Raw genomic sequence first — 54168 nt, 5'->3', positions numbered from 1 at the left:
GCGCGACGCCGCCGGCTGCGTCGTCGAGGAGGGTGACCGCGACGCCGGTGACCGCCGCCAGCCGGGCCACGAAGCCCGGGTCGACCGGCTGGGCCGCGGCGACCGCGCCCAGGTCGACGCCGGCCCGGTCGCGCAGCCCGACCCGTGCGGTGAGCGCGCGGACCGGCCCACCGGCGGGGTCGTCGGCGGAGCAGTCCCGCCAGGGCCCGGCCAGGGCGTCGGGGGTGGTGTAGAGGACGCCGCCGGCCACGTCGGTGACCAGCACGGCGGCGGCCAGGCCCCGGCTCACCACCTGCCCGGCAGCGCCGGGCCGCCCGGCCTGGTCGGCGACGAGGGCGACCGCGTCGGCCGCCGCCCGCAACTGCTGGCAGAGGGCGTCGACCGAGGTACGCACGCTCGCCGCCGCCAGCCCGAGCCGTTCCGCCGAGCGGCTGCGGTCGACGGCCGCCATGGTCGAGCCGACGAGAAGCGCGCCGAGCAGGACCGGGCCGAGCACCACCGCGAGGAAGGCTGCCGTCAACCGCCCGCGTAGCGTCAACGCTTCCCCCCGGAAGTTCCGCGCCCGATGCTAGCGATGCTGACACAGTGCGACCGGGTGGGAAACGTTGCGTCAGGAGTGTTGCGTGCCTGATTTTTCTGATGACGCGGAAGTGACCCATGCGGCGAAGCGGAGTGCCCGGGTTGAACTGCTCGCCCGTCGCCGCGCGCTGCCCGCGTCAGCCCGGGCCGAGGCGGCGGCGCGCGTCCGGGCCGCGCTGGTCGAGGTGGTCCGCCGGCTGCGTCCGACCCGGATGACCGCGTACGTCCCGGTCGGCTCCGAGCCGGGCGGGCCGGAACTGCCGGAGGCGTTGCGGGCGGCGCTGGTGCCCGGGGCCGAACTGCTGCTGCCGGTGCTGTGCGACGACCTCGACCTGGACTGGGCGGCGTACACCGGCCCCGGCTGCCTGGTAGCGGCCGGGCGGGGGCTGCGGGAGCCGACCGGCCCCCGGCTCGGCCGGTCGGCGGTCGCCGCCGCCCAGCTCGTGGTGGTGCCGGCCTTGGCGGTGGACCGGCACGGGCGACGGCTGGGCCGCGGGGGCGGATCGTACGACCGGGCGCTGGCCCGGGTCGGCGACAGGACCCTGACGGTGGCCCTGCTGCACGACGGTGAGCTACGCGAACACCTCCCGGTCGAGCCGCACGACCGGCCGGTCCGCGCGGTGGTCGGCCCCGGGACGGGGCTGCGTACGCTGACAGGCGGCCCCGGGTCGGTCCCGGCACTTCCGCTGGACGAACCCGGGTCCGATGACGCACCATTGGCACTCGAATGAGCCGAGTGCCAACCGGCCGTGCCAGATCATCCGGAGGAGAACGTGCCCACGTACCAGTACGCCTGCACCGCGTGCGGTCACCAGCTCGAGGCGGTGCAGTCCTTCTCTGACGAGCCGCTGACCGAGTGCCCGGCGTGTGCGGGGCGGCTGCGCAAGGTCTTCAACTCGGTCGGCATCGTCTTCAAGGGCTCGGGCTTCTACCGCACCGACTCCCGCTCCGGGGCCGACCCGGCCAAGAGCGGCTCCGAAAAGCCGGCCAAGTCCGACTCGTCGTCCGGCGACTCCGGGTCGTCGTCGAGCACGTCCGGCGGCTCGACCAGCGGGTCCTCGGGCTCGTCGGCCTCGTCCGGGTCGTCGTCCTCAGGCGGCGCGGCCGGGTCGTCGTCCTCGGGCGGCACGCCGAAGGCCCCGGCGGCCAGCGGTTCCAGCTCCTCCTGACCCGGTTTCCTAGCAGATCGCCGCGCCGCGTGGGGGTTTTCCACAGGCGTCCCGGTTGTCCACAGGCCCCGCCCCGATCCGGGCGGGGCCGGCTCTTCCCGGCCTAGCCTGCTGCTCCCGGTGCCGTCACGGTGCCGGGCGAGGCGGGGTGCCCCGGTGCCACCACGGCGCCCGGGTCAGGCAGGAGGGCCGGATGGCGATCACCGGGGCGGGCACGGGATCACTGCGGCCGGTGCGCCGGCCCCGGCTTCCAGGACGGTCCGCGCTGCTGCGTGCCGCCCTCGTCGCCGCCCTCCTCGGGCTCGCCGCGGCGGTCCTGCAGACCCCGGCCGGCTGCCCGTCACCGCCGGGCGGCTCCGGCTCCCCCGGCCCGGGCCCGGTGCCGTCCACCGGCGGCCCGCCGTCCGCGCTGCCGCTGCCCGACGGGGCGGTCGGCGTCCCGGTCCGACTGGCCGAACCCGCCGCGCTCGCCGTGGTCCGCCCCGGTGCCCGGGTCGACCTGCTCGCCGTGCCGGCCGACGGCCGGGCCGCCGAGGCCGACCTGCTGGCGTCCCGCGCGCTGGTGCTCGACGTGGTCGGGGCCGGCGCGGCGGACGGCTCCTCGGCGCTCTACCTGGCGCTACGCCCGGAGCAGGCGCAGCGCACCGTCGGGCTGCCGGAGGGCAGCCGGTTCGCCATCGTGGTCCGCGGCTGACGCCGAGCGGGACGGGAGACGGCGGGGCTCAGGCCCAGTGCGGCGGGCGCTCGGCGAGCAGCCAGTCGTCGTTGCCGCCGGACCGCTCGCCCCAACCCCGGTCGGTGTCGTCGGCCGTCTGCTCGGGCAGCACCACGAATTCGTCGCTCAGCTCGACGGCGCGGTCGTCGTCGCCGCGCGCCTGCGTCCCCGGGTCGATGCTCACGAGCGGCAAGAGTACCGGTTCCGGCCCGCGTCCGGTCGGCCACGCGGCCCCGGGGTTGGTAGCGTCGGACGGCGTGACGACGCCCAGCGGTGACCGCCCCGAGGACGACTACTGGCGCCGCCCGCCGAACATCCCCGGCAGCGGCGGCGCGGCCCCCGGCCAGGAACGGCCGGCCGGCGCCGACAGTCCCGGCCCGGCGCCCGGGTACGGCGGGCCGCCGCCCACCACGCCCCCGCCGCCCGGCTGGCGGCCCCCGGTACACCTGCGGGCGGCGCCGCCCCGGCACCTGCCTCCGCAGGACACGGCCGGGTTGGACGTGGAGGAGCAGCGCGCCCAGTGGGTCACCTGGAGCGTCGGCGGGACCGCAGCGGTGGTGCTGGTCGCCCTGGTCTGCCTGCTCTGCTCCCGGGCGATCTTCTGACCGGGCCAGCTCGCCGCACGGACGGTCAGAGGGTGCCGCCCCAGACAGCCTGGGCGCCGGTGTCGCCGGTCAGGTAGACGTAGACCAGCGAGGCCACCCCGAGCACGACCACCACCACGGTCAGCAGCAGGGGCGCCCAGGAGGGCAGCCGGGAGACCCGGTCGTCGTTGCGGGTCACCAGCAGCAGGAGAAGGGCCGCCACGGCGAGGCCGACGGTGAACCAGAGCAGCGTCCCGCCGTACTCCGCGTGCTCGTGGACCTGGTCGAGAATCTGCGGCGGGTAGCCCTTCTCGCGCAGCACATCCTCCAGCGCCTCGCCCGACTCCGTCGCCACCCAGGTGACGATCGGGGTGACCACCGCGAGGGTGGCCACCGCCCAGCCGAGCCGGGGGCGCCACCTCGGCAGCAACCCGTAAGCGGCGGCCAGCACGGCCAGCAGCGGAACGAACACCACGGCGGCGTGAATCACCAGAACGTGGCCTGGCAGCCCGTTGATCTCCCTGAACACCCGACACCTCCGGCAGTGGACGCGGTCCGCGGCAGCCAGCGTACGACGACCCGACGCCACGGCAGTGCTGACGAACGGGTACACGCGCGCGTCGATTGCCCGGTTCAGCCCGTGGCCCGGGCGATGGCTGGCTGTGGCCCTGACCACCCGGTCGAGGAGCTCGCTTGTCGCCTGGTGGGGGCCGTGTTGTCATTGACCTCATGTCCGGTGGTGAGAAGCTGCTCCGGTCGAGGGGCCTACGGGTCACCCGGCCGCGCCTCGCCGTGCTGGACGTCCTCGCCGCCGGCGGCCACCTGGAGGTCGACGAGATCACCCGCCGGGTGCGGGAACGCCTCGACTCCGTCTCCACCCAGGCCGTCTACGACGTCCTCGGCGCGCTGTCCCGGGCCGGGCTGTCCCGCCGGATCGAGCCGGCCGGCAGCCCCGCCCGCTACGAGGCGCGCGCCGGAGACAACCACCACCACGTGGTCTGCCGGGGTTGCGGCGAGATCGCCGACATCGACTGCGCGGTCGGCGCGGCCCCGTGCCTCGACCCGAACATCGCGTACGGCTTCGAGGTGGACGAGGCGGAGGTCACCTTCTGGGGGCTCTGCCCGGCCTGCCAGTCCCGCCGCTCCGCCGACGACTGACACCACCAGCCCCGCCGGCCGGGCTCGGGGCGTGGCACCCTTGGTCGGGTGGACTCAGATGACCTCGGCCTGTTCGGTCCGGGATCGGTCACGTGGAAAGTGCACGAGGAGCCGATCCTGATCGTCGCCGGCCTGCGTTCGCTCTACCTCCAGGCGCTGCATCCCCGGGCCGTCGCCGGGGTGGCGCAGAACAGCGACTACCGCGCCGACTCGTGGGGGCGGCTGGTCCGCACCGCCACGTACGTGGCGACCACCATCTACGGCACCACGGCCGAGGCCGAGGCCGCCGGGGCGCGGGTACGCCGGCTGCACGCCCGGCTGCGCGCCACCGACCCGGCCACCGGGGAGGAGTTCCGCGTCGACGACCCGGAGTTGCTGCGCTGGGTGCACGTGGCCGAGGTGGAGTCGTTCCTCAGCACCGCCCGCCGCGCCGGGCTGCGGCTGACCGACGCCGAGGTGGACGGCTACTACGGCGAGCAGCGCCGGGTGGCGGCCCTGGTCGGGCTGGACCCGGCGGGCGTGCCCGGCACCGCCGCGGAGGTGGCGGAGTACTACCGGCGGGTCCGGCCGGACCTGCGGATCACCCGGGAGGCGGCGGAGACGGCCGTCTTCCTCACCGCTCCGCCGATCCCGTGGAAGCTCAACCTCCCGGCCCGCGTCGGGCTGAGCCTCGGGCCGGCCCGGTTCGCGTACCTCGGCGTCGCCGGCACCGCGTTCGCGCTGCTGCCGCCCTGGGCCCGCCGGATGTACGGCGGGCTGGGGCTGCCGACCACCGAACTGTCGGCCGACCTCAGCGTGCGCGCCCTGCGGCTCGCCCTGGCGGCCCTGCCGCGCCGCTGGCGGGAGGGTCCGTTGCAGCAGGCCGCAAAGGCGCGGGCAGCCGGCGTCGCCGCCTGATGCCCACCGGTCCTGGCCCGCCTCGACCGCAGCGGCTCGGTGTCGGTCAGGCCGTGCGCTCCATCGCCGCCCAGGGCTCCTTGCCCGGCGTCTGCGAGCCGGTGGGGCAGGTCCGGCGGTAGTCGCACCAGCCGCAGCGCGGCCCGGGCGTGGTGGGGAACGCCTCGTCGGGGTCGGCCCCGTCGGCGACCGCCCGCTCGGCGGCCATGATGTCCCGCGCGGTCTCCTCGGCGCGGGTGAGCTGCCGGGTCAGCGACTCGGCGGTGTGCTCGTGCGCCGCGATGGTCCCCGTGGGCAGGTGGTGCAGCTCCACCCGGTGGCACGGCCGGCGGAACACCCGCTCGGCGGCGTACGCGTAGAGGGCCAGCGCCTGGGAGCCGCGCGCGTCGTCGGCGTCCGTCCCGGCGCGGCCGGTCTTGTAGTCCACGATCACCAGCTCCGGGCCGTCGGGGCCGGGTCGGGAGTCGATCCGGTCGGTGCGGCCGTTGAATGCCAGCACCGCCGTCTTGACCGCCACCACCCGCTCGACGCCGACGGGTTCGGCCTCCGGGTCCAGGGTGTCGACGTAGGACTCCAGCCAGCCCAGCGCCCGCCGGTAGGCCTCCCGCTCCTGCTCGTCGTCGCGGTAACCGTCGCGGACCCAGGTGCCCTTCAGCAGCGCGACCAGCGCCTCCGGTCGCCGACGGTCGGCGGGCAGCGCGTACCAGTTCTTCAGGGCGGTGTGCACGCTCGCGCCGAGCGAGTTGTGCGCCCAGGGCGGGCCCTTCGGCGGCGCCGGCCGGTCGACGTACGAGTAGCGGTAGCGGCGGGGGCAGTCCGCGTACGCGCCGAGCTTGCTGGGCGTGCAGACGAACAGCCGCTCCGGCATGCCGTCGAAGCCGAGCTGCTCGGGCTGGCCGGCGCGGGCCCGGGGGGCCCGAGCGGAGGTGGATCGTCCGGGTGAGGAGGCTCGTCGCACCCCACCGATCCTGCCACCCCGGTACGACGGTCCGCCCGACCCGGTCGGCGGGTCGGGGCAGACGGCGGGCGGCCGGGGGCGGGCCGGGTCAGGCCATGTTCACGTACTGGGTGACGAAGGCGGCGATGGCATCCGCGATGAGCTGCACCGCGATGGCGGCCAGCAGCAGGCCGGCGATCCGGGTGAGCACCTCGATCCCGCCGGGCCGCAGAATCTTGACGATCCCGCCGGAGAAGCGCAGCACGAGCCAGACCGTGAGCATCACCGCGACGATGGCCGCCGCGATGGCGCCGTAGTCGGTGGCCCGGTCGGCCTGCTGGACGAAGAGCATGGTCGCCACGATCGCGCCCGGCCCGGCCAGCAGCGGGGTGCCCAGCGGCACCAGGGCGATGTTCGAGGTGGACTGCTGGGTGGGGTCGTCGGCCTTGCCCGTGAGCAGCTCCAGGGCGACCAGGACCAGCAGCAGCCCGCCGGCCGCCTGGAGCGCCGGCAGGTCCACGTGCAGGTAGGCGAGCAGGGTCTGCCCGGCCACGGCGAAGACCACGATCACCCCGAGCGCCAGCGCCACGGCCTGCCACGCCGCCCGGTTCCGGTCCCGGGCGGGCAGCGGCCCGGTGAGCGCGAGGAAGATCGGCATCATGCCCGGCGGGTCGACGATGACCAGCAGGGTGACGAAGACCTCGCCGAAGAGCTTGGGATCCACCCGGATACGGTAGCGGCGCGGGTGGAAGCGGATCAGGTCGAAGCGACAGGCGTCACCCCGCCGGCCTCGGCCAGGATCCGCTCGTACACCTCGACGGCCGTGGTGAACGCGCCGAGCTGGACGGTCTTGTGGGTGCCGTGGAAGTCGGACGAGCCGGTGACGAACAGGCCCAGCTCGGCGGCGAGCGCCCGCACGTGCGCCCGCTCGGCGGGCGAGTGGTCCTCGTGGTCGGCCTCCAGTCCGGCGAGACCGGCCGCCGCCAGCTCGACGATCAGCCCGTCAGGCACGATCGGCCCCCGCCGGCTGGCCCTCGGGTGGGCGAGGACCGGCACGCCGCCGGCCGCCCGGACCAGCCGGACCGCCCGGAACACGTCGAGGTCCTCCTTGGGCAGCCGGTAGCGCTCCCCCAGCCAGGCCGACCCGAACGCCTCGACGGTGGTGGTCACCAGCCCGGCCCGGATCAACGCCTGGGCGATGTGCGGCCGGCCCACCGTCCCGCCGGCCGCCCCGGCCAGGATCTCCGGCCAGCTCACCTCGACGCCGTCGGCGCGCAGCAGTTCGACGATCCGCTCCCCACGCACCTCACGGCCGGCCCGCATCAGGGCCAGCTCCGCGACCAGCTCCGGGTGGTCCGGGTCGAAGAGGTACGCGAGCAGGTGCAGCGCCACCGCCGGCTCGGCCCCGTACCAGCGGCAGGAGATCTCCGCGCCGCGGATCAGGGTCAGCCCGGGAGGCAGCGCCGCCACGGCGGGCGCCCAGCCGGCGGTGGTGTCGTGGTCGGTGATCGCCAGCACGTCCAGTCCGGCGTCGGCTGCGGCCCGGACCAGCTCGGCCGGGGTGAGGGTGCCGTCGCTGGCCGTCGAGTGGGTGTGCAGGTCGATGCGGGCTGCCGGCCCGGGGTGCGGGGTCATCGCCCGACGCTACCCGCCGCCGGCACGGCCCCGGCCAGGGCGGGAGGTCAGGGGATCACGTCGGTGACCACCACCGGCCGGCCGCCTGCATCGACGCCGGCCACGGGAGCGGCGTCGGCCTGCTCCCCGGCGAGCACCCGGTCGGTGCGCACCTGCACGAGCCAGCCGCGCCCGTCGACGTACCCGGCGGTCCGGGTCGGGGTCCAGGTTGCCGCGCCGGCCAGCGCCGGACCGGCTCGGCGGGCCACCGGCGTCCCGTCGAGGGTGGCCAGGTCGACCAGGAGCGCCCCGGTGGCCTTCGACGCTCCGGTGCGGCCGTTGGCGAGCAGCCAGCGCCCGTCGGCGGAGACCGCGCCGAACCCGTCGGCGTCGAGGACCGGCCCGCAGGCGGTACGGGTCACGGCGAGGTTCCGGGCGGGGTCGAGCAGCGCCAGGCAGGGCCGACCGGGCGTACCGGTGGTGACCAGGCCGATCGCCCGGCCGTCCGGCAGCGTCCCGTGGACGGCGAGGACGTCGTCCCCGGTCCCGGCGGAGAGCCCGCCCGCGGCCGGTCGCCACACCGCGTACCCGGGACGGGTGGGGTCGAGGCGCACGAGGACGGCGTCGCCGACGAAGCCGACCGGGACGGACGGCCCGGGGGCCGGCGTGCTGGTGACCGCGACCAGTCGCTCGCCGACGATTCCGGCGAGGGTGATCCGGTCCCCGTCCCGCCAGGCCACCTGCCGGCCGGTGGTGGCGACGGCGATGGCTTCCGCGCCCGCGAGGAGCGCCTGGCTGCTGCCGTCCGGCCGCACGGAGACCAGGGTCCGGCCCGCCGCGGTCGAACCGCTCACCACCAGCCAGCCGCCCTGGTCGGGGATGCGTTGGGCCCGGTCGACCGCGCCCAGCCCGAGCGGGATGCTCTCGGCCCGGGCGGTGCGCAGGGTCGTGCCGACGATCAGGTCGACGGCGGAGCCGCCCGGGCCGGGGATCGGTCGGGCGGCCCCGGCCGACGGGCTCGCCACCAGGTGCGGGGTCGGGCTGGCGGTGGCTTCACGCGGGTCGCCGAGCACCACGGTCGGGGTGGTCGGGCGGCCCGGCTGCGCACCGAACTGCACCAGGCCGGCACTGACCAGCACGGTTGCCGCCCCGGCGAGGGCGATGCCGGTCAGGGTGCGGCGGCGACGGATGCGGTTGGCGCGCCGGATGGCCAGCCCGGCCGGGTCCACTGCGAGGGGTCGGAGCGTGGCGGCCTGCCGGGACAGGGTCTCCCGGACCTCGCGCTCCAGCTCGTCTCTCGGCACATCCATTGGACGCCCGGGGCCCCTCGTCCGGTTGTCAGCGGGGATCGGCACGCCGCTCACCGCCTCTCCGCGCCGACGGCCCGGGTCGACGCCCCGACGGCGTCGACCGCGACGGCGTCGGCGACCGGCGGGGTGGGGGCGGCCACCGACGCCGAGCCCTTCGGGTGCTCGCTGCGGCGTGGGGCGCCGGTGGCACGTTGGGCATCGGCCGGCACGCGGGACGAGGCGGGTGCCGGCACGCGGGACGGCTCCCCCGCCGGCGCGGGCCGGAGCGGCGGCGTTCGGGACGCGCCGGGGCGCGGGCCGGCCCGGCCCGGGACGGGGGCGTCGGACGCCGCGGCCCGGGACGGGCGACGCGGCGCATCCCGGCCGGCGGACCGCGTCGACCCGGACAGGTCGGGCAGGTCGAGGGCCGCCTGCTCGCCCAGTCGGCGGCGCAGGGTGGCCAGCGCCCGGGACGTCTGGCTCTTCACCGTTCCCGGGGAGATCTCCAGCAACGCGGCGGTCTGCGCCTCCGACATGTCCTCGTAGAAGCGCAGCACCAGCACCGCCCGTTGCCGGCTGGGCAGCGCCCTGAGGTGCCGCCAGAGCACATCCCGGTCGAGCTGCTGCTCGATCTCGTCGGTTCCGGCCCGCTCGGGCAGCACCTCCGTCGGCCGTTCCCCGTGCCAGCGTCGCCGCCACCAGCTCGTCGAGGTGTTGACCATGACCCGGCGGGCGTACGGCTCGATCGCGTCGATCCCGCCGAGCCGCCGGCAGGCCAGGTACGTCTTGGTCAGGGCCGTCTGGAGCAGGTCCTCGGCCGTGGCCCAGTCCCCGGCGAGCAGGTACGCGGTGCGCAGCAGGGCACCGGAACGGGCCTCGACGAACTCACGGAAATCCTCCTCCAGCGGGTCCCTACCGGCCACGCCCACCTCCCGCGCCCCCGTGCCCTGCTGGCAGGCTGCCACGCCGGGGCGCGTCGGTCGACGGCGATTGGTGCCTTGTTCTCCGATGTTCGGCCGGAATTCTCAGGCGCCGTCGTCGGCCTTGGCCTCGTCCGCCTCCTTGCCCAACCGCGCCTCGACTGCCTGCGGCTCGTACATCTCCTCGACGACGCGCAGGTAGAGCTCGTTGGGGTTGGGCAGGTTCTTGATCTCGCGGAGCGCCTGGTCCTGGCCGGCGGACTCCAGCACGAAGGTGCCGTAGTTGAGCGCGCGGCCGGTCGGGCTCTGCTCGTATTTCATGTCGGTGACCCGGGCCAGGGGCATCATCGCGACCTTGCGGGTGATGATGCCGTTGACGACCATCACCCGCTTGTTGGTCAGGATGAAGCGGTCGTACCACCAGTCGGCGACCCGCCAGGCGACCCAGCCCATCACGGCGAACCAGAGCAGCACCGCGACGGTGGTCAGCGCGCCCACGTCCCGCCCGGCGAGGAAGCCGGAGAGGTAGCCGAGGACGAAGGTCGCGGCGATGCCCACCAGGATCGGCGTGGTGAGGTGAATCCAGTGCCGCTTCCACTCGCCCCGGTACCGCTCGGTGGGGAAGAGGTAGCGGGCGACGAGCGAGCTGGGCTCGTCCTCCAGCGGGAGGACCCGCCGGGGGCCCAGCGGCATGCCGGAGGCGTCGACCCGCAGGCCGGCCAGCTCCTCCTCGGAGATCTGCGGCGCCTGGTAGCCGGCCTCGGGGTCGCGGACCCAGGCACGCCCGGGGCGCTCCTCGCCCGCGTACGGACCGTCGCCGTAGCCGACGTCGTCCGAGAACGGGGGGCCGTCCGAGGGACCAGAACGGGAACCCGGCACATCGTCGGGTCGGACCCGGGGAATCGGCTCCGTGTCTCGCTCCCGGCGCCCCCGGTCGGGGTCGTCGGGATCGAAGGGGGGGCCGGAGGGGCTTCCCATCGGCGGCTAGGCGATGAGGCTGGTGAAGAAGTCGCCGAAGCCTTGGGCGATGTCCATGATGCCGCCACCGATCGACTTGAAGACGTCTGCGGCCGAGTTCGGCCGGTAGGCGACAAAGAAGATCAAGAATGCGATACCGGCCCAGGTGAGGACCTTCTTGACCATGGCGGGCCATCCTCTCGCGCTGGCGCCGGGTCCATTTACCGCAGCGGCACCCAGAGTATCAGTAAGGTGTCGTACAGTGAATCTTTGCGTCCGTTCCCCGACAGAACGGGAGACTTGTCAGGCCTTCCCGTGCAGGTACGGGGACGGTGCGCCGTACACGAGCTCGGACGGCGTCCACTCCGTGAGGTCGCGCAACTCCACGTCCTCGGCGAGCAGATGCCCCGCACTCGCCGGCCAGGCTATCGCATGGAGCCACATTCCCCGAGCCTCGCCGGCGTACGCGCTTCGATCTGTCGGAGAATTCACGAGCCACAGTGGAGTCGGATGGCCGGCCACCCGGATCCTGGCCTGTCCGATGTGCTCCGGATGCCCGGGGCCGGGTTCGTTCAACGCTTCGGCGAGTTGCGGGCCCGGATCGGGGCCCGCCAGCCCGGCGAGCCGGGTGCCCAGGCCCACTCCCGGCTCCTCGGCCACGAAGACCAGATCGGCGGGGCCGCCACCGAGCGGCTCGGGCCCGGCGCAGGCGATCGCGGTGGCCCGCACCCCGGTCCGCTCGTCGCCGGCGTATGCCACGCCCGTCAGGGTCCAGCCGGGCGGCAGTGGCCAGGGGCACCACACCGGCGTGGCCGGCTCCGCCCCGGGCGCGGCGGCGGCGACCCGGTCCACCACGCTGGCCATGATCTCCGCGCCGATGTGCTCGGGCACGTGCAACGGCGGCACCGGGCCGCAGCGCAGGCACCGCCATTCGGTGTGCATGAGGTCCGGCTCCCGCACGGATCCACCACACCTCGGACAACTCACCGTGACACCCACGTTTCCACCGTCACCCCGGACGGCCGGGCCGTCAAGTCGAGCGGCCGTTTCCCCGGCGCGTCGGGCCGGGATTCCACCGACCGTGCCCGGCCGCGGCGCAGGGTCACCGGGCCGGCGTCCCGCCCGGATCCGGGCGGCGGACCGGTGTGGACACCAGCTCAGTCGGGCGGCGGGCCGGCGTAGGCCCGGATCCACGCGTGCATCGCGATGCCGCTGGCCACCCCGGCGTTGATCGATCGGGTCGAGCCGTACTGGGCAATCGAGAAGAGCTGGTCACAGGCCGTGCGGGCGGTCTCGGACAGCCCCGGGCCCTCCTGGCCGAAGAGCAGCACGCAGCGGCGCGGCAGGGTGGTCGTCTCCAGCGGTCGGGAGCCGGGCAGGTTGTCGATGCCGACCACCGGCAGGTCCCGCCCCACCGCCCAGGCGACGAACTCGTCGATCGTCTCGTGGTGTCGGACGTGCTGGTACCGGTCGGTCACCATGGCACCGCGCCGGTTCCACCGCCGCCGCCCGACGATGTGCACCTCGGCGGCGAGGAAGGCGTTGGCGTTGCGGACCACCGTGCCGATGTTGAAGTCGTGCTGCCAGTTCTCGACGGCCACGTGGAAGCCGTGCCGGCGCCGGTCGAGGTCGGCGACCACGGCCTCCCGCCGCCAGTACCGGTACCGGTCCACCACGTTGCGCCGGTCGCCCTCGGCGAGCAGGTCCGGGTCGTACCGGGGGTCGTCCGGCCGGTCGCCGGGCCACGGCCCCACGCCGACTTCGAGCTGGTCACCCGTCACGGTCTGAAGAGGGTACGGTCCGCCCGTCGGCCGCCGGCCGTGGGGTGCCCGCGGGGCCGGTCGCGGGCCGGCGGGGACGGCGGCCTGATCAGCCCAGGTCGAGCGCACCGCAGAGCCGGTCCAGGAAGCGTCGGTCGGCCGGAGCGGTGGGCACGTCCGCCGGGGCCGGGACCCCGCCGACGGTGACCCGGCAGACCCGGGCCGCCACCGACTGCACCCACTGCCGGTACGCGGCCGAGTCGGCGGGGTCGGCCCGGCGGCGCAGCACCCGCACCGCGGCCCGGCAGGCGGCCAGCAGGTCGACGAGATCGGTGAGCCGACCGGCCGGGGCGGGCGCCCCGTCGTGCCGGGCGTAGATGACGGCCACCACGGCACGGACCAGGTCGCTGTCGGAGGCCCGGCCCGCCGCCACGGCGTCCAGGCCGGCGAGCCCGGCGACGACGCCCCGCGTCGGGCGTCCGTGGGCGGGCGTGGCGGCGGCCACGAGCACGCGGCCGGGCAGCCCGGTCAGCAGGTCCCACTCGGCGGCGGAGTAGACGGCGGTGGTCAGCGGTGCGGCGCGGCGGCCGGCAGAGGGCGGCTCTCCGGCGACGGAGTGGCTCATGGGGACCTCCGGCGCCAGCATAAGCCTCCGACCAGGGAAAGGGCCCCAACCCGCAGAAGACGGCGGGAGGGGCCCGATGTCGGACGGGAGGGTCAGCGCGGCTCGGGGAAGCTCGGCCGCTCCGGGTCGACGCCCTCTCCGACGGCGTTGGCCGCGTACTCCCGTTTGGGGACCATCACCCGGCGGCGGAAGACGCAGACCATGGTGCCGTCCTGCTTGTAACCGCGGGTCTCCACGGAGACGACCCCCCGGTCGGGCTTCGAGCCGGACTCGCGCTTGTCCAGCACGGTGGTCTCGCCGTAGATGGTGTCGCCATGGAAGGTCGGGGCCACGTGCCGCAGCGACTCGACCTCGAGGTTCGCGATGGCCTTGCCGCTGACGTCGGGGACGGACATGCCGAGCAGCAGGGAGTAGATGTAGTTGCCGACCACCACGTTGCGCTGGAACTGGCTCGCCGACTCGGCGTAGTGGGCGTCCAGGTGCAGCGGGTGGTGGTTCATGGTGAGCAGGCAGAAGAGGTGGTCGTCGTACTCGGTGACGGTCTTGCCCGGCCAGTGCCGGTAGACCGCGCCGACCTCGAACTCCTCGTAGTAGCGGCCGAACTGCATCGATGTCCCCTTAACGGCGGCGACAGAGTTCGGGCCAGCATGCCTTATCGAGTGTTAAGGCGGAGGCCGAGGCCGGCCGACCGAGGAAATGTCACACCGGCGGCGGCACTTGGGAGGAGACGCAATGAGCGGCGGGGCCCTCCCCGGCACCCGCCGCCCACGCTCTGATGCGACAGATTCTGCCGTACGACAGTGCCAAACGAACAGAGACCGACGTCACATTTATCTTTTCGTAACAATACTCTGCGTGACCATCATCCAGTTCCGGAGCGATCTCCGCAGGTCGGATCGGCGCTAGTCAGACATCAGATCACCGGCACAGTGCCGCCGCCTGGGCGAACGATCCTGGAAGCGCTCCCATCACGGCTCGTCACGCAAATGCGTCGTGCATGTGCACGCCCCAAGCCGGAGACGACAGATGCAGGTCGATGCCCCTGGGCTCCCGCCCGCCGGCCGGCGGGGTTTCGGCACCGCCCGGCCGGGAATTCGTGGGCACCCGTCCTGGTTTCAGGAGGCGTAGTTGATTCCTCGGTGATCGGAGAGTGCAAATGGCAACCGTTGAGCTGACCACGGGGAACTTCGACGAGGTGGCGGGCAGCGACGGCATCGTCCTCGTCGACTTCTGGGCCGAGTGGTGCGGCCCGTGCAAGCGGTTCGCCCCGGTCTACGAGCGCTCCTCGGAGAAGCACCCGGCCATCGTCTTCGGCAAGGTCGACACGGAGGCGCAGCAGGAACTGGGCGCCAAGTTCGACATCCGCTCCATCCCGACGATCATGGCGATCCGGGACGGCGTGATCGTCTTCTCCCAGCCCGGCGCCCTGCCCGAGTCCGCCCTGGAGAACCTCATCGAGCAGGTTCAGGGCCTCGACATGGACGACGTCCGCAAGAAGCTGGCCGAGCACAACCACTGAACCGGCCACCGTGACGGCCGGGCCCCAGCTCCGGGGCCCGGCCGTCGTCGCGTCCCGGGTAGGCGGGTAGGGCCGTCGCAGGGGCCGGTCGTCGCAGCGGGCCGGTCGTCGCAGCGGGCGGAAAGTACCGGTACGGCCGGTGCCGACCGGCCGACGGACGGACCCCTGCCAGCCGATCCATCCCGTATGGTCCTGAACCGATGGAGACGTTGACCCGGCGTGGCCGGGCGGTACGGCTGGGCGCGACCGCGCTCGGCCTCGCCATGCTGCTCGCCGGCACGGCCTGGGGCAGCGACGACCACTTCCCGTTCGGCCCGTTCCGGATGTACTCCACCTCGGAGCCGCCCGACGCCCCCGCCCCGGACACCCGCGTCGAGGGCGTGGACCGCACCGGCGCGGTGGTCGACCTGGACCAGGACGCCACCGGCATCCGCCGCGCCGAGATCGAGGGCCAGCAGAGCCGGTACGTCGCCGAGCCGGACCGGCTGCGCCAGGTCGCCGACGCGTACGCCGAGCGCCACCCCGACGCCGCCGGGCTCGTCGAGGTGCGCATCGTGATCCGTTGGTACGGCATCGAGGGCGGCCGGCCGACCGGCCGCTGGGCCGACGAGACGGTGGTCAGCTGGCAGGCGGACCGGTGATCGGCTGGCTGACCGAGGCGGTCCCGCGCGGCCGGGTGGCCGCCTTCCGTACCCTGATCTATCTCTTCGTGGCTGCCGACCTGGTGTTCTTCACCCCCTGGGTGCGCACCCGGGCCAGCGTGCCCGGCGAGCTTTACCAGCCACTGCTCGTCGGGCGGGCGCTCCCGCTGCCCACCCCCACCCCGGCGCTGGTCGCCACGATCTTCTGGGTCCTGCTGCTCCTCGCCGCGCTCGCCGCGACCGGGCGCGCCCACCGGCTGCTCGGCTGGTCGGTCTTCGCGCTCTACCTGCAGTGGATGATCATCGCGATGAGCTACGGCAAGGTCGACCACGACCGGTTCGGCCTGCTCGTCGCGCTCGCCGTGCTCCCCGCCGCCGGGCGGGCCCGGCACGGCGACCCGACGCGCACCGAGGCCGGCGGCTGGGCGCTGCGAGTCACCCAGATCGCGGTGATCTGCACGTATTTTCTGGCCGCGTTCGCCAAGTTCCGGTTCGGCGGGCTCGACTGGGCCACCGGCTCGGTGCTGGCTCGGGCGATCATCCGGCGCGGCACCGACCTGGCCGACCTGATCGCCGGGGTGCCGTACCTGCTGCTCGTGGCCCAGTTCGGCATCCTCGCCTTCGAGCTGCTCAGCCCGGTGGTCTTCCTGCTGTCCGAGCGCTGGCGGCAGGCCATGATCGGCTTCTTCTACTCGTTCCACCTGGTCACCATGGCGACGATCACCATCTCGTTCGCGCCGCACCTGGTAGCGATGGCCGGCTTCCTGCCGCTGGAGCGGGTGCGCCCGGTGCTCTGGGCCCGACGGCTCGGCGGGCGCCGCCAACCTGGCCCGCGCGGGACCGGCGGGTCGGAGCCGACGCAGGCGGCCCCGGCTACGGCCACGGCCACGCCGGGTCAGGCGTCCGTGGTGGGCCGGCCGGCCGGGCCGTAGAGCCGCTCCCGCGCCTCCTGGGGCAGCGAGCAGGCGGCGGTGCCGCCCGGCAGCCGGTGCCGGTTGCGGGCCACCCAGCGGTACGCCGGCCAGGCCGCCGCGAGGACCGGCGGGAACCGCAGGCCGGCCCCGGCCACCCGCCAGAGCGGACCGCTGTCGCCGAGCAGCCTGGCGATCGCGTCCGGGCCGGCGGCCCGGGAGCCGTCCGCGCCGACCCACTGCACGGCCTCCTCGCACTCGGCCTCCGTCAGGCCCAGCGCGTCGAGGTCGGCGAACTGCCAGGGCAGCACCCGCGCCCCGGTGGGGATGCGGTGCTCGATGAACTGGGCGCACTTCGTGCAGAACGCGCAGTCGCCGTCGTAGACGAAGGTCGACGTCTCCATGGCTCCATCCTCCCCCGGCCGGGTGACCGCCGGAGTTCTGGTGTCCGGTAGGTCACTTGCGCTTCTTTCGCACACGTGTTCGAATAATGGCCATGCGCTGGGACAACCTCTCCGCTCCCCCGGACGAGGGCGGTTCCGGCCGGGCAGCGCCGGCGGCTCCACCCCTGCCGCCGGCGCTGCCCGGCGCGACAATTCGCACGTTCGACATCCCGGGGTTCGCCGGGACGACCGGCCTACCGGGTCACCCCGGGACATCACCAACCGACACCGGCGATCTCATCGCCGACGGCATGGTCAGCCACAACCGCTTCGCCCGCAACACCCGCCTACCGGCCGGTTACAGTCGGGGGGTGCGCACCGCCCAGCAGATCCTCGCCGATTCCGCCGTGATCGCCGTCGTGGGCGCGTCCCGAGACCCGAGCAAGGCCGCGCACCGGGTGCCGGCGCAGATGCAGCGGTACGGCTGGCGGATCATCCCGGTCAACCCGACGGTCGACGAGCTGTTCGGCGAGCGGGCGTACGCGTCGCTGGCCGACATCCCGCACCCGGTCGACCTGGTGGACGTGTTCCGCCCGGCCCGGGACGCGGTCGGCGTGGTCCGCGAGGCGGTGGCGATCGGCGCGCCCGCGGTCTGGTTGCAGCTCGGGATCGTCTCGTCGGAGGCGCGGCGGATCGCCGAGGAGGCCGGGATCGACTATGTCGAGGACCGTTGCCTCATCGTCGAGCGCGCCGCCGCCGGCCTGACCCGCCTGCCCTGACCCGCCTGCCCTGACGGGTGTCGCCCCCGACCCGGGCCGGTCAGAGCTTGTACTCCTTGAGCAGGCCACGCGAGATGATCGTCTTTTGGATCTCCGAGGTGCCCTCGCCGATGAGCAGGAACGGGGCCTCCCGCATCAGCCGCTCGATCTCGTACTCCTTGGAGTAGCCGTAGCCGCCGTGGATGCGGAAGGCCTCCTGGACCACCTCGGCGCAGTACTCGGAGGCGAGCAGCTTGGCCATCCCGGCCTCGACGTCGTTGCGCTGGCCGGCGTCCTTGAGCCGGGCGGCGTTGACCATCAGGGCGTGCGCGGCCTCGATCTTCGTGCCCATCTCGGCGAGCTTGAAGGCGATCGCCTGGTGCTTCGCCAGCGGCTGGCCGAAGGTCTTCCGCTGCTGGGCGTACGCGACGGCCAGCTCGAAGGCGCGGATGGAGATGCCGCAGGCGCGGGCGGCGACGTTGACCCGGCCGACCTCGATGCCGTCCATCATCTGGTAGAAGCCGCGGCCGACCTTGTCCGGTCCGCCGAGCACGGTGGCGGCGGGGACGGTGACGCCGTCGAGGACCATCTCGGTGGTCTCGACCCCCTTGTAGCCCATCTTGTCGATCTTGCCGGGGATGGTCAGGCCGGGCGCGGTCTCGCCGAAGCCGGGCTCCTTCTCCAGCAGGAAGGTGCTCATGTTGCCGTACACCGAGTCGGCGCCGGTGTCGGTCCTGACCAGGGTCGCCACCACCGAGGAGTACGCCCCGTTGGTCAGCCACATCTTCTGGCCGTTCAGGACGTAGTTGTCGCCGTCGCGGACCGCCCTGGACTTGATCGCCGAGACGTCGGAGCCACACTCGGGCTCGGACATGGAGAACGCGCCGCGCACCTCGCCGGTCGCCATTCGCGGTAGCAGCCGGGCCTGCTGCTCGGCCGAGCCGTGCTGGGAAATCAGGTACGCCACGATGAAGTGGGTGTTGACGATGCCGGAGATCGACATCCAGCCCCGGGACAGCTCCTCGACCACCAGGGCGTAGGTCAGCAGGGACTCGCCGAGTCCGCCGTGCTCCTCGGCGATGGTCAGCCCGAACAGCCCCATCTCGCGCATCCCGTCGAGGATGTCGGTGGGGTACTCGTCGGTGTGCTCCAACCGCTGCGCGTGCGGGATGATCTCCTTGTCGGCGAACTCCCGGACGGTTTCCAGGATCGACCGCTGCACGTCGGTCAGGCCGGGTGTCTGGGCGAGTCGGGCCATCTCAGCCTCCGGGGATCGGCGCATTACTCATGGGTAACTGAACGCTCGGTCAGTATCGGCCTCCCGGGCGGCGAGGCCAAGGCAACCTGTCCACACAACCGCTGTGAAAAGGTTCACCGCTGCGGGTAGCGTCCGCAACAGGGCAGGTCACCAAGGGTGCGCGGGAGGGGCCGAATGAGTTATCCACCGCAGGAGCCGGACCAGCCGCCGTCGCCGTACGAGCCGCCGCCCGGCGAGCCCGGCCAGTCGGGCCCGCCCTCGGGATACGAGCAGTACGGGCAACCGGGCCAGTACGGCCCACCCCCGGGTCACGGGCAGTACGGCCAGCCGGGGGCGTACCCCGGCCAGCCAGGGCAGTACGGCCAGCCGGGGCAGTACCCCGGCCAGCCGCCGCCCGGCCGGGCGACGAACATCCTCGCCGTACTGGCGCTGGTTTTCGCGTTCGTCTTCCCGCCTGCCGGCATCGTGTTCGGGCACGTGGCCAAGCAGCAGCTCCGGCGCACCGGCGAGGAGGGCGACCAGCTCGCCACCTGGGGCCTGATCCTCGGCTACCTCTTCACCGCGATCGGCCTGCTGGCCTGCTGCGGTTGGATGGCGCTGACGATCTGGGGCAGCTCCGGCGGCGGCAGCTCCTACAACTGACGCCCGGGCCGGTCACCGGAACTGAGCCTCCCGCACGCTGTTCCCGCCGTCCACCACCAGCATCTGCCCGGTGATGTACGACGCGGCGGGCGAGCAGAGGAACGCGATCGCGGCGGCCACCTCGTCCGGGGTGCCAGGGCGGCCCACCGGGGTGCCGAGCCCCTGCCGGATCTCCGCCACGGTGGAGGCGGCCGTGTGGATGGTCCCCGGGGCCACCGAGTTCACCGTCACCCCGTCGGCGATCATCTCCATCGCCAGCGCCCGGGTCAGGCCGACCACGCCCGCCTTCGCGGCGGCGTACGCCGCCTCGGTGGGCAGGGCGTTGACCGGGCCTGCGGTGGCCGCCAGGTTGACGATCCGCCCCCAGCCACGCTCGGCCATCCCGCCGATGAACGCGCGGCTGCACAGGAACGCGGTGGTCAGGTTCCGCTCGATCTCGCCGTGCCACTCCGCGTAGCTGAGCTGGGCCACCGGGCGAAGCACCTCGGGGCTGGCCCGGCTGGCCAGGCCGGCGTTGTTGACCAGCACCTCCACGTCGCCGAGTTGCTCGGCGACCGCGTCGGCGAGCGCCCCGACCTCCGACTCGTCGGTGAGGTCGGCGACGAACCCGGTCACCCCCAGCTCGCCGGCCCGTTCGTGGATGCGCCGGGTGGTGGACACGATGGCCACCCGGGCGCCCAGGTCGGCCAGCCGACGGGCCGTGGCGTACCCGATGCCGTCGGGGCTGCCGGCCCCGGTGACCAGGGCGACCCTGCCGTCGAGCCGCATGGTGACGGGGTCGGCCAGCGGCGCCGGGGCGTCCTGGTCGGCCGGGGCCGTCGCGGCGGTGGCCCGGCCACGCCGGGCCAGGCCCGGTCGGCTCGCGTCCCGCCGCGGTCGGCTTCCGGAACGGTCCGCGGACCGCGCGTCTGCTGCCATGCCGAGATCCTGCCCGCTACGCCCCCGCCGGGCAACGCGGCACCCGGTAACGGGGACGCCCATCTTGGGCAGGCCTGGCTACCCTGACCGCGCACCCTCGACAGACGGAGAGAACCGATGACATATCCGCCGCCGTCCGGCACCGACCCCTGGTCCCAGCCGTCCACCCCGCCCGTCGACCCCACCCTGCCGGTCAGCGGGCAGCCGATCCCCGGCCAGCCGACGGGCGTGGACCCGTACGCGCCCGTCGACCCGTACGCGGGGATGAAGTCGGGGCAGCCCGCGCCCGCCGCCGACCCGTACGCCGTGCCCGGCTACGCACCCGTCGGCTACCCGCCGGCCGGCTACCCCGGGTACGGGTACCCGCAGCCGCCGAGGACCAACGGCCTGGCCATCGCGGCACTGGTGCTCGCCCTGGTCGGCATCGCGTCCTGCATCACCGCGCCGGTCGGCGCGATCATGGGTCACGTCGCCCAGAAGCAGATCCGGCAGACCGGCGAGGGCGGGGAGGGGATGGCGAAGGCGGCCATCATCGTCGGCTGGATCCTCACCGGCCTGATAGTGCTGGGGATCATCTTCTACATCGTGATGATCGGCCTCGCGATCTACGCGGGCAGCACGAGCAGCAGCAGCAGCTACTGACGCTGGGCCGGCACTACCCGGTGCCGCCCCGCGCCCCGGGGCGGCACCGGGTCACCCCGCAGGGGGCGTGAAGCCGGAGGTGCGGGTCAGCCCGGCCGCGCGCCCCTTGGCCGCGATCACCAGGGCCATCTTGCGGGACGCCTCGTCGATCATCTCGTCGCCGAGCATCACCGCGCCGAGCCGGCCGCCCGCCTCCGAGGTGTAGTGCTCGTACGCGTCGAGGATCAGCTCCGCGTGGTCGTAGTCGGCCTGGGCCGGCGAGTAGACCTCGTTCGCGGCGTCGATCTGCCCGGGGTGCAGCACCCACTTGCCGTCGAAGCCCAGCGCGGCCGACCGCCCGGCCACCTCCCGGAACGCGTCGACGTCCCGGATCTGCAGGAACGGGCCGTCGATGGCCTGCTTGTCGTGCATCCGGGCGGCCATCAGGATGCGCATCAGGATGTAGTGGTACGGGTCGCCCGGGTAGTCGGGGATGAGCGCGCCCACCACCAGGGACCTCATGTTGATCGAGGCCATGAAGTCGGCCGGCCCGAAGATGATGGTCTCCACCCGGGGCGACGCGGCGGCGATGGCGTCGACGTTGACCAGTCCGGCGGCGTTCTCGATCTGTGCCTCGATGCCGATCCGGCCAACCTCGAGGCCGAGGGTCTTCTCGAGCTGGGTGAGCGTCAGGTCCAGCCACTGCACCTGGGCGGCGTTCTGCACCTTCGGCAACATCACGCAGTCCAGGTTGGCGCCGGCCCCCTCGACAACCTCGATCACGTCCCGGTACGTCCACGGGGTGGTGAGGTCGTTGACCCGGACCACCCGGGTCTTCCCGGCCCAGTCGCCCTCGTTGAGCGCGGCCACGATGTTCTTGCGCGCGTCCGGCTTGGCCAGCGGGGCCACCGCGTCCTCCAGGTCCAGGAAAACCTGGTCGGCGGGGAGGCCCTGGGCCTTGCCGAGCATCTTGACGCTGGAACCGGGCACGGCGAGGCAGGATCGGCGAGGACGACCGACAGCGGCCATGGATGCGCTCCTTCCCGCGTCGGCGGACCGGCCGACGGGCTGACGGCCCGCCGCGCCGGCGGACTTAACGATCGCAAAGGTGGTTGTGACGCCACGGTAGCCTCGTGCCGTGACCGGGGTGAATGGACCTGTGGAAGATCTCACTGGGCGTCGGATCGTGGTGGTGACCGGAGCCAGCTCCGGCATCGGACTGGCCGCCGCCGTGGACCTGGCGCGCCGCGGTGACCGGGTGGCACTGGTCGGCCGGGACCCGGCCCGCCTCCAGGCGGCCGGCGACCGCGTGCGGGACGCCAGCGGCGAGCGGCCCGAACTGTTCCGGGCCGACTTCGCGGTCCTCGACGACGTGCGAGGGCTGGCGGAACGGCTGCGTGCCGCGTACGACCGGATCGACGTGCTGGCCAACAACGCCGGGGCGATCGTGCTGCGCCCGGTCACCACGATCGACGGGTTCGAGCTGTCGATGCAGGCCAACCACCTGGCCCCGTTCCTGCTCAGCACCCTGCTGCGGGATCGGGTCGGCAGGCTGGTGGTCACCGCCTCCGGGGCGCACCGCAGCGGCGTACTGGACCCGGACGACCTCAATGCCACGCTGCGCGGCTACCGGCCGATGCGCGCGTACGGCACCAGCAAGCAGGCGAACATCCTGTTCACCGCCGAGGCGGCCCGCCGCTGGCCGGGGATCCCCGCGTACTGCTTCCACCCGGGTGTGGTGCGGACCCGGTTCGGCGCGGACAGCCGGCTGGTGGCCCTGGGCATGCGGGTCCTGCCGTTCCGCAGCCCGGAGAAGGGCGCCGAGACGCTGGTCTGGCTCGCCGACCAGGAGCCGGCCAGGCTGACGTCCGGCGGCTACTACGCCGACCGGCGGCCCCGCCGACCGCTGCGCAAGGCCGCCGACCCGCGGCTCGCCGCCCGCCTCTGGACGGCCAGCGCGGAGGCGGTCGGCGTCGACGCCGGGTAGAGCCCGCCCAGCCGCCACGCGGCGCCGGTCGCGCCCGCCTCACCCGGGCAGGTGCACCGGGACGCTGGTCACCACCACCCCGGCCAGTTCCCGCAGCGCCCGGCGCAGCCGCCGCTCCACCTGACTGTGCAACGGCCGGTGCCAGGGATGGCGCAGCACCACCTCGGGCACGATCACGGTGAGCACCAGATCGGCCCTGGAGGCGTGCAGCGCCTCCAGGTAGTGGGCCAGCGGCCCGATCACCGCCCGGTACGGCGACACGATCGTCTCCAGCCGCAGGTGGTCCCCCCACGCCTCCCACTGCCCACGGAACCGGTCGGCCTCCTCCTCGTTCGGGGCGAGGTGCACCGCCAGGGTCGGCTGCCCGAGCGACGCCGCGTACGCGAGGGCGCGCAGCGAGGCCCGGTTGAGCCGGGCCACCGGCACCACCACCAGGTGCCGGATCTGCTGTGGCACCTCCTGCCCCTCGGCCGGCAGGGGCGGCCCGGGGGACGCCGGGACAGTGCCGGGCGGGCGCAGCGCCAGCACCCGGTGCAGCCGTCGGTAGTGCCGCTGTATTCGATGGAAGAGCAGCACCAGCAACGGCACGGCGACGAGCACCACCCAGGCGCCTTCGGCGAACTTGGCGACCGCGGCGGTCAGCAGGACCAACCCGGACAGCGTCGCACCGAGCGCGTTGACCGCCAGCCGGCGGCGCCAGCGCGCCCCGCGCCGGCGCCGCCAGTGCACCACCATCCCGACCTGGGAGAGGGTGAACGCCAGGAACACCCCGACCGCGTAGAGCGGGATCAGCGCCTCGGTGTGTCCGCCGAAGGCGAGGAAGACGAGCGCTGCCGTCACGGAGAGCGCCAGGAGGCCGTTGCCGAACGCCAGCCGGTCCCCCATGTGCAGGAACCGGCGCGGGGCGTGCCCGGCCCGGGCCATGAAGAACAGCAGCCGGGGGAAGTCGTTGAAGGCGGTGTTCGCGGCCAGCAGCAGGATCAGCGCGGTGGCCGCCTGCACCAGCGCATACCAGGGGCCGGTGGGAAAGCTGCTCCGGGCGAGCTGGGACAGCAGCGTCTGACCGGGCCTGGGCACCAGGCCGTTCAGGTGGATGAGCACGACGATGCCGGCGAACAGGCACACCAGCATGGCGACCATCCAGCTCAGGGCGGTGCGGGCGTTGCGCCACTCGGGCGGCCGGAACGCCGGCACCGCGTTGGACACCGCCTCGATGCCGGTCATCGACACCGCCCCGGAGGAGAACGCCCGCAGCACCAGCAGCAGGCCCAGCCCTTCGGCCACCGGCACGTCCGGCGGCGGCAGCGCCGCGAATCCCCGGCCGGCCGCCTGGAGGAAGCCGACGCCGAGCACCGCCAGCAGCGCGACGACGAAGGCGTACGTGGGGAGCACGAAGAGGTTCCCGGCGGTACGCACGCCCCGGAGGTTGCCGGCGAGCAGCACCGCGATCATCAGCACGCCGAGCGGAACGGTGAGCCCGGTGAGCCCTGGCAGGGCCGAGGTGACGGCGTGCACGCCGGCGGCCACCGACACCGACACGGTCAGTACGTAGTCGACCATCAGCCCGGCGGCTGCGGCGAGCCCCGCCCCGGCGCCCAGATTGTCGCCGGCCACGATGTACGAGCCGGCGCCGTGCGGGTAGGCCGGGATGGTCTGCCGGTAGGAGATGCCGACCGTGATCATCAGCACCACCAGCAGCGCGGCCAGCGGCAACGACAGCCCGAGCGCGGTGCTGCCGGCCAGCACCAGCACGGTCAGCATCGCCTCCGGCCCGTACGCCACCGAGCTGAGCAGGTCGGAGGAGAGCACCGGCAGGGCGACCAGCTTGCGCATCCGCTCGTACAGCACGGCGGAGCTGGTCAGCGGCGGTCCGAGCGCTCCCCGGCGGAGCCGACCGAGGCCGCGACCGAGGCGGGAGCCGGGCAGGTTCGCCGGCTCGGTGGCGACCAGCTCGTCGGGCTCGCCGACCTGGAACATCTCGATCGGCGCCAGCCGGCCGAACCGGCTCGGGGCGGGCCGGCGGCGGTACCGCCCGAGGGTCGGGTCCACCGGCAGTTCCCCCGCCGGCCCCGGCTGGTCCCGCCGGGTCACCTGCCACCGTTCCCCGATCCGCCGCAGCGACCCCAGTTCCTCCGGCCCCAGGGCCGGGAACTCCGCCGTCGGGGTGACGACCGTCCCCTCCCCACCGCCTTCGCCCATCCCACCGCCCCTCTCCCCTCGCACTGTCGCCGAAGAGGTGCGCCGGGGCGGGCGGAACCGCGACACTCGCCGCGGAAAGTACGCGGAGTCAGGCCGGCGGACGCTCGGTGAGCGGGGTCGCGTCGGCCGGCAGTGGGGTGGGGACGACCCGGCGGCCGGCACGCGCCCCACCGAGCACCACCACGACGACGCCCACCAGCAGCAGCGCGAGCCCGGGCAGCGCGGTGGCCCGGGGGAGCTGACCGAGCCAGGCCCAGGCGATCAGGGCGGCCCCGGGGGCTTCCAGCAGGATCAGCACGCTGACCGTGGTCGCCGGGATCCGGCGCAGCGCGTAGTTGAACATCGAGTGGCCGAGGAGCTGGGCGCCGCCCACCAGGGCGAGGATCGCCAGCCACGTGCCGGCGTCCCAGCCGCCCAGCCGCACCCCGCCGACCAGGCAGACCGCCAGCAGGACCAGCGCGCACACCCCGTAGCAGACGATGGTGTACGTAGTGGTGCTGACGGTGCTGCGGGCCCGCTCCCCGAGGGCGGTGTAGACCGCGGCGAACATGCCGCCAGCCAGCGCGAGCAGGTCGCCGGCGAACGCCGGGCCGGAGACGCCGAAGTCGGCCCCCGAGGCGAGCGCCGCGCCGCCGACCGACACCCCGATGCCGGCCCAGACCGCCGCCGGCAACCGGCGCCCCTGACCCCGGGCGATCAGCCCCTGCCAGACCGGTTGGGTGGCGACCAGGGCGGTGGCCGCGGCAACTGAGGTGAGTCGGACGCTCGGCATCCAGGTGGCGAAGTGGGCGGCCAGCGCGACCCCGGAGAACACGCAGTACCAGCCCTCGCGCCGGCCCGCGCCGACGGTCAGCGCCCGGAACTCGGCCCGTCGCCGGGCCAGCGCGAACGGGCCGAGCACGCCGACCGAGAGCAGGTTCCGCCAGAAGGCGATCGCCAGGGCCGGCGCGGCCGCGAAGGCGATCAGCGGCGCGGACGAGGAGACCGCGACGACGGCCAGGGCGACGACGCCGACGGTCGGCGCGTCGACCGGCGGGCGGTGCTGCGGGGGTACGGACACGGAAAGCAATCCTCACACGGCACGGGACACCACAGAACGTCAGCGCTCCGTTACGATCATGGAATTCCGTCGGCGACCCTCCCCTCGACGCCCGGAGGCACCTCCCCATGCCCGTCTTTCATGCGGTGCTGTTCGACTTCTTCGGCACACTCACCCGTTCCGTGCAGCGCGGCACGGCCCACCGGTCCACCGCCGAACTACTCGGTTGCCCGGTCGAGGCGCTCGCCGCCGTGCTCGACCGCAGCTATTACGAGCGCGCCAGCGGGCGGTTCGGCGACGCCCAGGCGACCCTGCGCTGGGTCTGCGACCAGGCCGGGGTGAACCCGCCGGAGAGCGCGCTGCGCGCGGCGGTCCGGTCCCGGCACCGGGCGGTCCGGGCCGACACCCGGCTGCGCGACGAGGCGGTGCCCGTGCTGGCGGCGCTGCGCCAGCGTGGCCTGGGCACCGGGCTGGTCAGCGACTGCACCCACGAACTGCCGGCCTTCCTGCCCCAGTTGGCCGTCGACCCGCTGCTCGACGTGCGGGTCTTCTCGGTGGAACTCGGTCGCTGCAAGCCCGACCCGGCGCTCTACCTGGCCGCGTGCCGGCTGCTGGGGCTGCCGCCGACCGACTGCCTGTACGTCGGCGACGGGGGCAGCCGGGAGCTCACCGGCGCGAAGCAGGCGGGCCTGACGGCGGTGCGGCTGGCTGCCCCGGACCTGGCCGAGCACATGGTGTTCGACGCCGAGCCGGACTGGACCGGGCCCGTGCTCCGCTCGCTGACCGAGGTCATCGACCTGGTGGACCCGGCCGCCGTGCCGGCCTGACCCGCCGATCCTGGGTGCCCCGGCTGTCCGGCCAACCCTCGGTTGCGCCCTATGGAGCTGCCCCGTTCGTGCTGCCGCCGACCCGGTAGCGCAACCGGGGCAGCTCCCATAGGGCGCGCTGGGCATCACCCCGGCACAGCCATGCCTTGACGGCTACGGGTCGCCCGGCCGGCACTCTCGACCACGCTCCGGGCTTAGGTGCGCCTGCATCTCACGGCCGGCCGCTCTGACCTGCTGGCAGTACGCTGCCCCGCCGCGGCAAGCGGGGCGGACGGCTCAGCGGCGGCGGCGGACCCGGTGCAGGCGGAACGGACTGCGAGTGACCCGGACCACCGGGGCCGGTCGGGGCGGCTCAGCGAGCGAGGAGTCCGGGAGCCGGGCGCCGGCGGTGGGCTCGCCGGTCGGAACCAGCCGGACCAGGGCGCAGCCCTCGGCGGCCCACCGCCGCACCAGGTCGGCCGTGGGGCCGGGGGCGTTCAGCCGCTTGGCGGCCACCGTCGGGGCCAGGGCCGTCCACTCCTCGCTGTCGGGAGTCACCCGGGCCACCCGGGCCGGCCAGGCCACGATCCGCCCGCCGTGGTCGCCACGCAGGGTGACCTGCGCCTCGGCCGCCTCCGCCAGGCCTGGTGCCGCCTGCTCGCCGGGACCGCTCACCACCAGGAGCGACCCCTCGAACGGTACGCACCACAGCGCCCGCGCCGGCTCGCCCGCGACGCCCACCCAGGCGACAGCCGCCTTCTTGACCGCCTCGTCGACCAGGGGCGTCGCGACCCGCTCGTCCACCTCGTCCGTCACCCCGGCATCCTCCCGCATGTCCTCGGGCCCGCGCGACCGCACCGCCATCCCGGGTCGCGCCCTGCCGACCCGGCGCGCCACTCAGCCGACGAAGGGCGGTACGGCGATCTCGCCCCGGGCCACCGCCATCACGTCGCCGGTCACCGTGGCGCCGACCGCGGCGCCGTGGGCCGCCGTGACCGTACAGGCCAGGAAGGACGGGCGGTTGATCTCGGCGCCCTGCCGGACGGCGTAGGAGGAACGGCCGTCGCCCGGCAGCAGGCCGCTGGCGACCAGCCACACCCCGAGCCCGAGGGCGGCCGACCCGGTCGCCGGGTCCTCCGAGACGCCGTGCCCCGGCACGAACACCCGGGCGTGTGCGGTTTGCGAGTCGGCCTCCCAGGAGAAGACGCTGACATGCTCGATCCCGTACCGCTCCGCCGCCGCCGTGTTGACCCGGGCGCGGGCCACCGCGTCCGGCCGCACCGGCAGGTACGGGAACTCCAGCCCGCAGCCGGCCACCCGGGGGGCCGGGCCGGCGTGGTCGTCGGCGGTCAGGCCGGTCATCTCCAGCAGCGGCTCCAGGTCCAGCTCGGGGCCGAGGGTGGGAATGCCGCCGGTCAGCGTCGCGCCGGTCGCGGTCACCTCGATCGGCAGCGCCCCCGCCCCGCACTCCTGGGTGACCTGCCCCACGCCGAACATCCCGCGCCGGCTCGCGGTCACCGCCGCGCCGACGCTGGGGTGCCCGGCGAACGGCAGCTCGCCGGTGGGGGTGAAGATCCGCGCCCGGTAGGTGACCCCGGCCTGTGTGGGAGGCAGCACGAACACCGTCTCGGACAGGTTGAACTCCAGCGCGAGCGCCTGCATCTGCTCGGTGGCCAGCCCTTCGGCGCCGAACACCACGGCCAGCGGGTTGCCGGCGAAGGGGCGGTCGGTGAAGACGTCCACGATCTCGTACGCCAAGGTCGACATGTTGATAAACAGTAGGCGCTTAGGCTGGTGCCCGTGAGCACGCCGAACCGGGTCTACATCGCCCGACTCGCCGGAGTCGCCGTCTTCGACCCGAACGGTGACCAGGTGGGACGGGTGCGGGACGCGGTCGCCCGGATCCGGCCGACCCAGCGCCCGCCCGAGGTCGTGGGTCTGGTGGCGGAGATGCCGATGCGCCGGCGGATCTTCCTGTCCATCAACCGGATCACCTCCATCGACGCCGACGCGGTGGTGCTCGGCACCGGCACCCTCAATCTGCGCCGGTTCGAGAAGCGACCCAACGAGCTGCTGGTGCTCCAGGAGCTGCTGGACCGGCGGGTGCAGATCGACCCGAGCGGCCAGCCGGGCGCGGTGGTCGACGTGGCGATGGAGTGCAGCCGGGGCGGCGAGTGGTCGCTGAGCCGGGTGGCCGTGCGCGAACACACTGGCCGGCTCACCCGCCGTGGCCATCTCCAGCAGGTCGACTGGGACCGGGTGCGCGGCCTGAGCGGCATCGGCGAGAACCGGGGTACGGCGAACCTGCTCGCCGTACTGGAGGACATGCGACCGGCCGACCTGGCCAACGCCCTCCAGGACCTGCCCGACGCCCGACGAAACGAGGTGGCGGCGGCGCTGGACGACGAGCGGCTGGCCGACGTGCTCAGCGAGCTGCCCGAGCGCGACCAGGTGGAGATCCTCGCCGCGCTGGACCGGGACCGGGCCGCGGACGTGCTGGAGGAGATGGACCCGGACGACGCCGCCGACCTGCTCAACGAGCTGCCCCCGTCCGAGCAGGACATGCTGCTCGACCTGATGGAGCCGAACGAGGCAGACCCGGTACGCCAGCTGCTGAAGTACACCTCCGGTACGGCCGGCAGCGTGATGACCTCGGAGCCGGTGATCCTCCCCCCGGACGCCACGGTCGCCGAGGCCCTCGCCCGAATCCGGGAGGAGCACCTCTCCCCTGCGGTGGCCGCCCAGGTCTTCGTGACCCGCGCGCCGCTGACCACCCCGACCGGGCGTTTCCTGGGCATGGTGCACTTCCAGCGGCTGCTCCGCGAGCCGCCGGCCGACCTGCTCGGCGGGGTGGTGGTCAACGACATCGACCCGCTGCGCCCCGCCACGCCGCTGCCGGAGATCACCCGCCGGATGGCCACGTACGACCTGGTCGCCATGCCCGTGGTGGACCGGAACAACCGGCTGGTCGGTGCGGTCACGGTCGACGACGTGCTGGACCACTCGTTGCCGCGCGACTGGCGGGACCGGGACGCCGAGTCCGCCCCGAGCGGACCCGTGGTGCTGGACGGCGCGGATGAGTGAGCAGCGTCGGGCCGAGCGGCTGGACCAGCCGCGCGAGCCCCGGGGGGTGAAGCTGCCCCGGTTCGACGCGGAGGCGTTCGGCCGCTGGTCCGAGGGGATCGCCCGGGGCATGGGCACGGCCAACTTCATCGTCTACATGACGGTGGTGATCGCCGCCTGGTTCGTCTGGAACACGCTGGCCCCGGCGAGCCTGCGTTTCGACCCGTACACCTTCACCTTCCTGACCCTGGTGCTCTCCCTCCAGGCCTCGTACGCGGCGCCGCTGATCCTGCTCGCGCAGAACCGGCAGACGGACCGGGACCGGGTGGGGATGGAGGAGGACCGGCGCCGGGCGACGATGCAGAAGGCGGACACGGAGTACCTGGCCAGGGAGGTCGCCGCGCTGCGGATCGCGCTGGGCGAGGTGGCGACCCGGGACTTCCTCCGCTCGGAGCTGGCCCGGCTGGCCGAGGAGTTGGACGAGGCCACCCAGCGCCGGCAACGGCTGGAGCGCGGGCAGCAGGACAAGCCGGCCCCCCACCGGGCCGGGGAGCCCCGCGCTCGCGGAGAACGACGTGGTCGCGGGGAGCATCGTGGTTCCCGGGAGGCCCGTGGAGCCGATGAGACGGCTGAGGCCAGGCAGGCGCGTGAGGCCGGGGAGACGCTCAAGGCCGGGGAGCCGCCTGGGGCCGGGGAGCCGCTCGACGAGCCGATCGACGAACTGGACGGCGACTTTGCCCAGGACGGCCGCCCGGAGGGCCCAGCCCCCGGCAACGCTGACGGGCCGGACCGGCAACGCTGACGGGCCGGACCGGCAACGCTCCGGCCGGGAGCCCGCAGGCCCGGGGAAGTCGGGCGCAAGGCCACCCTCCGGCCGGCGGGCCGGAGCGGTGGCCGTCGGGGCCATCGATTCGCTCACACCGGTCCCGGCGGCGGCCGGCACGGATCGCCCCCGACGTAGCATTGCGGGCATGTCAGCACCCGTCAGCACCGTCGAGGACGCCATCCAGGCCGCCCTGGCCACCGTCGACGACCCGGAGATCCGCCGGCCCATCACCGATCTCGGCATGGTCCGCTCCGCCCAGGTCGGCGACGACGGCGTGGTCCGGGTCGAGCTGCTGCTCACCGTGGCCGGCTGCCCGCTGAAGGACAAGCTGCGTACCGACATCACCGCCGCCGTGGGCGCGGTGCCCGGGGTGACCGGGGTGGAGATCGAGTTCGGGGTGATGAGCCCCGAGCAGCGCCAGGGTCTCCAGGCGAAGCTGCGCGGTGGCGGCGCCGCCGCGGAGCCGGTGATCCCGTTCGCCCAGCCCGGCTCCCGCACCCGCGTCTACGCGGTGGCCAGCGGCAAGGGCGGCGTGGGCAAGTCCAGCGTCACGGTCAACCTGGCCGCCGCGCTGGCCGCCCGGGGCCTGTCGGTGGGCGTGGTGGACGCCGACATCTACGGACACTCGGTACCCCGGATGCTCGGCACGGACGCCCGTCCCACCCGCGTCGAGGACATGATCATGCCGCCGCAGTCGCACGGCGTGAAGATCATCTCGATCGGCATGTTCACCGCCGGCAATGCCGCCGTGGTGTGGCGCGGCCCGATGCTGCACCGGGCGTTGCAGCAGTTCCTGGCCGACGTCTACTGGGGCGAGCTGGACGTGCTCCTGCTGGACCTGCCCCCGGGCACCGGCGACGTGGCCATCTCGCTGGCCCAGCTCCTGCCGAACGCGGAGATCCTCGTGGTGACCACCCCGCAGGCCGCCGCCGCCGAGGTGGCCGAGAGGGCCGGCGCGATCGCGGTGCAGACCCACCAGCGAGTGGTCGGCGTGATCGAGAACATGTCCTGGCTGGAACTGCCCGACGGCACCCGGATGGAGGTCTTCGGCTCCGGCGGCGGCGAGGTGGTCGCCGAGTCGCTGACCCGGACGGTCGGCGCCCAGGTGCCGCTGCTGGGTCAGATCCCGCTGGACACCCGGGTCCGGGAGTCCGGCGACGCCGGCAACCCGATCGTGCTGGCCGAGCCGGAGTCGCCGGCGGCGAAGGCCCTGAACGGGGTCGCCGACCGGCTGGCGGTGCGGCGGGAGTCCCTGCTCGGCAAGCCGCTCGGCCTCAAGCCCGCCGGCCGCTGACCCGGCCACCCGTCGTATCGAACGGGGGCGGCGCGCTCCGGTACGGGGCACGCCGCCCCCGTTCGGCTCCCAGCCCGGGGCGAGCCCGGTCAGGTGGCGTCGTCGTAGCTGGCCGTGCGGGGGGCGGGGGCCGTCGCGGGGCCACCCGCGGCCGAACCGCCAGGGGTCTTCGTCCGCAGGTCCACCGAGGCGGCCACGTCCTTGAGGTCGTCGTGCACGCCGGTGACGTCAGCCCGCAGGTTGTCGTACACGCCCTGGAGGGGTTTCCGGATCGCCTGCTCGTCCTCCTCGCTGAGCAGGTGCTTGCGGATGAACGCCTTCGGGTGCAGGTCCTCAAGCTGGATGTCGGTGCCCAGTTCGCGGCTGAGGTCGCCGGTCGCGTTGCGGGCCATGGCGCGCAGGTTGCGGACCATCCGCAGCCCGTCGTTGATCACGACGGGCAGCCGGTCACCGAAGATCAGCAGCGCCAGGAGCAGCAGCGCACCGATCTCCCACCAGTTCAGGTTGTCGAACACTGCTGGGCCTCCTCGTCGGCGTCAGCCAAGACTACGCACGTCGGACGCCCGACCGGGAGGGGGTAACGGGTCTCACTTGGCGTCTGCGGCGAGGGTCACCGACGCGTTCTGCCGGTTCGACCCACGTCGATACTCCACGGTCACCACCGACCCCGGGGCGAACTTCCGCACCAGAGCGATCAGGTCGGTGGAGTCGGCCATCGGGCGCCCGTTGAGCCGCAGGATGACGTCCCCCGCCCGCAACCCGGCCCCAGCCGCCGGGCCGGCCGGTTCCACCGCCGCCAGCCGTACGCCGCCCGCGCCGCCGCCGGCCGCGCCGGTGCCGCCGACCTGGGCGCCGATCACCGTGCGCCGGGCCTTGCCGGTGCCGATGATTTCCTGGGTGACCCGTTTCGCCTGGTTGATCGGGATGGCGAAGGCGAGCCCGATGTTGCCGGCCTCCTGGCCGTCTGCCACCAGCGACTTGATCGTCGAGTTCACTCCGACCACCCGCCCCGCCCCGTCCACCAGCGGGCCGCCGGAGTTGCCGTGGTTGACCGCGGCATCGGTCTGGATGGCCGCGTAGTAGCGGGTGGGGCCGCCGGGCTCGCCGGCCTGCATCGTCCGGTCCACGGCGCTCACGATGCCGGCGGTCACCGTGTTGGCCAGCGACAGCGGCGAGCCGACGGCCAGCACCGGATCGCCGACCGCGAGTGCGTCGGAGTCGCCGAACTCCACCGGCCGCAGGCCGGTACGGGACACCTTGATCACCGCGATGTCGGACTCCGGGTCCCGGCCGACCACGGTGGCGGCGGCGGTGCTGCCGTCGTTGAGGACCACCGTCGCCTTGCCAGTGCCGCCGGCGACGACGTGGTCGTTGGTGACCACGTGTCCGTCGGTGCTGACGATGAAACCAGAGCCCTCGCTGGTGCCGCCCAGGCCGGCCACCCGGACCGTCACCACGCTGGGCAGGATCTTCTCGGCGACCCCGGCCAGCGACTCCGGCCGGCGCTGGGCGAGCGCGGGCGGGTCGGCGGCACCGGCACCGGCGCCGAGCACGGACCCGCCGGCCACGCCGCCGCGCACCGCGAAGGCGTACCCGAGGGCGCCGCCGAGGGTGCCGGCGAGCAGCGCGGTGATCAGCGGGATCAGCAGCAACTGGCGTAGAGCCGGCCGGCCGGGCGCGTCCGGATCGGTGACCCGCTCCGGCTCGGCGTCGACGCCCCCGACCGGGCCGGGCACGACCACCGCCGCGGGGGCGTACGGGTCCCGCCACGGGTCGGCGAGCGCGTCGGACCACCAGGGCGAACTCGTCGGGCCGCCCGGAGGGCCGTCGGACGCCCTCGGGGACCCCGCCGGCGTCGCCCCGCTCCCCGGCGGGCCCGCCGGCGTCGGAGCTCCCCCGGGCTGGCGCCAGTCCCAGCCGTCGGTCACGTAGGCCTCCCAGTCGTCCCCCGGCTCCCCCGCTTCGGACCGGCACGGGAGGCCGATCCCGACGACGGGGGATACCGCATCCAGGATTACACGAACGCCGCGCGTGCAGTCAGCGGTTGCCGTCGGTGATCGTCGGCCAGCAACCCCCGTCCGGCACGTCCACATGATCGTCCGAGACCGGACTCGCGGCTGCATCCGGCCGGCCACGCCTCTAGGCTCATAGCGCCAACCCGCCCCTGACGGAGGTGTCCTATCGCCACGGCCGCCAGTTCCGGCAGCTCGATGCTCCAGACGTTGCAGTTCGCCGAGTCGTACGTCACCGAAGACCTCGTGTTGCGGACCGCCCGCAGCCTCGCCCACGAGGTGGGCCTCGACGCGGTGACCCCAGGTGCGGGGGCGGCACTGCGGCTGCTCGCCGCCGCCGGCAGCGCCCGGGCGGTGGTGGAGGTCGGCACCGGCACCGGGGTCAGTGGGCTGTGGCTGCTGCGCGGCATGCGCGTGGACGGCGTCCTCACCACGATCGACGTGGAGGTGGAGCATCAGCGGATCGCCCGCCGGATCTTCGCCGAGGCGGGCTTCCCCGCCGGGCGTACCCGGATCATCACCGGCCGGGCGCTGGACGTCCTCCCTCGGCTCGCCGACGGCGCGTACGACCTGGTCTTCGTCGACACCGAGGCCACCAGCTTCAGCTCCTGCGTGGACGCGGCGCTGCGGCTGCTGCGCCCCGGCGGGGTGCTCGCGCTGCACGGCACCCTGGCCGGTGGTCGGATCGGCGACCCGGCCGCCCGGGACGTGGAGACGGTGACCACCCGGGAGACGATCAAGGCGATCCGGGAGTCCGAGCACTGGACGCCTGCGCTGCTTCCCGTCGGGCACGGCCTGCTCGCCGCGGTCAAGTGCTGAGCGGCCACCACCCGCGCACCCCCGCCGGCCGCTGAGCCTCACGGACCGCCCGGTTCGGTAGGCGGCCCCGCCATCCGCAGCCGGGTGCACCGCTCAGCGGTGCCGCCGGGCCGGCCGGCGCAAAAGCCGGCCGGTCGGGGACGCCGGGCCGGTGGGCGCGACGGCGGGGCGGTCAGTCAAGGGTGCCGAGCCAGCGCAGCAGGCCCCGGACGCCCCAGCCGGTGGCCCCCCGGGCCAGCTCGGCGGCGTCGCCGTCGGCCCAGGACGGCGCGGACATGTCGATGTGCAGCCAGCGCCCCCGCAGATCGCCGGTGAACTCGCGCAGGTAGAGCGCGGCCAGCACCGAGCCGGCGCCCTGGTTGGGGGCGCTGTACAGGTCGGCCACCTCACTGCCGAGGTGCTCGACGTAGTCGGCCGGCAGCGGCATCCGCCAGGCCGCCTCGCCGGCCGCGTCGATCGCCGTCAGCAGGTCGGCGGCCAGCTCGTCGTTGTCGGAGTAGAGGGCGCCGGTGCGCTTGCCGAGCGCCACCGCGTTCGCGCCGGTCAGGGTGGCCAGGTCGAGCAGCAGGTCGGGCTTGAGCTCGGCGGCGGCGTACGCCAGCGCGTCGGCGAGCACCAGCCGGCCCTCGGCGTCGGAGTTGGTGGTCTCGCTGGTGACGCCGCCGTAGTGCGTGACGACGTCGCCGGGGCGGAACGCCGACCCGCTGACCGCGTTCTCCGCAAGCGGCACCAGGGTGGTGACCCGGACCGGCAGCCCCAGCGCCGCCGCGCCCAGGGTGGCGGCGACCACCGCGGCGGCCCCGGCCATGTCCTTTCGCATCAACTTCATCGCCGCCACCGGCTTGATCGAGATGCCGCCGGTGTCGAAGGTGATCCCCTTGCCGACCAGCACCACATGGGTACGCGCCCCGTCCGGCCGCCAGTCCAACTCGACGAGGCGGGGCCCGCTGGCCGAGCCGCCCCCGACGGCGAGGATGCCGCCGAAGCCCTCGGCGGCCAGTTCGTCCGGCTGCCGCACGCGTACGTGCAGGTCGGGCTGGCCGGCCACCGCCGCCTCGACCTGCTCGGCGAACCACTGCGGGTTCTTCACCGAGGACGGGGTGTTGGTCAGGTCCCGGGCCAGGTGGGTCATTCGCGCGGTGACCTCGGCCGTGGTCACCACGCCGGCGTACCGGGACGGGTCGGTCACCAGCACGTCGACGCCGGCCAGGGCGGGGCGCTCGCCGGCCTCGGTCAGCCGGAACCGGTAGGACGCCAGCAGGAGCCCCTCGACGAGGCCGCGCACCGCCTCGGCCGGGGCGTCGCCCGGCAGCCCGACCGTGAGATGTGTCTCACCTCCCGCAGTCCGGGCCAAGGCGGCCCCCGCCGCACGCCATCCGGCCTCGTCGCCGGCCCCGATCCCGGCCAGCAGCAGCCGGCCCGGGGTGCGCCCGGGGCGCAGGTGCAGGTGCACCTCACCGGCCCGGCCGGTGGCCCGGGCCGCGGGTGCGAGGGCGGCCGCCTCGGCCAGCACGTCGTCGGGCACGGGCAGGCCGGCCGGCAGCGTGGCTGGGGCGTCCCCGCCCTCGGCAGCCGCCGCGGGTCGGATGGGCAGGGCCAGGGAGTCGGGCCGCTCGGGCCCGCTCACCAGACGGATGGCCAGCACGCTGCAACGACCTCCAGAACGGCCGGGAGAACGGGCCCGGCGCCCGTACCAAAGATGAAGGCCCTGAGCCACCGGCGGGGCCGGTGGCTCAGGGTTGTACGAACCGTCCGCTCGACGACCGTCGGCCGGACCGCTCCTCGGTCAGCCGGCAGCTGCCTTCAGTGCGTCACCGAGCGCGTTGGCCTCGTCGGGAGTCATCTCGACGACGAGCCGGCCACCACCCTCCAGCGGGACCCGCATGACGATGCCCCGGCCCTCCTTGGTGACTTCCAGCGGACCGTCGCCCGTCCGCGGCTTCATCGCCGCCATGTTGTCTCCCCTCAGACCTACGCCAGGGTCGGTGGGTTGCCCCACAGCCTCTTCGCCATCGCCCGCCGCAACTTGCACGGCGGCACCGATGACGATTTTCCCTGATGAACACCGCCGGACCCAAACCGAAGCAGCTTTGATGTAACAGCATCTAGCATATCCTGAGAAGGCCTGTCACAATGTGCGGTCATGCAGGCACGGTCGGCACTCTTCGACCTGTACGGCGACCACCTCCGACCCAGGGGTGGCCGCGCGCCGGTCGCCGCCCTGGTCAAGCTGCTCGCGCCGCTCAGGATCGCGCCTCCGGCGGTGCGGACGGCGGTGAGCCGGATGGTCCGCCAGGGCTGGCTCGACCCGCTCCGCCTGGTCTCCGGGCCGGGATATTCGATCACACCGAAAGCCGCCCGACGACTCGACGAGGCGGCTGCCCGGATCTACCGGACCGGCCGGGTCAACTGGGACGGAAGGTTCGACCTGCTCGTCCTGTCGACCCCCACCTCCCGCCGGGAACGGCAGCGGCTCGCCGCGAACCTGAGCTTCCTCGGCTACGGCACCCTCGACGAGCAGACGTGGGTGGCCACCCGGCCGGCGGAGGACGTCGACCTGTTGCTCGACGACGCGGGCGTGCGGTACGAGCGGTTCACCGCGTCCCACGCCGCCGGCACCCGGGGCGCGGTGGAGGTGGTCCGCCGGGCGTGGGACCTCAGCGAGATCGGGCGGGCCTACGAGCAGTTCGTCGCCGAGCAGCGCCCGCTGCTGGCCATGGTGACCACACGCAGCGACGACGAGGAGGCGTACGCGGCACGGTTCCGGCTCGTGCACGCGTGGCGTACCTTCCTCTTCCGGGACCCCCAGCTCCCCCCGGCGCTGCTGCCCGAGCGCTGGCCCGGCACCGCCGCGGCCAGTTTCTTCGACCGGCACGCCGCCCGGCTGCGGCCAGCCGCCGACCGGTACGTCGAGCAGTGCCTCGACGCCACGAACCGCACCCCCCGACAGAAGGGTCGTTAGAACGTGACCGAGCCGCTGCTCGTCGACCGCACCGACTCCGTCGTCACCCTGACGCTGAACCGCCCGACGGCGATGAACGCGCTCGACGTGGCGCTCAAGGAGGCGCTCCGGGACGCCCTGGCCGGGCTCGAGTCCGACCGCAGCTGCCGGGCCGTGGTGCTGGCCGGGGCGGGCGGGTCGTTCAGCGCGGGCCAGGACCTGCGCGAGCACGTGCAGGTCCTCGAATCGGCCGGGGCGGACCCACTGGCCACCGTCCAAGCCCACTACAACCCGATCGCTGCCCGGCTGGCCAGCCTGCCCAAGCCGGTGGTCGCCGCGGTCCGGGGAATGGCCGCCGGGGCCGGCGCGTCGCTGACCCTCCTGGCCGACTTCCGCGTCGGCGGGCCGAAGACCCGCTTCCTGATGGCCTTCGCCGGGGTAGGGCTCGCCGCCGACACCGGCGCGTCCTGGACGCTGCCCCGGCTCGTCGGCCACGCCAAGGCCGTCGAGCTGCTGATGCTCGCCGAGCCGGTGTCCGCCGAGGAGGCGCACCGGCTGGGCCTGCTGACCCGGCTGGTCGACGACGACGAGCAGGTGCTGCCCGCCGCGCAGGAACTGGCCGCCCGGCTCGCCGCCGGCCCGACCGTCGCGTACGGGGCGATCAAGCGCCAGCTCTCCGTCGCCGACGCCGGCACCCTCGCCGATGCCCTGGCTGCCGAGGCGCAGGCCCAGTCGATCTGCGGCGCCACCGCCGACCACCGAGCCGCCACCACGGCCTTCGTGAACAAGCAGAAACCAGTCTTCGAGGGACGCTGAACGCGATCCGCTCCAGCTGCGGGCGGGCGGTGGGGCCGGCGGTCAGCGGGCCACGTAGCCGCCGTCGATCGGGACGGTGTGGCCGGTGATCCAGGCCGCGTCGTCGGAGGCGAGGAAGAGCACCACCCCGGCCACGTCGTCCGGGGTGGGGATGCCCGGCTTCGGATTGAACGATTCCATCTGCCGGCGCATCTGCGCCGGGTCCGGCGCGTCGGCGATGAAGTGCTCCACCAGCGGGGTCATCACCACCGACGGGGCGACCGCGTTGACCCGGATGCCGCGGGTCGCGTACTCGACGGCGGCCGAGCGGGTCAGCCCGATGATGCCGGCCTTGGTGAACGTGTACGGGGAGATGTTCTCCTGGGCGGCCAGCCCCGTGGTCGAGGAGGTGTTGACGATCGCGCCCCCGTCGCCGTGCAGCATCGCCTCGATGCCGTACTTGAGGACGTGGAAGACGCCGTCGCCGTTGATCCGGCTGACCCGCTCCCAGTTCTCCAGGTCCATCTCGTGCAGCGGCTGCTGCCTGCCGTCGATGCCGGCGTTATTGAAGATCACGTCGATCCGGCCGTAACGGTGCACGGCGTCCACGAAGCCCTGCTCGACCGACGCCGCCTCACCGGTGTCGACGGTGACCGCGAGCGCGTCCGGCAGCTCGCCGGCCACCCGTTGCCCGCCGGCGGCGTTGATGTCGGCGATCACCACCCTGGCCCCTTCGGCGGCGAACCGCCGGGCGGTGGCCTCACCGAGCCCGGAGGCGCCACCGGTGATGAACGCGACCTTGTCCTGGAACCGCATCGCACCTCCCCTGGCCGGGCGTCGATGCCGGCCCGCCACGAGCCCTCGTTACCCGGCGAGCCCCTGGCTAGTCGTCCTCCTCCGGGTCCTGGTTGGCCTCGGCCCCGAGCACGAACGCCTGCATGGCCAGCTCGTTTCCGGACGGCGAGACGAACGCGGGCAGCTCCTGCGGGCCCAGGTCGCGCACGTATGACCAGAACAACCGGACCGCCTCGGCCGGGGTCTCCGCCTCGATCGGGAGGTCGAGGCTGACCAGCCACCGCCGGCGCGCCTGCGGTGGCCCGAGCCGCTCGACCAGCTCCCGGTAGGCGCCGGCGGGCAGCGCGGTGACCGGACCGTCGAGGGTCAGCCCCTCAGCCGCCACCGGCTCGTCGAAGGCCCTTCGGGTGTACGCGACCACGAGCGAGCCGGAGGCGGGATCGGACTGGGGGTCGTCCGGGTCCTCCCGGCGCTCGACGGTGGGCCGGGCGACCCGACCCAGCGCCACCAGCCGCAGCGGCCCCTCGGTCAGCACCGCCACCGGATCGCCGGGACGGGGCCCACCGGGTGCGGTCGGCCCGGCGGGGTGGGGGCCGGCGGGCGCCGCACCCGCCGGGTAGGCCGCGCCGACGGCGTCGAGCCCGGTCAGCTCCAGCGTGTCGTGGTGGACGAGCCGCTCGGCGTCGTACCGGCCAGGTGGGAGGAGCACGGCCCAGGCGCCGTCACCCGGCCCGCCCTCGCCCCGGACGTGGATCGTGCCGCTCACGCGGCGGTCGGTGTCGGTCATGTAAACCATCCCATCACGTCGGCTCTGCCGCGCTGACGTGGCAGCCGGCCAGGTGGTCGTCCACCATCCCGGTGGCCTGCATCAACGCGTAGGACGTGGTGGGGCCGACGAACCGGAACCCACGCTTCTTGAGCGCCTTGGCCATCGCGGTGGACTCCGGGGTCAGCGCCGGCACCTGGGTGAACGTCTCCGGCCGGGCGGCCCGGGGCGGCGGCGCGAACGACCAGAGCAGGTCGGAGAGCCCGTCGGGCAGGTCCAGGGCGGCCCGGGCGTTGGCGATCGTCGCCTCGATCTTGGCCCGGTTCCGGACGATGCCCGCGTCGGCCAGCAACCGGGTCACATCCGCCTCCCCGTAGCCCGCCACCGCCTCGATGCGGAACTCGTCGAAGGCCAGCCGGAAGGCGGGGCGCTTGCGCAGGATGGTGAGCCAGGACAGCCCCGACTGGAACGCCTCCAGGGTCATCCGCTCGTAGAGCGCGTCGTCGCCGCGCAGCGGCCGGCCCCACTCCCCGTCGTGGTAGGCGGCGTAGTCCGGGGTGCTCGCCCCCCACGCGCAACGGGACAGGCCGTGCGCGTCGATCACCAGGTCAGTCACGGCGTACACGCTAGACCGGGACGCCGACCGCCCGCCGCCGTGCCGCCGCAACGGGGGTGTCCGGGCACCGGGAAACCGCGTTGTCACCGACCTGGCGGGCACCCCGGGGGCCGGCCGTCAGGGCAGGCGGCCCTGCTCGACCAGCCGGCCGAACTTCTTCAGCGCCTGGGTGAGGCTGACCTTGGAGCCGGGCCAGAGCACCGGCCAGGCCACCCGGCCGGCGGCGCCGGCAGGGAGGTGGAACCACTCGTGCCAGACCACCTGGGTCCGGCCGCCCTCGATCTGGGTGCAGCGCAGCACCCCGGGGCCGCGTAGTAGCCGACCGCAGTGCACCACGCCGACCTCGTAGGGAGCGTCGACCCGCACCACCCGCATCTCGTCCCGCAGGACCGCCGGGCCCAGCGCGGTGACCGCCTCCACGAGGCTGCCCTCACCACCGTCGCCCTCGACCACCTTGACCGTGGTGAACGGGATCCAGTCCGACTGCCGCTCCCACGCGGTGAGGGCGGCGAACACCCGCTCGGCCGGGGCGTTGACGATGACCGTCGCGGTGACCTCGCCCGCGCCGGGCTGGGCCGCTTCGCGCAGGCTGTCGCCGTCCGCCCCGCCGGTCACGCCGGCTCCGACCGGGCCGCCGGCCCCCGCCCACCGGCCGGGTCCGCCGGCTCGCCGGCCCCGGAGGGGGCCGCCTCCGGGGCGTCGGCGTCGATGGCCCGCGCGGGCACCGTTGCCGGCTCGTCGGCGGGGCCCACCGCGGTCGGCTCGGCGGACACCGCAGTCGGCTCGTCGGCATCGGCGGACACCGCGGTCGGCTCGTCGGCATCGGTGGACACCGCGGCCGGGCCGTCGGCCTCAGCACCCGCCGTCGCCGGCCCGTCGGCGTCGGCGGACGCGACCTCGCCGGGGTCGCCGACGGGGGTGGCGTCGGCCGCCTCGGCGGCGACCGCGGCCTGCTCGCGGGTGCGGCGCAGCTCGTCGGCGTCCGCGGCCCGTCCCTCGCGCAACGCGGTGACCTCCGCCTCCAGCACGCCGATCAGCTCGGACTTGTACCCGATGTCGTAGGCCGTCCGGCGCAGCGCCTGATCGACCTGGGCCATCCGGTACCCCCGCGCCGCCGTGTCGAAACGGACGTCGCCCACGTCGGACTCGCGCAGCGGCCGGCTGGCGGGCAGCGGGACCGCCCGCCCGTCCGGCTCGACCGGCACCAGGCCGGGATCTCGGCCGGTGACCAGCACCGTCACCCCGAAGACCACCGCCGCGACGGTGAGTGCGACGACCAGCAGGAGCAGCACCTGACCCATGTAGGAGATCGTGGCATGCGGACGGGCCGGGGGCGACCCCGCCGGGCGGTCCTCCCACAGATCGGTGCGGATCTGTGCGGTCGTACCGGGCGGACCGGACGCCGGCCGACCGGCTAGCGTCGCAGGGCGGGCCGGGTCACACGGCCGTGGCGAGATCGGGAGGCGAGCATGACCGGGGCGTTTCGGCTCGGAAGTCGCACGTTCGCGCCGGGCGAGCTGGCGGTGATGGCCATCGTCAACCGCACCCCGGACTCGTTCTTCGACCGGGGCGCCACCTTCGCCCAGGACAGCGCGCTGCGCGCCGTGGAGCGGGCGGTCACCGACGGGGCGGAGATCATCGACATCGGCGGGGTGAAGGCCGGCCCCGGCGACGAGGTGGACGTGACCGAGGAGATCCGGCGCACGGTGGGCACCATCGCCGCGGTCCGGGCCGCCTTCCCGGACGTGGTGATCTCCATCGACACCTGGCGGGCCGAGGTGGCGGTGGAGGCGATCGCGGCCGGCGCCGACCTGCTCAACGACACCTGGTCCGGCGCGGACCCGGCGCTCGCCCGGGTCGCCGCCGAGACCGGCGCGGGGCTGGTCTGCTCGCACGCCGGCGGGCTCGCGCCGCGCACCCGCCCGCACCGGGCCGCCTTCGACGACGTGGTGGCGGACGTGGTCGCGACGGTGACCGGCCTCGCCGAGCGCGCGGTCGCCCTGGGGGTACGCCCCGATGGCGTCCTCATCGACCCGGCGCACGACTTCGGCAAGAACACCCGGCACTCGTTGGAGATCACCCGTCGGCTCGCCGAGCTGTCCGGCACGGGCTGGCCGCTGCTGGTGGCCCTGTCCAACAAGGACTTCATCGGCGAGACGCTGGACCTGCCGGTCGCCGAGCGGCTGGAGGGCACCCTCGCGGCGACCGCGGTGTCGGCCTGGCTGGGTGCCCGGGTGTTCCGCGCCCATCAGGTGCTGCCCACCCGCCGGGTGCTGGACATGGTGGCGTCGATCCGGGGCGACCGGCCGCCGGCCGCCACCCGACGCGGCCTGGCCTGAGCGCCCGCCGGTGCCGGGCGCACGGGTCGACGCGCGGGCGGCGGGTCAGGTCCAGCGGAGGATGTTCCGACGCCAGGCGTAGAGGATGCCCAGCGCCAGCACCGCCACGAAGATGCCCATCTCGGCGGCGGTGACCAGGCCGAAGCCGGGCCGGTCGAAGACCACCGCCCAGGGGAAGAGGAAGACCGCCTCGACCGCGAACAGCACGTACAGGTACGCGTAGACGTAGTAGCGGATCTGCATCTGCGCCCAGTCGCCGCCCACCGGGTCGAGGCCGCACTCGTAGCTCGCCCGCTTGCCGGGGGGATCCGCGGGGCGGGCGGGGCGTAACACCCGGTTCGCGGAGAACGCCGTGACGAAGAAGAGGACGCCGGCGAGCAGCAACAGCCCGAGCGTCGCGTACGAGCCCAGATAGCCGGTCACGGTGAGTCAGCCTACCGTGTCCCGCCTGGCCGCATACCGGACATGTTACGGAACTGTTTCCCGGCGGGACTGGTGTCCTGCGGCAAGTATTACCGAATAATGAATTCGCCCTGATGGTCCCGGAAGAGAGATGGCCCGCGTGGACGTACGCCCCGTTCGGCGGGTAGCCGACCGACGTGTCGCCGTACTGCTCGCGGCGTCCATCGCGTTCGGTGTCGCGGCGCTGCCCGGCTGGGCCACCGCCGCCCCCGCCATGGCCCGCGCGGCGGTCGCGCAGGCCGACCCGCCCGGGGACCCGGCCGGCGAGCCCGGCGGCGAGACGCCTCCGGTCGAGCCCACCGCGACCGACCCGGCGCCCACCGAGGCACCACCGACCGTGGCGCCACCCTCGGAGACCACCGCCCCGCCGCCCACGCCCACCGAGCCTGCGGCCACCACGCCGGCCGGGCCCGTCGACCCGCCGGCCACCACCGCTCCGGCCACCACCGCTCCGTCCCTCCCGCCGCCGGCGACCTCCGCCCCGCCGCCCCGCCCGTCGGCCCCCGGCGCGGGTGCACCGCCGCCGAGCCGGCTGGGCGTGCGGGTCAGCACCGAGGACGTCACGCTGACCGAGGCGTACTGGAACGCGGAGAACACGACGGCCACCCTGCGGGTCACCGTGACCAACACCGGCGAGGTGGCAGAGCTGATCCGACTCTCGTACACCCTCCCGGCGGGCCTGACCGACGCCGGCACCCCCGGGTGCGCCGAGGCCGGCGGCGTCGAGCACCACTGCGGAGGGTGGCAGGCCGCGCCCGGCGACCGGTTCAGCGCCCTGGTCAAGGTGCGCGTCGACAGCGCCGCCTGGCGGCAGATGCCGCTCAGCGGCGCGGTCCGGGTGAGCGCGAGCGCCCCCGGCGTGGCCGGCTCGGCCGAGGACAACGAGGGCTTCGCGGTGCTCTTCCCGCCGGGGCCGCCCGTGCCGGGCATCTCCCTGGACGCCGACGGGGTGGCCTTCGACATCAGCGGGGCCGCCAGCGAGCTGGGCGTCCGGCTGGGTAACACGGGCAAGGTCGATGCCGCCGGCCGGGTCGAGGTGGTCCTGCCCGCCGGGGTGACCGTGCCGACCCCGCCCCCCGGCTGCGTCGCGCTGAGCCCCGCCCGTACCCGCTGCGACGTCGGCACGGTGCCGGCCGGCGGCACCGTCACCGTCCGGCTCCCGGTGAGCGCGACCGCCGAGGCCCAGCGGGAAGCGCCGCTGGCGGGTGCCGTGATCGGCCGGGTCGACCCGCGCAGCGGGCAGGCCCGGCAGCTCCAGATGAGCTTCCGGATCACTGCGGCGGCCGCGATGTCCACCCCGATCGCCACCCCCGCCCCGGGCGGCTCCCAGGGCGTGCTGGCCGCGGCCGGCGTGGGCCGGGATCCGGCCGGCGGTCTCACCTCGGTGCAACGCAGCGCGGTCGTCCTGATCGTGGTCTCCGTGCTGCTGGTCGTGCTGGCGCTCGTGCTGGCCACCACCTCGCTGCGCCGCCGGCTCGCCGGCCCGGCCGATCCCGCTCCGGCCCCGTCGGACTGACCCGGGACCCGCCCGGCTCCGGTCGCCCCGGCGGGTCCGGGCCCGCCCACGGTCCTCCACCGGAGCCGAGGCGGACCGGTGATTCTGATTACGGCGGGCGCGTCAAAACGTCATCAAACAGGGCATAGCCGCCCCGAATTCGATCCCATTCGGCGGACCACAGGGCGAGTTCGACCCCCCACTCGACGTAGGCTCTCGGATGAGGAACTACAGCGGACCGGACCAGCCACGGGCGGTGCGGGGCAGCGGTGCGTCAAGGAGGTCGCGTGGCCGGGCAAGGCAAGGTCGCCATCATGTTCAGCCGCCCGCGCCACCGCGCCGAGCGAAGCGAGGTTCAGGCGTGACCAAGCAGATCCGTCAACTCGACCGGGTGGTCATCCGGTTCGCCGGGGACTCCGGCGACGGCATGCAGCTGACCGGCGACCGGTTCACCTCGGAGACGGCGCAGCTGGGCAACGACATCTCCACGTTGCCCAACTTCCCGGCCGAGATCCGCGCCCCCGCAGGCACCCTGCCGGGCGTGTCGAGCTTCCAGGTGCACTTCGCCGACTACGACATCCTCACCCCCGGTGACGCGCCGAACGTGCTGGTGGCGATGAACCCGGCCGCGCTCAAGGCCAACCTGGCCGACCTGCCGCGCGGCGCCGACATCATCGTCAACACCGACGAGTTCACCAAGCGCAACCTGGCCAAGGTGGGATACCAGTCCAGCCCGCTGGACGACGACTCCCTCGCCGGCTACGTGGTGCACCCGGTCGCCCTCACCTCGATGACGGTCCGGGCGCTCGCCGAGAACGCGGTGTCCAAGAAGGACGCCGAGCGGGCCAAGAACATGTTCGCCCTCGGCCTGCTGTCCTGGATGTACTCCCGGCCGTACTCCTCGACCCTGCGCTTCCTGGAGCGCAAGTTCGCCAAGCGTCCCGAGCTGGTCGCGGCGAACATCGCGGCCTTCAAGGCCGGCTGGAACTTCGGCGAGACGACCGACTCGTTCTCGGTGCGGTACGAGGTGAAGCCGGCGAAGATGCTGCCGGGCACGTACCGGAACATCACCGGCAACGCGGCGCTGTCGCTGGGCCTGGTGGCCGCGGGCGTGCGCTCCGGCCTGCCGGTGTTCCTCGGGGCGTACCCGATCACCCCGGCGTCGGACATCCTGCACGAGCTGAGCAAGCACAAGCGGCTCGGCGTGGTCACCATGCAGGCCGAGGACGAGATCGCCGCCGTCGGTGCGGCGCTCGGCGCGTCGTACGGCGGGTCGCTCGGCGTCACCACCACCAGCGGCCCCGGCGTGGCGCTCAAGAGCGAGACGATCTCGCTCGCGGTGGCGCTGGAGCTGCCGCTGGTCATCGTGGACGTGCAGCGGGCAGGCCCGTCGACGGGCCTGCCGACCAAGACCGAGCAGGCCGACCTCAACATGGCCCTGTACGGCCGGCACGGCGAGGCCCCCGTCGCGGTGATCGCCCCGAAGTCGCCCTCGGACTGCTTCCACGCGGCCATCGAGGCGGCCCGGATCGCGCTGACGTACCGCACCCCGGTGATCCTGCTGTCGGACAACTACGTCGCCAACGGCTCCGAGCCGTGGCTGCTGCCCGACGTGGAGTCCCTGCCCGACCTGCGGGTCGAGTTCGCCACCGAGCCCAACGGAGAGAACGGCACCTTCCTGCCGTACCTGCGGGACCCGGAGACCCTGGCCCGGCCGTGGGCCGTCCCCGGCACGCCGGGGCTGGAACACCGGATCGGCGGCCTGGAGAAGGCCGACAAGACCGGCGACATCTCGTACGATCCGGCGAACCACGACTTCATGGTGCGCATCCGGGCGGCCCGGATCGAGACGATCCCGGTGCCGGACGTCGAGGTGGAGGACCCGGACGGCGACGCCCGGGTGCTGGTGCTCGGCTGGGGCTCGACGTACGGGCCGATCGGCGCCGCCTGCCGGGGGCTGCGCCAGCGCGGCCTGTCCGTCGCCCAGGCGCACCTGCGGCACCTGTCCCCGATGCCGGCGAACCTCGGCGAGGTGCTGCGTTCCTACGACCGGGTGGTCATTCCCGAGATGAACCTCGGCCAGCTCGCCCAGGTGATCCGGGGCAAGTACCTGGTCGACGCCATCGGCTACAACCAGGTCCGCGGCCTGCCGTTCACCGCCGTCGAGCTGGAGACGATGTTGGAAGAGGTCCTGAAGAATGTCTGAGCCCGTCGCCCTCAAGCTCACCGCGAAGGACTTCAAGTCCGACCAGGAGGTGCGCTGGTGCCCCGGCTGCGGTGACTACGCGATCCTCGCCGCCGTGCAGCAGTTCATGCCGGAGCTGAACATTCCCCGGGAGCGGACCGTCTTCGTGTCCGGCATCGGCTGCTCGTCGCGCTTCCCGTACTACATGAACACCTACGGGTTGCACTCGATCCACGGCCGCGCCCCGGCGATCGCCACCGGCCTGTCGGTGTCCCGCCCGGACCTGTCGGTGTGGGTGGTCACCGGCGACGGCGACGCGCTGTCGATCGGCGGCAACCACCTGATCCACGCGCTGCGCCGCAACGTCAACCTGAAGATCCTGCTCTTCAACAACCGGATCTACGGCCTGACCAAGGGGCAGTACTCGCCCACCTCCGAGGTTGGCAAGGTCACCAAGTCGACCCCGGCCGGCTCGGCGGACGCGCCCTTCAACCCGCTCTCGCTCGCCCTGGGCGCGGAGGCCAGCTTCGTCGGCCGCACCATCGACTCGGATCGCAAGCACCTCCAGTCGGTGCTGCGGGCCGCGGCGGAGCACCAGGGCTCGGCGTTCGTGGAGATCTACCAGAACTGCAACATCTTCAACGACGGCGCGTTCGAGCAGCTCAAGGAGCCGGCCACCCGGGACGACTTCCTGATCCGGCTGGAGCACGGGCAGCCCATCACCTTCGGCTCCGACGGGCAGTTCTGCGTCGTGCACCCGCCGGGCGGCTTCGGCCTGGAGGTGCGGGAGACCGCCTCGGTGAGCCCGGAGGAGATCGTCGTGCACAACGCGACGGTCAACGACCCGGCGTACGCGTTCGCGCTGTCCCGGCTGCCCGGGCTCGACCTGCGCAACACCCCGATCGGAGTGTTCCGCTCGGTCGACCGCCCGTCCTACGACAGCGTGGTGCAGGAGCAGCTCGCGGCGGCGAAGGCCGCAGTGACCGAGACCCCGGAGCAGCAGCTCGCCGGCCTGCTCGCCAGCGGCGACACCTGGACGATCAGCTGACCCGCCGCTGACGGCGGCACGGCGTCGCCGCCTCCCCGCGACACGGAAAGGGCCCGCAACCTCCGCAGGTTGCGGGCCCTTTCGTCAGCCCGGCGTGCTCGCCTGCTGGGGGCGGTCGTCACGGACGTGCACGAGCATGTCGCCGGTCTCGATCACCGCGCCGGCCCGATCGCTGAGCGTGACCACCTTGCCCCGGCGGACCAGCGCGATGACCAGGGAGTCCAGCTCGCGCGGCGAACGGCCCACCTCGCTGCGCTCGGCCGAGCGCATGGCCAGCGCCATGCCCTGGCCCGGGGTGAGCAGGTCCTCCACCACGTCGATCAGCGGCGGCGCGGAGGTCGACAGGCCGAGCAGCCGCCCCGCCGTGGCGGACGAGACGATCACGTGGTGGGCGCCGCTCTGCTTCAACAGGGGCGCGTTCTCGGCCTCCCGAACCGCGGCGATGATCCGCACCTGACCGGCGGTGAGCTGCCTGACGGTGAGTGCCACCAGGACCGACGCGTCGTCGCTGTCGGTCGCGATGATCACCGACTTGGCGTTCTTCACGTGCGCCTCGATCAGCACCGACGAACGCGTCGCCGAACCCTCGATCGCGACCAACCCGGCCGAGGTGGCCTGCCGCAGGGCGGTCGGGCTGCGCTCGACCACCACGATCCGGGACCTGTCCAGGCCGTTCTCCAACAGCGCCGAGACGGCGCTGCGGCCCTTGGTGCCGTAGCCGCAGATGATGACGTGGTCCTTCACGCTTCTCCTCCACCGCGACAGGCGCCGGCCGGTCCGGTACTGCTCGGTCAGGACTTCCAGGGTGGTGCCGACCAGGATGATCAGGAAGATCACCCGGGCGGGGGTGACGAACAGGACGTTGACCAGCCGCGCGGACGGCGCGGCCGGGGTGATGTCGCCGTAGCCGGTGGTGGAGAGGGAGACCACCGCGTAATAGAAGCAGTCGAGGAGGGTGAGGCCGTCCTCGTTGACGTCGCGGTAACCGTCCCGGTCGAGATAGACCGCGGCGACCACGGCGAGGACCAGGCCCAGTGCGGCGGCGAGGCGCAGGCTCAACGCGCTCAGCGGGCCCCGTCGTTGCGCGGGAAAATGGATCACCGTCGAACCTGCTCCGCCTCCGTCGCCTGCACGTGCACAACATAGCCGGTACGCGGGGATCCGCACCCCGGGGTGCCACCGGGACGCCTCCGGCCGCATTGACTCGCCGGACCGGGGCTGCCGGGCGGCCCCGCACCGGGCATGATGGGGCTGTCTGCGGAGAGACGACCGGGGGTGAGGCCGCATGTCTTTGCTGCGACGGGTCATCGGCGGGGTGCTCCGCCGGATCAGGACGAGACAGGGCCGCACCCTGCGTGAGGTCGCCCAGGCGGCCGGCGTGTCGCTGCCCTACCTGTCCGAGGTCGAGCGGGGCCGCAAGGAGGCGTCGTCGGAGGTGCTCGCGGCGATCTGCCGGGCCCTCGGCATCCGCCTGTCCGACTTGTTGGAGGAGGCCCGGGACGACCTGCGCCGAGTCGAGCCGCGCACCCCGGTGGGTCCCCGGGCTGCCGTGGCGGCGCACGCCGTCGCGCTGCCGCTGCCCCGGTCCGGCGACCGGATGGCCCGGCTGGAGCGGCCTGGTGACCGGCTGACCGGCGCCCGGCGGGGGGCCGACGTGCACCGGGCGCTGCGCGGTACGCCGCTCGCCGTCGGTCCGCGTACCGCCGGGTTGGTGCGCTGCGGGCGGGCCCCGGCGGGCCTGCGGCGGCCGGTGACCGTCTAGGGACGTCGCCCGACCGCGTCGCCCGACCGCATCGCCCGGCTGCCGGTGCCCCGCCCGGTTCTGCCGTCGGCGAATCTGCCAGCGGCAGAAGCGTTGGGGTCGCCGCCTCCGGCGGGCGCACGCTGGACGGGCCGGTCCCCGGGGCGGTCGAAATCGCCCACCGGCGCGGCGGAGGTCGACATGATCAGGTACGACGTACGGATGCTGGACGGCGGGCAGCCGGCCTTCGGCGACCAGGTGTTCCAACGGTTGCTGCGGGAGCGGATCGTCTTCCTCGGCACCGAGGTCACGGACGAGTCCGCCAACCAGATCTGTGCGCAGCTCCTGCTGCTGGCCGCAGAGGACAGCGAGCGGGACATCCACCTCTACATCAACTCACCGGGCGGCTCGGTCAGCGCCGGCATGGCCGTGTACGACACGATGCGGTACATCCGCAACGACGTGGCCACCCTGGCGCTCGGCTTCGCCGGCTCGATGGGGCAGTTCCTGCTCTGCGGGGGGACGGCCGGGAAGCGGTACGCGCTGCCGCACTCGCGGATCATGATGCACCAGCCGTCCGGCGGGATGGGTGGCACGGCCGCCGACATCACCATCCAGGCGGAGAACATGCTGCACGTCAAGCGCACCATGCAGGAGCTGATCGCCCGACACAGCGGGCGGAGCCTGGACGAGATCCAGCAGGACTGGGACCGGGACCGGTGGTTCACCGCGGAGCAGGCCCGCGAGTACGGCCTGATCGACAAGGTGCTCACCCGGGTCGACCAACTCTCGGCGTGACGGCCCCGGCGGCGGGCCGGCACGGGGCGGCTCGGCGTGCACCTTGCGGGCCGGGGCGGCCCGGTCGGTGGTCACCGATGGGCCGGCGGGCGCGCCCCTCGGCCGTGTCCGACGCGTATCTGAAGCCGCGTCCGGGCGGACCCGGTCACCGGGTCCGCCCGGACGCTCGTCCGGTCAGGGGTAGCTGACCACCGGGCTGGTGCCGAACGTGCCGACGACCGGGGTGCCGGCGTCGTTGACCGTACGTTCGATGCCGCCGCTGCCGTCGAGGAAGACGGTGATCATGTCGTGGAACCGCACGCCCGGCCGGCGGGGCGTCTCGATCGCCCGGTCCGCCCGGATGTCGACCCCCTGGTTGAAGTACGAATACACGCCGAGCCCCCACGCCTCGTGTCGGCGCACCGAGTCGGCGATCTTGTACGACGCCCAGCCGCGACCGGTCGGGCTGGCCCAGGCGGCCTGGCCCGGCGGGTCGTAGGGCAGTTCGCTCTGGTAGAAGACGGTCCGGCCGCGCTCGCCGGTCCACACCGTCTGGTACCGCTGGTAGTGCTCGACGAAGAGCCCGTACGCCGTCACGTCGTCGCCGGTGACCAGCACGCCGGTGTCGGCGGTGTTCGCCGTCCAGCCGATGCCGTTGCCGTGGTCGCCGCGCCAGGCCCAGATGTTGTCGAGCAGGGTGTCGTCGCTGTGCACGGCGAGGCTGGTCCGGGCCCGGCCGACCCAGGGGCCGCCGATGCGGAAGAAGACGTCCTGCAGCGAGGTCGGGTTCGCGGCGTGGTCCCGGCGGCCGTCGCGCCGGCCGACCTCGACGAGCACGGCGGACTCGCGCTGGCCGGCGTCGACCAGCAGCCCGGCGACGCGTACCCCGTCGACGTCGGCGACCCGCAGCGCGGCGTCGCCGGTGGTCGGGGCGAGACTCGGCATGCCGAGTCCGAGTACGACGGTGCCCGGCCGGGTGACCCGCAACGCCTGGTCCAGCCGGTACACGCCCGGGGTGAGCAGCAGGTGCCGCCCCCGCGCCAGCTCCCGGTTGATCCGCTGGGCGCTGTCGGTGGGCCGGGCGACGAAGAAGTCGCGCAGCGACAGCGAGGGGGTCGGTTGGCCGCCGGCCGCCCAGGTGATGCCGGCGGTGTCGTGCCGCAGGCCCGGTACGGCCACCCGCCACCGGTCGTTGCCGTCGACGAACAGGTACGGCTTCTCCCGGGTGACCGGGCTGGTCGGGAGCGTGGTGTACGGGGGGTCGGGGAAGCTCTGGGCGGGTGCCCCGGTCACGCCGGAGAAGACCTGGTTCCAGACCCCGTTGCTCCATTCGCCGCCGAGCTCGCTGTCCCGGGTCAGCCACTGCTGCTGCGAGCCGTTGATGGTGGTTCCGTCGACCTTCGAGTCGGCGATGTAACCGCCGCTGGAGTACCCGCCGTTGCCCGGTTCGAGCCAGAGGGTGCCGCGCACGTGCACGCGGCGCATCGGGGACGCCTGGGAGACCGCCCACTGGTTCGACCAGTCGGTGGGGGTGACGGAGAGGTTCTCCGCCGAGCGCCAGAAGTTGGTCAGCGCGGAGATGCCGGCCGGCGAGTTCGGGTCGGGCTGTCCGACGACCCGGACCGCCCCGTGGATGTCGACGTCGTCCGGGGAGCGGCCGAGGCCGGCCACGGTGGTGTAGTAGCCGAGCTTCGCGTCGACGTCGTACCGGCCGGGCTTGAACAGCACCGCGTGCCGGTCGGTGCCCATCTCGTTGCGTTCCTGCTTCGTGAAGATCGCGTCGAGGGTGGCCTGGATCTCGGCGGTCGGGGTGGACGGGTCGTAGACGTGCACGTACGGGCCGAGGTCCGGGTCGCGGTCGTCGGGGTGGCCGGGATGGGCCAGGGCGGACGCCGGGGCGAGACCGGCGGCGGCGAGGGAGACGGTGGTGGTGGCCAAGGCCAGGAGGTGGCGGCGGGTGCGAGGTGTCATCGGCCTGCCTGTCGGGTGGCGGTGGGGGCCGGGCGGGCGACCGTGAGAGCGCTCTCTCAATCCGCCGTCCGGCATCCCTTCACGATTTGGGGGATCGCCATGTTTCTACCCCCTCCCGCCCGGACGCGCCAGCCCCCGCAGCCGGCGAGGATCAGTGGGCGTCCAACGGGAAGCGATGGGAAGAGCGCCCTGTTGGTACCCAACGAGGATCATCGACACCTTCGAGGAGTTCACCATGTCCATCGTCGTCACCGGCGCCACCGGCCACCTCGGCCGCCTGATCGTCGAGTCGCTGCTGCGTCGGGGCGTACCGGCCGGGGAGATCGTGGCGCTCGGCCGGGACACCGGCAAGCTCGCGGACCTCGCCGGACGCGGGGTGGTCACCCGGCGGGCCGACTACACCGACCCCGCATCGCTGCGCGCCGCGTTCGCCGGGGCCGAGAAGCTGATGTTCGTCTCCGGCAGCGAGGTCGGGCAGCGGGAGACCCAGCACCGCAACGTCGTCGCCGCCGCCCGCGAGGCCGGCGTGGGGCTGGTCGTCTACACCAGCGTCGCCAACGCCGACCGGTCCAGCCTGATCCTCGCCGGGGAGCACCTGGCCACCGAGCGGGAGATCGCCGCCGCCGGCCTGCCGTACGTGATCCTGCGCAACGGCTGGTACCTGGAGAACTACACCGACCAGCTCCCGACGTACCTCCGGTACGGGGTGACCGGCGCGGCGGGCGACGGCCGGGTCAGCGCCGCCACCCGCGCGGACTACGCCGAGGCCGCCGCCGCGGCGCTCACCGGCGCCGGCGAGGCCGGCCGGGTGTACGAACTCGGCGGCGAGGCGTTCACCCTCACCGAGCTGGCCGAGGAGCTGTCCCGGCAGACCGGCCGCACCGTCGGCTACACCGACCTGCCGGCAAAGAAGTACGCCGAGGTGCTGGCCGGCGCGGGCGTCCCCCCGAGGTTCGCCACCCTCCTCGCCGACAGCGACCGGGGCCTGTCCCAGGGCGACCTGTACGTCGAGGGCGACGACCTGGCGAAGCTGATCGGCCGCCGGCCGACCACCCTCGCCGAGGCGCTGCGCGCGGCGCTCTGAGCCCTTCTTTGATTCGTTTGCCGGCGTCCGTCGCCCCGCCCCGCGCCCTGTCGGTGCGGGGCGGGGCGACGGACGGCTCAGGACGTGACCCGCTCCACCGGGATCCACAGCTCGGCGTCGGCCCGCGTGCCGTCCGCCGAGACCCGGGCCTGAAGGATCTCCGGGCCCGGCCGACTGCGGTACGGGTTGGCCGGGAACCACTCGGTGAAGACGTCCCGCCAGATGTTCTGGAGGGTCTGCGGGAACTCGCCCG

Annotated in this window: 60 protein-coding genes and 2 pseudogenes (2 of these 62 running past the window's edge); 27 read left to right on the top strand and 35 right to left on the bottom strand. The window is 73.9% G+C overall.

The genetic code is table 11. The features are described from left to right. Positions 1-538, bottom strand: partial view of a diguanylate cyclase gene (locus ACH4T9_RS01400; RefSeq protein ID WP_396669236.1) — the 5' end (the start) only. The gene continues 1727 nt to the left of window position 1, outside the view; the window shows 538 of its 2265 coding nt (coding positions 1-538); the start codon lies at positions 536-538; its stop codon lies beyond the left edge, outside the window. Positions 539-623: 85 nt separating this feature from the next. Between ACH4T9_RS01400 and ACH4T9_RS01395 the strand changes: the two genes are divergently transcribed. The 3 genes from ACH4T9_RS01395 to ACH4T9_RS01385 all read left to right on the top strand — a co-directional run bounded on the left by ACH4T9_RS01395 (position 624) and on the right by ACH4T9_RS01385 (position 2442). Beyond that, the gene (locus tag ACH4T9_RS01395) at positions 624-1310 is read left to right on the top strand and encodes a 5-formyltetrahydrofolate cyclo-ligase (protein WP_396669235.1); all 687 of its coding nucleotides are present in this window, start codon (positions 624-626) and stop codon (positions 1308-1310) included. A gap of 18 nt (positions 1311-1328) precedes the next feature. Further along, positions 1329-1748, top strand: coding sequence for an FmdB family zinc ribbon protein (locus tag ACH4T9_RS01390; RefSeq protein WP_396669234.1), 420 nt, complete (start codon positions 1329-1331; stop codon positions 1746-1748). A 193-nt stretch (positions 1749-1941) separates the two neighbouring features. Continuing rightward, complete coding sequence (locus ACH4T9_RS01385) at positions 1942-2442, top strand: flagellar biosynthesis protein FlgA (protein ID WP_396669233.1); 501 nt, start codon at positions 1942-1944, stop codon at positions 2440-2442. Between the two features lie 28 nt (positions 2443-2470). On the opposite strand, the gene ACH4T9_RS01380 is transcribed toward ACH4T9_RS01385, so the two are convergent. After that, the gene (locus ACH4T9_RS01380) at positions 2471-2656 is read right to left on the bottom strand and encodes a hypothetical protein (RefSeq protein WP_396669232.1); all 186 of its coding nucleotides are present in this window, start codon (positions 2654-2656) and stop codon (positions 2471-2473) included. A 64-nt stretch (positions 2657-2720) separates the two neighbouring features. Between ACH4T9_RS01380 and ACH4T9_RS01375 the strand changes: the two genes are divergently transcribed. Continuing rightward, on the top strand, positions 2721-3068 hold the full coding sequence (locus ACH4T9_RS01375) for a hypothetical protein (RefSeq protein WP_396669231.1): 348 nt from the start codon (positions 2721-2723) through the stop codon (positions 3066-3068). Positions 3069-3093: 25 nt separating this feature from the next. Here the strand turns inward: ACH4T9_RS01375 and ACH4T9_RS01370 are convergent, their stop codons facing one another. Further along, positions 3094-3576 carry a DUF2231 domain-containing protein gene (locus tag ACH4T9_RS01370; protein ID WP_396669230.1) on the bottom strand — a complete coding sequence of 161 codons (483 nt, stop codon included), beginning with the start codon at positions 3574-3576 and terminating at the stop codon, positions 3094-3096. Between the two features lie 200 nt (positions 3577-3776). Here ACH4T9_RS01370 and ACH4T9_RS01365 point away from each other — a divergent pair, with 200 nt between their 5' ends. Then, the gene (locus ACH4T9_RS01365; RefSeq protein WP_396669229.1) at positions 3777-4205 is read left to right on the top strand and encodes a Fur family transcriptional regulator; all 429 of its coding nucleotides are present in this window, start codon (positions 3777-3779) and stop codon (positions 4203-4205) included. Between the two features lie 48 nt (positions 4206-4253). Beyond that, positions 4254-5102: an oxygenase MpaB family protein gene (locus tag ACH4T9_RS01360; protein ID WP_396669228.1), complete on the top strand. Its 849-nt coding sequence runs from the start codon at positions 4254-4256 to the stop codon at positions 5100-5102. A 46-nt stretch (positions 5103-5148) separates the two neighbouring features. Here the strand turns inward: ACH4T9_RS01360 and ACH4T9_RS01355 are convergent, their stop codons facing one another. From ACH4T9_RS01355 to ACH4T9_RS01305, 11 genes are all read right to left on the bottom strand, one after another. After that, a complete protein-coding gene (locus ACH4T9_RS01355) occupies positions 5149-5970 on the bottom strand; it encodes a RecB family exonuclease (protein WP_396669870.1) in 822 nt (273 codons plus the stop codon). 178 nt (positions 5971-6148) lie between these two features. Further along, a complete protein-coding gene (locus ACH4T9_RS01350) occupies positions 6149-6763 on the bottom strand; it encodes a MarC family protein (RefSeq protein ID WP_396669227.1) in 615 nt (204 codons plus the stop codon). A gap of 32 nt (positions 6764-6795) precedes the next feature. Next, positions 6796-7674, bottom strand: a complete 879-nt coding sequence (locus tag ACH4T9_RS01345) for a PHP domain-containing protein (protein WP_396669226.1) — start codon at positions 7672-7674, stop codon at positions 6796-6798. 47 nt (positions 7675-7721) lie between these two features. Further along, on the bottom strand, positions 7722-8963 hold the full coding sequence (locus ACH4T9_RS01340) for a hypothetical protein (protein ID WP_396669225.1): 1242 nt from the start codon (positions 8961-8963) through the stop codon (positions 7722-7724). Positions 8964-9013: 50 nt separating this feature from the next. Further along, positions 9014-9865, bottom strand: a complete 852-nt coding sequence (locus tag ACH4T9_RS01335; protein ID WP_396669224.1) for a SigE family RNA polymerase sigma factor — start codon at positions 9863-9865, stop codon at positions 9014-9016. 102 nt (positions 9866-9967) lie between these two features. Next, positions 9968-10840 carry a PH domain-containing protein gene (locus ACH4T9_RS01330; protein WP_396669223.1) on the bottom strand — a complete coding sequence of 291 codons (873 nt, stop codon included), beginning with the start codon at positions 10838-10840 and terminating at the stop codon, positions 9968-9970. Between the two features lie 6 nt (positions 10841-10846). Beyond that, entirely contained in the window at positions 10847-11005 is a 159-nt protein-coding gene (locus tag ACH4T9_RS01325) for a hypothetical protein (protein ID WP_165878125.1), read from the bottom strand. A 117-nt stretch (positions 11006-11122) separates the two neighbouring features. Then, entirely contained in the window at positions 11123-11806 is a 684-nt protein-coding gene (locus tag ACH4T9_RS01320; RefSeq protein ID WP_396669222.1) for a DUF6758 family protein, read from the bottom strand. A gap of 170 nt (positions 11807-11976) precedes the next feature. Beyond that, positions 11977-12600, bottom strand: coding sequence for a TrmH family RNA methyltransferase (locus ACH4T9_RS01315; RefSeq protein WP_396669221.1), 624 nt, complete (start codon positions 12598-12600; stop codon positions 11977-11979). Between the two features lie 88 nt (positions 12601-12688). Then, entirely contained in the window at positions 12689-13225 is a 537-nt protein-coding gene (locus ACH4T9_RS01310) for a hypothetical protein (protein ID WP_396669220.1), read from the bottom strand. A 71-nt stretch (positions 13226-13296) separates the two neighbouring features. Beyond that, positions 13297-13812 carry a MaoC family dehydratase gene (locus ACH4T9_RS01305; protein ID WP_387019458.1) on the bottom strand — a complete coding sequence of 172 codons (516 nt, stop codon included), beginning with the start codon at positions 13810-13812 and terminating at the stop codon, positions 13297-13299. Between the two features lie 548 nt (positions 13813-14360). On the opposite strand from ACH4T9_RS01305, the gene trxA reads away from it, so the two are divergent. The 3 genes from trxA to ACH4T9_RS01290 all read left to right on the top strand — a co-directional run bounded on the left by trxA (position 14361) and on the right by ACH4T9_RS01290 (position 16296). Further along, the gene (gene trxA, locus ACH4T9_RS01300; RefSeq protein ID WP_387019455.1) at positions 14361-14723 is read left to right on the top strand and encodes a thioredoxin; all 363 of its coding nucleotides are present in this window, start codon (positions 14361-14363) and stop codon (positions 14721-14723) included. 200 nt (positions 14724-14923) lie between these two features. After that, positions 14924-15364, top strand: a complete 441-nt coding sequence (locus ACH4T9_RS01295; RefSeq protein ID WP_396669219.1) for a hypothetical protein — start codon at positions 14924-14926, stop codon at positions 15362-15364. After that, a complete protein-coding gene (locus tag ACH4T9_RS01290) occupies positions 15361-16296 on the top strand; it encodes an MFS transporter permease (RefSeq protein ID WP_396669218.1) in 936 nt (311 codons plus the stop codon). The genes ACH4T9_RS01295 and ACH4T9_RS01290 overlap by 4 nt, the downstream gene beginning before the upstream one ends. On the opposite strand, the gene ACH4T9_RS01285 is transcribed toward ACH4T9_RS01290, so the two are convergent. Further along, a complete protein-coding gene (locus tag ACH4T9_RS01285) occupies positions 16260-16679 on the bottom strand; it encodes a thiol-disulfide oxidoreductase DCC family protein (protein ID WP_396669217.1) in 420 nt (139 codons plus the stop codon). The two genes, ACH4T9_RS01290 and ACH4T9_RS01285, sit on opposite strands and share 37 nt — an antisense overlap. A 350-nt stretch (positions 16680-17029) precedes the next feature. Between ACH4T9_RS01285 and ACH4T9_RS01280 the strand changes: the two genes are divergently transcribed. Further along, a complete protein-coding gene (locus tag ACH4T9_RS01280; RefSeq protein WP_396669869.1) occupies positions 17030-17437 on the top strand; it encodes a CoA-binding protein in 408 nt (135 codons plus the stop codon). Positions 17438-17477: 40 nt separating this feature from the next. Here ACH4T9_RS01280 and ACH4T9_RS01275 read toward each other — a convergent pair whose 3' ends face one another. Further along, a complete protein-coding gene (locus ACH4T9_RS01275) occupies positions 17478-18674 on the bottom strand; it encodes an acyl-CoA dehydrogenase family protein (RefSeq protein WP_396669868.1) in 1197 nt (398 codons plus the stop codon). 174 nt (positions 18675-18848) lie between these two features. Between ACH4T9_RS01275 and ACH4T9_RS01270 the strand changes: the two genes are divergently transcribed. Continuing rightward, positions 18849-19316: a DUF4190 domain-containing protein gene (locus ACH4T9_RS01270; protein WP_396669216.1), complete on the top strand. Its 468-nt coding sequence runs from the start codon at positions 18849-18851 to the stop codon at positions 19314-19316. A gap of 12 nt (positions 19317-19328) precedes the next feature. Here the strand turns inward: ACH4T9_RS01270 and ACH4T9_RS01265 are convergent, their stop codons facing one another. Next, positions 19329-20165, bottom strand: coding sequence for an SDR family NAD(P)-dependent oxidoreductase (locus tag ACH4T9_RS01265; RefSeq protein WP_396669867.1), 837 nt, complete (start codon positions 20163-20165; stop codon positions 19329-19331). A gap of 186 nt (positions 20166-20351) precedes the next feature. Here ACH4T9_RS01265 and ACH4T9_RS01260 point away from each other — a divergent pair, with 186 nt between their 5' ends. After that, complete coding sequence (locus ACH4T9_RS01260; protein ID WP_396669215.1) at positions 20352-20876, top strand: DUF4190 domain-containing protein; 525 nt, start codon at positions 20352-20354, stop codon at positions 20874-20876. 51 nt (positions 20877-20927) lie between these two features. Here ACH4T9_RS01260 and ACH4T9_RS01255 read toward each other — a convergent pair whose 3' ends face one another. Then, on the bottom strand, positions 20928-21884 hold the full coding sequence (locus tag ACH4T9_RS01255; protein WP_396669214.1) for an HpcH/HpaI aldolase/citrate lyase family protein: 957 nt from the start codon (positions 21882-21884) through the stop codon (positions 20928-20930). Between the two features lie 130 nt (positions 21885-22014). On the opposite strand from ACH4T9_RS01255, the gene ACH4T9_RS01250 reads away from it, so the two are divergent. Further along, the gene (locus tag ACH4T9_RS01250; RefSeq protein ID WP_396669213.1) at positions 22015-22842 is read left to right on the top strand and encodes an SDR family NAD(P)-dependent oxidoreductase; all 828 of its coding nucleotides are present in this window, start codon (positions 22015-22017) and stop codon (positions 22840-22842) included. A 39-nt stretch (positions 22843-22881) separates the two neighbouring features. On the opposite strand, the gene ACH4T9_RS01245 is transcribed toward ACH4T9_RS01250, so the two are convergent. Together ACH4T9_RS01245 and ACH4T9_RS01240 are read right to left on the bottom strand one after the other, a co-directional pair. Further along, on the bottom strand, positions 22882-25041 hold the full coding sequence (locus tag ACH4T9_RS01245) for an APC family permease (RefSeq protein ID WP_396669212.1): 2160 nt from the start codon (positions 25039-25041) through the stop codon (positions 22882-22884). A gap of 88 nt (positions 25042-25129) precedes the next feature. Further along, a complete protein-coding gene (locus tag ACH4T9_RS01240; protein ID WP_396669211.1) occupies positions 25130-26110 on the bottom strand; it encodes a DMT family transporter in 981 nt (326 codons plus the stop codon). A gap of 98 nt (positions 26111-26208) precedes the next feature. Here ACH4T9_RS01240 and ACH4T9_RS01235 point away from each other — a divergent pair, with 98 nt between their 5' ends. After that, complete coding sequence (locus ACH4T9_RS01235) at positions 26209-26907, top strand: HAD family hydrolase (RefSeq protein ID WP_396669210.1); 699 nt, start codon at positions 26209-26211, stop codon at positions 26905-26907. A gap of 276 nt (positions 26908-27183) precedes the next feature. Here ACH4T9_RS01235 and ACH4T9_RS01230 read toward each other — a convergent pair whose 3' ends face one another. Beyond that, on the bottom strand, positions 27184-27720 hold the full coding sequence (locus ACH4T9_RS01230) for a hypothetical protein (protein ID WP_396669209.1): 537 nt from the start codon (positions 27718-27720) through the stop codon (positions 27184-27186). A 63-nt stretch (positions 27721-27783) separates the two neighbouring features. Next, a complete protein-coding gene (locus ACH4T9_RS01225; protein ID WP_396669208.1) occupies positions 27784-28653 on the bottom strand; it encodes a PhzF family phenazine biosynthesis protein in 870 nt (289 codons plus the stop codon). A 33-nt stretch (positions 28654-28686) separates the two neighbouring features. On the opposite strand from ACH4T9_RS01225, the gene ACH4T9_RS01220 reads away from it, so the two are divergent. The 3 genes and pseudogenes from ACH4T9_RS01220 to ACH4T9_RS01210 all read left to right on the top strand — a co-directional run bounded on the left by ACH4T9_RS01220 (position 28687) and on the right by ACH4T9_RS01210 (position 32069). After that, positions 28687-29970, top strand: coding sequence for a magnesium transporter MgtE N-terminal domain-containing protein (locus ACH4T9_RS01220; RefSeq protein WP_396669207.1), 1284 nt, complete (start codon positions 28687-28689; stop codon positions 29968-29970). Continuing rightward, positions 29963-30458, top strand: a pseudogene (locus ACH4T9_RS01215) (DUF1003 domain-containing protein); the annotation flags it as partial. The gene ACH4T9_RS01220 and the pseudogene ACH4T9_RS01215, both read left to right, overlap by 8 nt. Positions 30459-30920: 462 nt before the next feature. Further along, positions 30921-32069, top strand: coding sequence for an Mrp/NBP35 family ATP-binding protein (locus tag ACH4T9_RS01210; protein ID WP_396669206.1), 1149 nt, complete (start codon positions 30921-30923; stop codon positions 32067-32069). Positions 32070-32158: 89 nt separating this feature from the next. Here the strand turns inward: ACH4T9_RS01210 and ACH4T9_RS01205 are convergent, their stop codons facing one another. Continuing rightward, positions 32159-32584, bottom strand: coding sequence for a preprotein translocase subunit TatB (locus ACH4T9_RS01205; RefSeq protein WP_396669205.1), 426 nt, complete (start codon positions 32582-32584; stop codon positions 32159-32161). Between the two features lie 72 nt (positions 32585-32656). Continuing rightward, positions 32657-33997: a S1C family serine protease gene (locus tag ACH4T9_RS01200; RefSeq protein WP_396669204.1), complete on the bottom strand. Its 1341-nt coding sequence runs from the start codon at positions 33995-33997 to the stop codon at positions 32657-32659. Between the two features lie 282 nt (positions 33998-34279). Between ACH4T9_RS01200 and ACH4T9_RS01195 the strand changes: the two genes are divergently transcribed. Further along, positions 34280-34900: an O-methyltransferase gene (locus ACH4T9_RS01195; protein WP_396669203.1), complete on the top strand. Its 621-nt coding sequence runs from the start codon at positions 34280-34282 to the stop codon at positions 34898-34900. 172 nt (positions 34901-35072) lie between these two features. Here ACH4T9_RS01195 and ACH4T9_RS01190 read toward each other — a convergent pair whose 3' ends face one another. Then, positions 35073-36545: a leucyl aminopeptidase family protein gene (locus tag ACH4T9_RS01190; protein WP_396669202.1), complete on the bottom strand. Its 1473-nt coding sequence runs from the start codon at positions 36543-36545 to the stop codon at positions 35073-35075. A gap of 141 nt (positions 36546-36686) precedes the next feature. After that, positions 36687-36854: a DUF3117 domain-containing protein gene (locus ACH4T9_RS01185; protein WP_007455245.1), complete on the bottom strand. Its 168-nt coding sequence runs from the start codon at positions 36852-36854 to the stop codon at positions 36687-36689. 189 nt (positions 36855-37043) lie between these two features. Here ACH4T9_RS01185 and ACH4T9_RS01180 point away from each other — a divergent pair, with 189 nt between their 5' ends. Continuing rightward, entirely contained in the window at positions 37044-37862 is an 819-nt protein-coding gene (locus ACH4T9_RS01180; protein WP_396669201.1) for a PaaX family transcriptional regulator C-terminal domain-containing protein, read from the top strand. A gap of 3 nt (positions 37863-37865) precedes the next feature. Next, positions 37866-38657, top strand: a complete 792-nt coding sequence (locus tag ACH4T9_RS01175) for an enoyl-CoA hydratase/isomerase family protein (protein ID WP_396669200.1) — start codon at positions 37866-37868, stop codon at positions 38655-38657. Positions 38658-38699: 42 nt separating this feature from the next. Here ACH4T9_RS01175 and ACH4T9_RS01170 read toward each other — a convergent pair whose 3' ends face one another. The 5 genes from ACH4T9_RS01170 to ACH4T9_RS01150 all read right to left on the bottom strand — a co-directional run bounded on the left by ACH4T9_RS01170 (position 38700) and on the right by ACH4T9_RS01150 (position 42114). After that, positions 38700-39452 (bottom strand): SDR family NAD(P)-dependent oxidoreductase, encoded by a 753-nt coding sequence (locus ACH4T9_RS01170; RefSeq protein WP_396669199.1) that lies wholly within the window; start codon positions 39450-39452, stop codon positions 38700-38702. 67 nt (positions 39453-39519) lie between these two features. Then, the gene (locus tag ACH4T9_RS01165) at positions 39520-40218 is read right to left on the bottom strand and encodes a hypothetical protein (RefSeq protein ID WP_396669198.1); all 699 of its coding nucleotides are present in this window, start codon (positions 40216-40218) and stop codon (positions 39520-39522) included. Positions 40219-40231: 13 nt separating this feature from the next. Continuing rightward, complete coding sequence (locus tag ACH4T9_RS01160; RefSeq protein ID WP_396669197.1) at positions 40232-40813, bottom strand: DNA-3-methyladenine glycosylase I; 582 nt, start codon at positions 40811-40813, stop codon at positions 40232-40234. Positions 40814-40930: 117 nt separating this feature from the next. After that, positions 40931-41428 (bottom strand): SRPBCC family protein, encoded by a 498-nt coding sequence (locus tag ACH4T9_RS01155; RefSeq protein WP_396669196.1) that lies wholly within the window; start codon positions 41426-41428, stop codon positions 40931-40933. After that, positions 41425-42114 (bottom strand): DivIVA domain-containing protein, encoded by a 690-nt coding sequence (locus tag ACH4T9_RS01150; RefSeq protein WP_396669195.1) that lies wholly within the window; start codon positions 42112-42114, stop codon positions 41425-41427. The genes ACH4T9_RS01155 and ACH4T9_RS01150 overlap by 4 nt, the downstream gene beginning before the upstream one ends. Positions 42115-42282: 168 nt before the next feature. On the opposite strand from ACH4T9_RS01150, the gene folP reads away from it, so the two are divergent. Beyond that, positions 42283-43152, top strand: coding sequence for a dihydropteroate synthase (folP, locus tag ACH4T9_RS01145; protein ID WP_396669194.1), 870 nt, complete (start codon positions 42283-42285; stop codon positions 43150-43152). A gap of 45 nt (positions 43153-43197) precedes the next feature. Here folP and ndhC read toward each other — a convergent pair whose 3' ends face one another. Next, positions 43198-43575 carry an NADH-quinone oxidoreductase subunit A gene (ndhC, locus tag ACH4T9_RS01140; RefSeq protein WP_396669193.1) on the bottom strand — a complete coding sequence of 126 codons (378 nt, stop codon included), beginning with the start codon at positions 43573-43575 and terminating at the stop codon, positions 43198-43200. A gap of 130 nt (positions 43576-43705) precedes the next feature. Here ndhC and ACH4T9_RS01135 point away from each other — a divergent pair, with 130 nt between their 5' ends. The 3 genes from ACH4T9_RS01135 to ACH4T9_RS01125 all read left to right on the top strand — a co-directional run bounded on the left by ACH4T9_RS01135 (position 43706) and on the right by ACH4T9_RS01125 (position 48342). Next, a complete protein-coding gene (locus ACH4T9_RS01135) occupies positions 43706-45130 on the top strand; it encodes a hypothetical protein (protein WP_396669192.1) in 1425 nt (474 codons plus the stop codon). A gap of 340 nt (positions 45131-45470) precedes the next feature. Continuing rightward, complete coding sequence (locus tag ACH4T9_RS01130; protein WP_396669191.1) at positions 45471-47315, top strand: 2-oxoacid:acceptor oxidoreductase subunit alpha; 1845 nt, start codon at positions 45471-45473, stop codon at positions 47313-47315. Then, positions 47308-48342 carry a 2-oxoacid:ferredoxin oxidoreductase subunit beta gene (locus ACH4T9_RS01125; protein WP_396669190.1) on the top strand — a complete coding sequence of 345 codons (1035 nt, stop codon included), beginning with the start codon at positions 47308-47310 and terminating at the stop codon, positions 48340-48342. Before ACH4T9_RS01130 ends, ACH4T9_RS01125 begins: the two co-directional genes overlap by 8 nt. An 84-nt stretch (positions 48343-48426) precedes the next feature. On the opposite strand, the gene ACH4T9_RS01120 is transcribed toward ACH4T9_RS01125, so the two are convergent. Beyond that, a complete protein-coding gene (locus ACH4T9_RS01120; protein WP_396669189.1) occupies positions 48427-49443 on the bottom strand; it encodes a potassium channel family protein in 1017 nt (338 codons plus the stop codon). 184 nt (positions 49444-49627) lie between these two features. On the opposite strand from ACH4T9_RS01120, the pseudogene ACH4T9_RS01115 reads away from it, so the two are divergent. Both ACH4T9_RS01115 and ACH4T9_RS01110 read left to right on the top strand, forming a co-directional pair. Continuing rightward, positions 49628-49879: pseudogene (locus ACH4T9_RS01115) on the top strand (helix-turn-helix domain-containing protein); the annotation flags it as partial. 405 nt (positions 49880-50284) lie between these two features. Next, positions 50285-50881 carry a ClpP family protease gene (locus ACH4T9_RS01110; RefSeq protein WP_387019367.1) on the top strand — a complete coding sequence of 199 codons (597 nt, stop codon included), beginning with the start codon at positions 50285-50287 and terminating at the stop codon, positions 50879-50881. A 174-nt stretch (positions 50882-51055) separates the two neighbouring features. Here the strand turns inward: ACH4T9_RS01110 and ACH4T9_RS01105 are convergent, their stop codons facing one another. Beyond that, positions 51056-52831: an adenylyl cyclase gene (locus ACH4T9_RS01105; protein ID WP_396669188.1), complete on the bottom strand. Its 1776-nt coding sequence runs from the start codon at positions 52829-52831 to the stop codon at positions 51056-51058. Between the two features lie 235 nt (positions 52832-53066). Here ACH4T9_RS01105 and ACH4T9_RS01100 point away from each other — a divergent pair, with 235 nt between their 5' ends. After that, positions 53067-53915, top strand: a complete 849-nt coding sequence (locus ACH4T9_RS01100) for an SDR family oxidoreductase (protein WP_396669187.1) — start codon at positions 53067-53069, stop codon at positions 53913-53915. Positions 53916-53992: 77 nt separating this feature from the next. On the opposite strand, the gene ACH4T9_RS01095 is transcribed toward ACH4T9_RS01100, so the two are convergent. Next, positions 53993-54168 carry the 3' portion of a helix-turn-helix domain-containing protein gene (locus ACH4T9_RS01095; RefSeq protein ID WP_396669186.1) on the bottom strand. It continues 691 nt past the right edge of the window, so only the last 176 of its 867 coding nucleotides appear in the window; its start codon lies off the right edge, out of view — the gene reads right to left on this strand; it ends in the stop codon at positions 53993-53995.

The sequence above is a fragment of the Micromonospora sp. NPDC020750 genome (assembly GCF_044334565.1).
Classification (GTDB): Bacteria; Actinomycetota; Actinomycetes; order Mycobacteriales; family Micromonosporaceae; genus Micromonospora.
The sequence above is the reverse complement of the archived record's forward strand: the minus strand, read 5'-3'. Positions and strand labels throughout refer to the sequence as shown.

What these genes read in the sequence shown, in the direction of transcription:
- ACH4T9_RS01385 (WP_396669233.1), top strand. Translation starts at nt 1,942, where the DNA reads ATGGCGATCACCGGGGCGGGCACGGGATCACTGCGGCCGGTGCGCCGG.
- ACH4T9_RS01365 (WP_396669229.1), top strand. Translation starts at nt 3,777, where the DNA reads ATGTCCGGTGGTGAGAAGCTGCTCCGGTCGAGGGGCCTACGGGTCACC.
- ACH4T9_RS01355 (WP_396669870.1), bottom strand. Translation starts at nt 5,970, where the DNA reads ATGCCGGAGCGGCTGTTCGTCTGCACGCCCAGCAAGCTCGGCGCGTAC.
- ACH4T9_RS01345 (WP_396669226.1), bottom strand. Translation starts at nt 7,674, where the DNA reads ATGACCCCGCACCCCGGGCCGGCAGCCCGCATCGACCTGCACACCCAC.
- ACH4T9_RS01340 (WP_396669225.1), bottom strand. Translation starts at nt 8,963, where the DNA reads ATGGATGTGCCGAGAGACGAGCTGGAGCGCGAGGTCCGGGAGACCCTG.
- ACH4T9_RS01330 (WP_396669223.1), bottom strand. Translation starts at nt 10,840, where the DNA reads ATGGGAAGCCCCTCCGGCCCCCCCTTCGATCCCGACGACCCCGACCGG.
- ACH4T9_RS01325 (WP_165878125.1), bottom strand. Translation starts at nt 11,005, where the DNA reads ATGGTCAAGAAGGTCCTCACCTGGGCCGGTATCGCATTCTTGATCTTC.
- ACH4T9_RS01310 (WP_396669220.1), bottom strand. Translation starts at nt 13,225, where the DNA reads ATGCTGGCGCCGGAGGTCCCCATGAGCCACTCCGTCGCCGGAGAGCCG.
- ACH4T9_RS01305 (WP_387019458.1), bottom strand. Translation starts at nt 13,812, where the DNA reads ATGCAGTTCGGCCGCTACTACGAGGAGTTCGAGGTCGGCGCGGTCTAC.
- trxA (WP_387019455.1), top strand. Translation starts at nt 14,361, where the DNA reads ATGGCAACCGTTGAGCTGACCACGGGGAACTTCGACGAGGTGGCGGGC.
- ACH4T9_RS01295 (WP_396669219.1), top strand. Translation starts at nt 14,924, where the DNA reads ATGGAGACGTTGACCCGGCGTGGCCGGGCGGTACGGCTGGGCGCGACC.
- ACH4T9_RS01285 (WP_396669217.1), bottom strand. Translation starts at nt 16,679, where the DNA reads ATGGAGACGTCGACCTTCGTCTACGACGGCGACTGCGCGTTCTGCACG.
- ACH4T9_RS01275 (WP_396669868.1), bottom strand. Translation starts at nt 18,674, where the DNA reads ATGGCCCGACTCGCCCAGACACCCGGCCTGACCGACGTGCAGCGGTCG.
- ACH4T9_RS01270 (WP_396669216.1), top strand. Translation starts at nt 18,849, where the DNA reads ATGAGTTATCCACCGCAGGAGCCGGACCAGCCGCCGTCGCCGTACGAG.
- ACH4T9_RS01260 (WP_396669215.1), top strand. Translation starts at nt 20,352, where the DNA reads ATGACATATCCGCCGCCGTCCGGCACCGACCCCTGGTCCCAGCCGTCC.
- ACH4T9_RS01255 (WP_396669214.1), bottom strand. Translation starts at nt 21,884, where the DNA reads ATGGCCGCTGTCGGTCGTCCTCGCCGATCCTGCCTCGCCGTGCCCGGT.
- ACH4T9_RS01245 (WP_396669212.1), bottom strand. Translation starts at nt 25,041, where the DNA reads ATGGGCGAAGGCGGTGGGGAGGGGACGGTCGTCACCCCGACGGCGGAG.
- ACH4T9_RS01235 (WP_396669210.1), top strand. Translation starts at nt 26,209, where the DNA reads ATGCCCGTCTTTCATGCGGTGCTGTTCGACTTCTTCGGCACACTCACC.
- ACH4T9_RS01230 (WP_396669209.1), bottom strand. Translation starts at nt 27,720, where the DNA reads ATGCGGGAGGATGCCGGGGTGACGGACGAGGTGGACGAGCGGGTCGCG.
- ACH4T9_RS01225 (WP_396669208.1), bottom strand. Translation starts at nt 28,653, where the DNA reads ATGTCGACCTTGGCGTACGAGATCGTGGACGTCTTCACCGACCGCCCC.
- ACH4T9_RS01210 (WP_396669206.1), top strand. Translation starts at nt 30,921, where the DNA reads ATGTCAGCACCCGTCAGCACCGTCGAGGACGCCATCCAGGCCGCCCTG.
- ACH4T9_RS01195 (WP_396669203.1), top strand. Translation starts at nt 34,280, where the DNA reads ATGCTCCAGACGTTGCAGTTCGCCGAGTCGTACGTCACCGAAGACCTC.
- ACH4T9_RS01185 (WP_007455245.1), bottom strand. Translation starts at nt 36,854, where the DNA reads ATGGCGGCGATGAAGCCGCGGACGGGCGACGGTCCGCTGGAAGTCACC.
- ACH4T9_RS01180 (WP_396669201.1), top strand. Translation starts at nt 37,044, where the DNA reads ATGCAGGCACGGTCGGCACTCTTCGACCTGTACGGCGACCACCTCCGA.
- ACH4T9_RS01170 (WP_396669199.1), bottom strand. Translation starts at nt 39,452, where the DNA reads ATGCGGTTCCAGGACAAGGTCGCGTTCATCACCGGTGGCGCCTCCGGG.
- ACH4T9_RS01165 (WP_396669198.1), bottom strand. Translation starts at nt 40,218, where the DNA reads ATGACCGACACCGACCGCCGCGTGAGCGGCACGATCCACGTCCGGGGC.
- ACH4T9_RS01150 (WP_396669195.1), bottom strand. Translation starts at nt 42,114, where the DNA reads ATGGGTCAGGTGCTGCTCCTGCTGGTCGTCGCACTCACCGTCGCGGCG.
- folP (WP_396669194.1), top strand. Translation starts at nt 42,283, where the DNA reads ATGACCGGGGCGTTTCGGCTCGGAAGTCGCACGTTCGCGCCGGGCGAG.
- ACH4T9_RS01135 (WP_396669192.1), top strand. Translation starts at nt 43,706, where the DNA reads ATGGCCCGCGTGGACGTACGCCCCGTTCGGCGGGTAGCCGACCGACGT.
- ACH4T9_RS01125 (WP_396669190.1), top strand. Translation starts at nt 47,308, where the DNA reads ATGTCTGAGCCCGTCGCCCTCAAGCTCACCGCGAAGGACTTCAAGTCC.
- ACH4T9_RS01110 (WP_387019367.1), top strand. Translation starts at nt 50,285, where the DNA reads ATGATCAGGTACGACGTACGGATGCTGGACGGCGGGCAGCCGGCCTTC.
- ACH4T9_RS01105 (WP_396669188.1), bottom strand. Translation starts at nt 52,831, where the DNA reads ATGACACCTCGCACCCGCCGCCACCTCCTGGCCTTGGCCACCACCACC.
- ACH4T9_RS01100 (WP_396669187.1), top strand. Translation starts at nt 53,067, where the DNA reads ATGTCCATCGTCGTCACCGGCGCCACCGGCCACCTCGGCCGCCTGATC.